Below are 56,146 nucleotides of genomic sequence, written 5' to 3'. Positions count from 1 at the left end.
GCTTAGCCCGCGCAACAGTCCTTTATGGACAAAATGGGTATGCGTGGCATCAAGAATATTCTCTGCCGTGTCCAAAAGATCGGATCGGGTCCGGCTTTGTGCCAGACGCATCAGGACCGGTTTGCCTTCCATGCAATGCAGATAGGGTGTGGTCTCCGTTTTGTGTCTGGAAATGAAGAGAACGCCTTCTTTCTCGCAGGTTTGATAGGAAGGAATATGGTAGTTGGGGACTTTGTCCAGGAGACCTGGTATGGCGGTGCAGGATCCCGCTCCGTCAAAGCGCCAGCCATGATAGGGACATTCGATTTCTCCATTGATGATCTTGCCTTTTGACAATTCTGCCAACCGGTGAGGGCAACGGTCTGCAAGGGCGCTGATGCCATTTTCGGAACGGAACAAAACTACGGGTTGATCCTGAAACAGGATACGCAAAGGCTTGCGATCGATATTTCTGGAAAGGGCAACTGCCTGCCAGTGTTTGACGGGAGTGGTCATAGATCGAATGCCTCCAAAAGGGGAATGCCGATACGGGTCAGTATGTGCGCGATGAAAGAAATGGCGCGCTTTTGTGTTGCTGGTAGATGATCTGCATGGACAGCATTATATTCAATCACGGGCCGGGCTCCCCGCAGCGCTTTGAAACGTCCTGCACCTGCGCTCATGTTGAAGAAAAGTGCGCGTTTGTCGGCAATGTCTTGCCCATGGGCCATGACAAGACGGTAGAGACCATCGCTGACGGGCAGGCTGGTGTCATAGCCAACAATGGGCTGTGTCAGAGTGCGGCCATTTTCAAAGAATCCCGAGACAGCTACCAGTTGGCCACCTTGATCTCGAAAGCCAATCAGCTCCATCAAGCCGCGCTTATGCATTTCCTCGATATAGAGGGCTGTATAATGCGGATTGAGCGGTGTGTATTTATCAAGATAGAGCAGTTTGTACAGTGTCTCGGAACGGGCATAATCTGCAGGCCCAAAGCTGTTATTCTCGGCAAAGGAATAGGGGGTTTTACGCAACAGCGTCCGGTCACGCTTCTGATCGCGTGTCTGGTTCTTTGTGTGACTCTTGTTATCTGCGCCACCCTGATAAATATAGATCCGCCGGGCGGGCATCATGATGAAGCCTGCCTGGCGCAATGCTTGGATCGATTGATCATCTGCCAGCTTATTGAGTGAACGGATCATGATGACCCTGTCAGGATGTCGTTCTGTCAGGGTGTTGACGATCTGCTGCGCTGTGGCGGGATCGAGATGAGGTACCGGATTGGTGGAGAGAAGCCAGTTGTTGAGCTGGATCTGGTGATCCAACCCGCTGACCTTTACCAATGGTGCGCAGAGATGGATCAGGCTTCTGGCGGCAAGAAAAACAGGTCTTGAGCGGATGAAATTGCGCGTTTCTTCAATCGCATAATCGATATAGGTGCTGGTTGGTGAGCAGATATAGCAGGTCGGCTCTGCCCCGCGATCATTCAGGCTGATAGGGAAGTGTCGGTCCTTGATTGTAATCCTGTCCATATTTGTAGACAGGTTTGCAATCAGTTGGGAGACGGGGACGTTTTGGAACAAATCCACGAACCGCATCACCGCGTCAGGATCATTTCTGACGCATCCCGGTGACAGAGGCAAAGGGAGGCGGTGAGACTTGGTCATGCTTTACCTCCCTGTCGCCATTCCACACGCCGTAATTTCCTGCTGGTCTCGAAGGGTAGCTTTTCAAATATCAGATGGACTTCATGAGAATGTCCTCGTTTGACAAAGAGAGCTTCCAGCGCCTTCTTTGCCACGTTACCTTCCGCCTTTGGCAGGTCTTGATGCAGCCAAAGCTCAATCCTGCCATTTTCCTGCCGGATCAGGCGGAAATCCTCTATGGCCCGGGAGGCATCCAGAATGGTGGTGCGCAAGATATCCGGGGTGATGAGCAGCATGGAGCCATCGCTGCGGGTAAACTGATAGGTATCATCCATCCGGCCGATCACTTCCTCGATTACCTGCAAGGGGGATCCGCAAGGGCATTGCTCGTCGGACAGACGCAGCAGGTCATTTATTCTGTAGCGCGCCATGATCTGATAGGACCTGCGGAAGCTGGTGATCAGAGGGGAGACAAGATTGCCGGTTACCGGCTCGAATTCGAAGACATTGGCATCTTCGGTCAGATGCAGGCGGTTATGACGACAGGTAACAGCAAAAAGGCCTTCGCTTGCCATATAGATTTGTCCCAAAGTCTGGCTGAAATAGGCTTCGATCCGGGCTTTGTCGAGGGGGTCCAGGGTTTCCCCTCCAGCATATAGACGCCTTGGTGAGATTGGTGCATTCAGATCTGCCAGGTGGCGCAACATGCGGGGCGGAGCGACAATGGTTGTGGGCTGAAAGGCAAGCAGATCGTCATACCAGGTTTCCATTCCGTCCAGCAAACCGTAAAACCGCAATTGTATCCGCTTTGTCTGGTTGGCAGTTTCATACAACGCGGAATTTTGCGGCAGGATGATCGCCACGCGCTCAGGCTCGAAAAGAAAGCCGGGAATGGTTTTGGCCAGCATGGTGCCGAGCCAGCGATATTGTTCTTTCTGAGTGATGGCATAAAGGGTGCGATTTCCGCTGGTGCCGGTGCTGACACCGATATTGACCGTGCCAAAGCGTCCGCCTTCTTGCAATATTTGCCAGCCCTCTTCCTGTGTTATTCGGCCCTGATTGAAGCGCTCGAAATTCTCCATCACAATGGCCTTGTCGATGATGGGCAAGGCGTCGAGGCTTGCTGGATGATTTTGGTAGAAATTCACCTTGGGCAAATCTTGCTGCAACCAGCGGGATAGTTGCTTTTGTTGCCATTGTTTGAAGGCAGTACGTGACATGCCTCGTCGGTTGAGCCAGAGCGTTTGCACAAAGGCACTCGCTGTTTCGGGCAGCCCTTTCATGCTTCACCGCCCATATCATCACTATCTTGCGCAAAATTGGGCCAGTCACAGGGGCTGTCTATCGGATCGTGGCAAAGCAGTATATCGCCACCCTTTGCCTGGAAATTGGCCAGCTTTACCATGCTGTGCGACAGGGCCTGCGGATCATTGGCAATCAGGTTGGCGGGAAAGGCTGGTGCGCGATTTTCGGTGATGGCACGCATCAACCATTGGCAATCGACACCATATAAAAGTGGGGTATCCAGGGTCGAAAAATAAAGACCAAAATGACCATCTGCATGGCCGGGTAGGTCAATGGCATGAAGGCTGCCATCTCCCAGCAGATCCCAACCCTCGCCCAGACCGTGGGGCAATGGCTCAAGGGGGGATTGCTCCATATCGATCAACCGGTCCGAAAATGTCTCCGGCAGCAATTCGGGGAAAAGCCCATGTCGAAGATTTTGCAGGTAAGTGCGACGGGCAAGAGCGTCAAACACCGTCCTGCGGGCCAGAAATTGGGCCTTGGGAAACTGGTTCAAAGTAGCGATATGGTCTGCATGAAAATGGCTGACGATCACCAGTTTGACATTATCACAGCGATAGCCCAAACGAGACAAAATGGCATCCGGGGCTTGCTCTGGTATCAGATCGGGGAAAAAGAGGGAGCTGTACAACTTCAGCCCCAGGCTTCGTTCAGCTCCTTTGGTAACCGAAGGACCATAGCCTGTATCAATCAGGATGGGGCCGATCTGCGGGTGAAGGCACAGGCCATATCGAACCTTGAGGCTGATGTTCCTCCAGCGGCCATGTCCAAGAACCAGACGCTCTTTTGTCGTGATATGAGCGCTGTTGGCAAAGGTTACCTTCATTGCGGCCACCCTTGTGTCGCCTCATTGAAACCGACATCAAAAGGAACCTGCGGTCGCCAGTCCAAAAGCTGCTCGGCCTTGGAAATGTCAAGGCTCTGGCGAAAGGAAAACAGGCCCAGCGTATAGGCGGTGATGGAAGGTTCTTGCCTGACTGGCCAGCGATAGCTTGCCCATTCCATCATCCGGGTGGCAATCAGGGCCGGTGTGAAGGGCAGGGGCCGCCAACGCAATGGAACATCGCAGCGTTGGCAACAGCGCTCGACGATGTCTTTTATCGGAATCACCTCACCTCCGGAAATATGAAAAACCTCTCCTTCGATGATGTGGTCTCCGGTCAAGGCGGCCTCGATCGCCCGGATCACATCACTGATATGGGTGAGGTCAATGGCTGCTGCTCCCCCACGGATCAGCGGGAGCGGGCCTTTGGTTGCAGCGCGGAGCAAGCGGGGCAGCAAGGTTTCGTCGCCGGAGCCATAAATGCCGCGTGGGCGCAGAATGACCGGCCCCAGTTCTGGGCGCGCCAGCACTTCTTTTTCGGCCAGGGCCTTTGTTCTGGCATAGTCATTGATGGGGTGCGGCAATGGATGATCTTCCCGCACGCGGATCTGATCCTTGAGCTCAAAAGTTACCGTTGGCGAAGAGATATGGACAAAACGGCTGACCTCAAGCCGTTCGGCCAATTCAAGTGCCGTCAAGGTGCCGTGGAGGTTGGCGTCTTCAAAGGCTTGTGCCGGTCCCCAGGGAGCCGAGAGCGCAGCACAATGGATGATCGCATCAACCGGCCCAATCTGTCCGGCATCGGGTAAAGTTCCGGGTTGCGACAGATCAACCTGCAAGACATGAAAATTGTTGCTGCGCAAATGATCGCAACGAGCAGCATTGCGACCCAGAGCGATCACATCATGTTTGCTTGCAAGCGTTCTGATCAATGCGCCTCCAAGAAATCCGGTTGCTCCTGTCACCAATATTTTCATGATCAGACTTTCAGAGCCATGCCGCCAAAGGAAACACCGGCGGATGTTCCCAGAAGCAAAACATGCATGCCAGATTGCAGGTATTTTTCCTTTCGTGCATGGTCAAGGCAGAAAGGGATGGAAGCGGCAATCTGGTTGCCGACCTGAGCGGCAATATTGATGACTTTCTCCGGGGCAAGTTTGAGGCTTTTGATCATATGCGCAAGCGCAACAGGGCTTGCCTGATGGGGGATGACAATGTCTATGTCATCGAGGGTCCAGCCAGCCTGATCCAGCAGTTGGGAAACAAATTTTTGAAAATGTTTCTGTGTGATCTGAAACAGGGCTCTGCCATCCATCGAAAATCGTGCTTCTGCCAGAAAGCTTTCCGTCTCCTTGTGGATGTCAATCCGTGTGCCACCGGCCTTGATATGGCAGGCGTCATAGGCGGAGGGAAATGTCTGCATCTGACAGGCATGGATGCCTTTTCTGCCTGTCGTCTTCTCATGTTTTGCGCGTGTGAGAATGGCCGCCGCTGCTCCGTCTCCGAACAAAGCTGCGACATCAGGCCTGTCATCCCAGGGCAGGGCACGGGATGCGACCTCGGATGAAACCACCAGAGCATTGTTACATTGTCCGAGCGCTAACTTGTTTGCGGCCACTTCAAAGGCATTGAGGAAACTGAGACAGGTGGAATTTACATCGAAGGCTGCTGCCTGACCGTCCGCCATGCCCAGGCGTTGCATGACAAGCGGCGCTGTGGTTGGCAGGGTTTGATAGGGAATGGCGCTGGCGCAAAGGACCAGATCAATCTCTTCCATGGCCAGGTTGGCGTCTGCCAATGCGGTCTGTGACGCGGTGATGGCCAGATCGATCTGGTTTTCCTGATTGCAGAAAAAGCGTTGCTCAACGCCTGAAACAGAGGCGAGATGACCCGATGGCAGGCCCAGTTGGGCATCAAGCTGAGAGGAGCAAAGCCGGTTTTTGGGCAAAGCACGACCAGTCCCGCAAATCTGTACCGGAATATATGCTGTCTGCTCCACGTGGGTCTTCCTGAAGTGTGAGGTTGGCTCACAACATACATATGGAAAACAATGGGGGAATACAATGTGCAGTTGGGTTTTGGATTGGTGATGGTTTTTAGGATCATGTGGTCTCCCTGCGTACATCAGGCAGGATGTGCAGGGAGACCAGCCCCACCACCTTGTTCCGGGGCTATCGATCTTATGGCTGTAAAATGATGGAGCCAGTTGTGCGGCGCTCTTCCATGTCAGTGTGGGCGCGGGCGGCATCCACCAGCGGGTAGGTAGTGATCTCTGGCGACTTCACTGCGCCGGAACGGATGGCTGCGAAGAGATTTTCTGCCGCTTGCTCATACTCGCCACGATCTGCGGTGTAATGGGCGATGGATGGGCGGGTGATATAGAGCGAGCCTTTTGCGCCAAGCATTGAGACGGGAAGGGCATCGACAAGGCCCGATGCTTCGCCAAAGCTGACCAGGGTGCCACGGGGACGCAGGCAGTTCATGGATTTGGTAAAGGTATCCGCGCCAACGCTGTCATAGACCACATCCACGCCTTTGCCATTGGTGATCTCCTTCACGCGTTCTTCGAAATCCTCTTCCTTGTAATTGATGACATGGGTGCAGCCATTGGCCTTGGCCATGTCCGCCTTGATCGCAGAGCTGACAGTGCCGATGACGCTTACGCCCTTGCTGGCCAGCCATTGGCTGGCAATGGTGCCAACGCCACCGGCGGCGGCATGCCAGAGCACCACATCGCCCTCGCCAAGGTTGCAGCAGCGATGGGTGAGATATTCCACGGTCAGGCCTTTGAAGATCAGCGCTGCCACCATCTCGGAGCTGAGATCTGAAGGCACTTTCAAGGCGCGTGCCGCAGGCAGATTGCGATGCTGGCTATAGGCATTTGGCGGGCCACCCACATAGGCAACCCGGTCGCCAATGGCAAGGCCGCTGACATCCTCGCCCAGCGCGGTGATGGTGCCGACGCCTTCCATGCCAAGGCCAGCAGGCAAAGGCAGTTGGGCGGCAAAGACACCCTTGCGGTGATAGATGTCGATGAAATTGACACCAATGGCGTCCTGCTCGATCTGGATTTCGCCTGCTGCCGGTGTTACCAGCTCAAGGCTTTCCATATTTAGAACGGATGCATCGCCATATTCTGAAAAGCGAAAGGCTGAAGTTGCTTGTGTCACGCTGAAACTCTCCTATGATTGGCGATATCATTGGGTGAAAATAGGCGTGATACCAGTCCTGTTTTTGCAAATATCTTTCCATTTTTGGAAAGATGGGTGCGAAGGTAATACGGATGAACTGGAATGATCTGAAGTTTTTTCTGGCGGTGGCGCGGGCCAAATCCCTTAGCGAGAGCGCGCGCAAGCTGGGGGTGAGCACATCCACCGTGTCGCGGCGGATCGTGGTGCTGGAAGCCGATCTGCAATCCAATCTCTTTCGTCACCATCATGATGGTTATGAGCTGACCCTTGCGGGCGTGGAGCTTTTGGAGCCAGCCGAGAAAGCCGAAGCGCAAATGCGTCTGCTGGAGCGTTCGGCCCTGCGGCAGGAAGGGCATTTGTCCGGTCTGGTGCGGGTGGATCTGCCAGAGCTTTTGGGCCAGAAAATCATCTTGCCCGGCCTGCAGGATTTCTTTGATGACTATCCGGACATTCGCATGGATTTTCGCTCCAGCGTGTTGCCCGTGCGCCTGCGCAGTCAGGAATCGGACATCGTGCTGCGCTTGGTGCGGCCGGAGAAGGGCAATTACCGTATTCGTCAGGTGGGGCGGGTGGATTTCGGCCTCTTTGCCTCAAAGGCCTATATCGAGCGTCATGGAGAACCTGCCAAGGCGCAGGATCTGGCCGCTCACCGCATCATTGGCTGGCCAGAGGATCTGAACTTTCTGACCATGTCCGCATGGCTGCAATCCATCTCGGCCGAGTTTTACCCCTCGCTATTCTTGGATTCCCTCACCGCCCATCTGGAAGCCGCCCGCCATGGCTATGGCATCGCCGTGCTCCCCACTTTCGCCGCCCGACCAGAGGGCCTGCATCCCATCCTGCGCGATGTGCCACCGCTGAAAATGGATCTCTGGCTGCTGCTCCACGACCAAAGCCCGACGTCTCCCCGCGTCCGCGCGGTCTATGAAAAGCTGATTGACATTCTGGCCCGGAATAAGGGTGTGCTGCAGGAGTGAGGGGCGGGGAGCCCGCCCCTTGCTAACCATATGTCAGTTGATTTTTGACAACAAATTCTGATTTGTAACCAGATTGCGCACGCCGTGGGCATGATCTTCGTTAAACGGATTGTCTTTCAACCAGGCGTCCACCGATGCGATATTGAGTTTGACGACTTTCGGACGCACGCTCCAGGTTACCTGAAATGGAGAGCCTTTTTCGTTGTAGCCGGGGCCGGTGGTTGATCCATTGTAAACGACTGGTGTGCCAAGGTTGTTTGGCAATTGTGGCACCTGGTTCAGACCACCGCTTTTCCTGATGGAAGCCATTTTCTGGAAATCAGCTCCCCCTTCAGAGACGAGAACGCCGATGACAGCTTCCACGCGCAGCTGTGGATTGCCGATCGTTTTGCTCAGGCAGGTTCCGAGGCCGGACCCCAATGTTGCTTGCGCTGTTGAATGTACGAAATGGATTTCAATCGTGTCGCCTGGCTGTAGGTCGCCGTGCTCGCTTTTGCCGACTGTCATGTCGATTGGTGCCAGTTCCGCATCACTCAGTTTCTTGTCATATTTGAAGCCGGTGCCATATCCATGTCCGTCTCCATTTCCGGCATAAGTGGTGAATTCACCGCCTTTATGCTCGGCATTTTCATGGAAATGGATATCGCAAAGTGTCATTCGTTTGACAGCTGGAGCGGGGCCAAATGCCCGAATGTTTGCACCTTCATGTGCATCGATATCACGCGGGGATTGCGGGCCGTAGCCCTTGCCTTTTGTGGCAATTGCCAGTGTCTCGCGCTGTTTGGCAATGACCTCATCTGAAACGGTCGCATGATTGCTTGCTGCAAGAACAGCAGAGCTGCTGATCAAAACAGAGGTTCCCAATAATAGAAGTTTCCCGAACATATTATCTCCTAACTGGAATTGTGGCCAACACGTGTTCGAACCTGTCGACGTTTCTCACTCTGGAAGAAATGAGCAATAGCAACATAGGGTTGCAATGTCATTGCGTGCAATTAATTTATACTATGTATCAATAATGGCAATGCGGCGACGGCACGAAAAGAATATCGGATCTGCGGCATGGTAGATCTTGAATGCTATTGCTGCGTTGAAAATGGACCTTTGCAGTGTGTTTCCGAAAAGGTGCAGCACTTTTTGGATAAGAACTCGCTTCAAATCAGAGAGCTTTAGCTACTCCACGATCAAAGCCGCGCATCCCTCACCCAATCAGATACAATTGTCCGCGCGGTTTACGAGACGCTGATTGATAGTCTGGCCCGGAATAAAGGGCTGTTGCAGGAGGGAGGGTACTAGTACATCTTGGGGTTTGATAACCGGCCTTGTCGGTTTGAGGGGCATCTGGATGTGAGCTAACCTATTCAAGATCAATACTGAATAGAGGAGTGCGCGATGATGCGGATGCTAGTGGTAACGGGCATGTTGGCCTTGGTCTGTGGGCCTGCTGCTGCAGAGCAATCCCAGGCACGCTTCACGCAGGGCGTGCAGATCTGTCACGATTTTGGCAGCGATGCCTTCTTTGTTCAGGACCGGCTGGAAGAGCAGGGCTGGGTTGCCAATTTCAGCGACTATTACAGCGCGACCATTCTTTACAGTCCCGGCAGAACGGTATGGGTGATCCCGCCTGCTGAAGAAGCCAAGATGCCGGTGACCTGCACCGTGATTTCTGGTTCCGTGTCAATCTTTCAGGCCGAAGCATCGGTTCAGATGACTGTGTCAAACAGCAACAAGAAATATCAGCTTCTGTCCCATCAGGGATGCTCGGAATTTGATTTCAACGGAGCGACGAAAATTCGCATCTGGTCAGATGGGCAGGACCATTTCTGCAACGATCCAAACAGCGCCAAGGTTGAAGTAATCACCTATCGAAATCCGGTTGCCGGGCAATAGGCATACGGGCTCGCCCAAACGTCAAATCTGGGTGGCAAAATTGAACGGCAAAATTGCAGGTCAAATCTGAGAGGTGAGACGTTTCTGGCCGCTGATACTTTGTCTCGGATTTCTCCTTCCTTGTGTTTGCGAGGGAGGAATAATGGCTCATGCCTTTCCCTCATTGGTATTGGTGCTTATGTGAGGGTACATCTGTAGTATTGATGAGTATTTTCAATGAGATAGGATGCTTTCAGGGAATATTCTGGAAGAAGGTTTTAGTCATGAAAAAAGTATTTTCGGTTCTTGCCGGTGCGTCCATTTCTTTGGCTGCGCTCTTGTCAGCAAGTACATATGCGTCAGCCACAGACTGGAGATATATCGTTGTCAGCCCTAGTAGCGGCGTTAAGGCAAAAGCAACCGCTTGGAAGGGGCAGAATAGTGGCGGCAAATATTATCTCTTTTGCAGTACGGGTAGAGGCAGCGGGAAATATTTCACCACAAACTATAGGCACGGAAGCGCCCACGATGGTGCCCGGCATATGATCCAGGCCCATGGCAGTCAGGGATGGATTGACTATTGCGGAATACGAAACCGCAACAACGGTTAATACCTGCTTCGTTGAACATTGATAAGCTAGAGCCTGCGTGATGAACATCCTTCATCGCACAGGCTCTCGTTCGTTATGGCTGAGTTTTATTTGTCGCCGCCCATCTGAAAGCCGCCCGCCACGGCTATGGCATCGCCTGCTTTCGTGCGGTTTATGAGAAGCTGACTGATAGTCTGGCCCGGAATAGTGGTGTGTTGCAGGAGTGAGTGGGGGAGTAGCTGTGATGTATGGCTGGCTATCGAGTGGCGCTAAATGCCATATCCGCCAAGTGTTTTCTACAATCAATAATTGAATTTATGTGTCGATCATTCCTAAAAACAACTTTAATCTGCAATTCTCTTGACTTTTTCTTTATTGCATTTATTCAATAGTGAATTAATTCATTTTTGAATTTATTCTTTGAGGTCTAAAATGCAGTCGCAAATCCCTCCCCATGCGCGCCCGATGGAAAGAGCGAGCCTGAAGCGCAAGCTTGAATCTGGCAGAAATATTCAAATGCCAGCTCCGCGCCGGATCGGTAAAACCTGGACCATAAACAAGCTGGCCGAGGATATGGGCAACGAAGGCTGGCTGATCGTTGAATTGGATGTTCAGGGTATCTCTGATCCAGATGAATTTTCAAAGCAGCTGTGCAGAAAGATCCAATCAAAATTGCCGCTACAGGATAGCGCCTGGACTAGCTTCAAAAAACGAGTTGAAAATCTCGCCTCCAGAGATTGGAATGGCAAGCCTTTGGATGCACTTGGTTCTTTAAGCCCGGCTGATTTTCTGGATGCCCTGATCGCAGCTTTATCCAAACAGGAAAAGAAAGCAGCAATTCTCGTCGATGAAATCGCCTATTTTGTTCTGGAGCTTGCCGAGGCGAAAAAGAAAGTTGCAAAGAATTTCTTTTATGAGCTGCGCCGCATCCAAAGTGAGCATAAAGATGTGCGCTGGCTTTATACCGGTTCCATAGGTCTGGATGCCGTTGCAGAGCGATATGGTCTGACCGGCGCTTTTGTCGATTTTCAACGCTTTGTTCTGGAGCCTTTCACGGAAGAGGAAGCACATTCATTCATTTGTGACGCGGAAACACAAAAAACGCTCACCTGTCCGTTCTGTGCGGACAAAAAAGCCCTTGATTATATGTTCAGAGAAATCGGCTGGCTTGCCCCTTATTATCTGGAACTGGTGGGCAACGAGGTGAAACCGTCCGGTGACAAAAAAGAAAATGCGCGTCAGGCAAGCAAGTCCGATATTGAGGCTGCACTTGAGCGCCTTCTTAAACCTGATCGCAAAGGTGACTTTGCCATCTGGCGGGAGCATATTGATAAGAACCTGCCAAAGTCCGATAAGAAGATCGCAGTCTCCATTCTGCATGCTCTTTGCCAAGCGCCCGATGGTGAAGAAATTGATACTCTGATCGCCAGCAATGACCCACAGCCGTCGAAGAAGGTGAAGTCAGTGCTGGATGTTCTGCAAAATGATGGATTGGTGCATAAGGTTGGTGAGCGCTTCTGTTTCCGCTCCGGTCTCGTTCGCCGCTATTGGAAGGAGTATGAAGCCGAATGACCCTTGCGTCCCCTCCTTCGCTCTATAATCAAATGCTGCTAAGCGACGAAGATTTTGTCGCAAACTTTGTCGCGAGAAAAGAGACGTTCGACACACTCTGCCGCCGTCTTGGTGCCAATAAATCAGCCTCTGACGCCAAGCATCAGGTGCTTATTGGCTCAAGAGGAATGGGCAAAACGTCGCTCTTGCGAAGATTGGCTATTGAAATTGGGGCAGACTCTGATCTATCGGCGAAATTCATCCCCCTCAGCTTTCGCGAAGAGCAATATAACGTACGGTACCTGCATGTTTTTTGGCAAAATTGTGCGGATGCTCTGGCCGAATGGGCCGAGGGCAATGACATGGACGAGCTGGCGGCTAAGCTTGATGATTCCCTTGTCTCGGAGGGTTGGTCTGACGCGACAAAAGCGGCCGAGCTTTTCTGTGATGCTCTTCGAAGCCTTGGTAAACGCGCGGTGCTATTAATCGACAATATTGATTTAATCATCGAAGCTCTTGGCAAGGAGGAGCGCTGGTCTCTGCGGCGTACTTTGCAAGAACGGGATGGCCCGATCATTATTGGTGCGTCGACCCAAGCCTTGAAAGATGCCTCGAAAAGAGACGCTGCTTTTTATGAATTCTTCCAGCCGAGTTATCTGGAACCGCTCTCCTTTCCAGAGACTGAGACCTGTATGCGTGCGCTCGCAGTCCGGCGCGGAGAAACAGGGGAGCGGGTGCTGAATATTCTGCAATCCGAGCCAGAGCGTCTGCGTGTTCTGCATCGGTTGGCTGGTGGTAACCCGCGGATCCTCACTCTGACCTACCGCTTTTTGGAAATCACTGACACCCACACCACCATGGAAGATCTGGAGCGTTTGCTTGATGATGTGACGCCCTATTACAAGGCCCGTGTTGAGGAATATCACACCACTTTACAACGGGCGATCATCGACGCCATTGCGCTTCATTGGGATCCGATCACAACCAAGATACTGGCCAATGTGATGGGGGAGAAAAGCACGACCCTGTCGGCACAACTCTCGCGCCTACAAAAGGACGGCATGATTGAGAAGGTCGAAACCTCAGGCTCCTATGCAGGCTATCAGCTTTCCGAGCGCTTTCTCAATATCTGGTATTTGATGCGCCATGGCACACGCCGCAACAAGCAAAAGCTGCGCTGGTTGACTGCTTTTCTCTCCACCTTCTATTCCCGCAACGATCTGGACGACATCCATAAGCAGGCCAAGGCAACAGGCATGGTCGAGCGCTGGTCCAAAGACTTTGCTTTGGCATTCGAGCAGGCTCAAAAAGACAGCTATTCAGTTACCTCCAACAATGACATAGAATTTGAAACTGAACTTGAAGAAGCACGGTTGATGCACAAAGAAGCATTTTCTTTCTACAAAGCGGCTGACTATAACGCAACGCTTGAGTGCCTGGAGGCGATTATCAGCCGCTTTGGGGGGAGCGGGGAGCTAGCCCTTCAAAAGGAAGTTGCCGATGCTATGTTTAGTAAGGCTTTTACGCTGGGGCAAAGCGGAAACACATCAGCTGCGCTAGAAAGCTATGATGCTGTCATTTTTCACTTTGCGGACAAGAGAGAACCAGTTCTTGAAGAGCAAGTTGCTAGAGCTATGTTCAACAAAGCTACCATTCTAGAGCAAGATGGAGAAAAATCAGCGGAACTGGAAAGCTATGAAACCTTGATTGCTCGTTTTGTAGACAGTGAGATACCAACCATTCAAGTGCCTGTCGCTATAGCAATGTTCAACAAAGCTTGCAGTTTAAGGCAAAACGGAGAGAAATCCGCAGAGTTGGATGCCTATGAAACCCTGATTACACAATTCGAGGAAAGTGAGATATTAGCTGTTCAAGATTTAGTGGCCAAAACTATGTTCAATAAAGCTGCTACATTAGGGCAGAGTGGAGACTTGTCTTCTGCGTTGGCAGGTTATGACTCAATTGTCACTCGCTTTGAAACTAGCAAAGACTTGCGTATTCAAGAGGAAGTGGTCAAGGCTATGTCTAATAAAGCTGCCACATTAGCGCAGTGGGGTGATACATCGAGCTCGCTGGAAGCTTTTGACGATGTTATTGTGAGTTTTGCGGATAGCGATGAGCCCGTCATTCAAACTCAAATCGCCATATCTCTGTTCAATAAAGCTTTTACTCTGCGGAATCTTGGTAATATAGAGGCGGCCATCAAAGCATATGAACAAAGCCTCGATTTATGGAATAAAATTGATGTAGAAAATTCTGAACCACTAAAATCCAATATTGAAATCAAACTTGCCAATCTGCTTTTTGATTATAATTTTAACCTACAACGCGCCGAAGCTCTATACCGCCAAGCATTGAAGCAAGATCCTGCATGCGCAAATAGCAATCTTTTCTGGCTTTACCTTGCAAATGATAAGCTTGAGGACGCAAAGCACACCTATGATCTGTTGAACGACGTCTCGCAGGTCGGGCGCTGTTTGATGGATGCGGCTCTTGCTTTTGATGCAGAGAATTTTGGCCAAGGTACGGAGCATCTGCATAAGGCTTTGTCTGAAGGATTGTCTCAAGAGGGAATGACGTTTGACGATGACGCCGAGCGTCTTATTCGAGTTGCCCTTTCGCGTGATTTTGGGGAACGTTTGATTGAGTGGTTTCAGACCACTCGCTTTGCTGATCGCTATGCACCGCTCTTTGTGGCTTTGGTGGCGGCAGTGAAAGGCGAGGAGCATCTGCTGGACACCAATCCTGAAGTTCGCGACGCCGCGCAAGTCATCTATCAACGATTGGTGGCCGGTTGTGGCAAGAGCGAGAAGGGAAGTTGATCGTCATGTTATATTCCACTCGCATGCGTGGGCCTAGTGGTCGAAGATCTGTCCTTTGAACGAAATGGACGTAAGCAACGGCTCAGCTAGGTGATAACAATAACAAGAAAGAAGGCGAGGGATGCGCAGTTCCAAGAGTCAGATTCCTGTATTTCTGCTGACCGGTTTTCTGGGGGCGGGCAAGACGACCTTGCTGAACCGGATGCTGGAAGATCCGGCCTTGAAGAACACCGCGCTCGTCATCAATGAATTTGGGCTCGTGCCCATTGATCATGATCTGGTTCGTGAGGGGCGAGAGCGGCCGATGGTCACCTCGGCGGGTTGCATTTGCTGCACCATTGGCAGCGATTTGCGCAGCTCGCTTGCCGAATTGCTGGAGGAGCAACGCAAGGGCGAGATCCCTCAGATCGAGCGGGTGATTGTCGAGACGACAGGCCTTGCCGATCCTGCTCCCATCATCAACAGTCTGATACCCGGCGGCATTCAGGCCAGTGCCATGAGCGATCATTGGGTGGCAAAGGCCTTCCGATTGTCTGGTGTTATCACGGTGATTGATGCCGAGACCATCGAGCCGGTCCTTGATGCCCACCCGGAGAGCTTGCGCCAGATTGCCTTTGCCGATCATGGGGTAATCACGCGCAGCAATCAGGGTGACAAAGCAGCGCTGCAAGCCAGACTGCGCCAGATCAACCCGCAGCTGAAGTTGCATGATGTGGATGAGGACGGGTTTGATCCTTCCAGCCTGATCCAGTTGGGAAGTTATTCGGCCCTGGGCAAGGGCGAGGATGTGGTCAAATGGCTTCAGGCAGAAAGCGCGGATGATCATGATCATCATCATCACGGTCACGGGCATGATCACGCGCATCACGGGCATCATCACGACCACGATCATGACCATGATCGCAATCGCCATGGGGATGTTCTGGCCCTTGCCTTGACCAGTGAAAAGCCGCTGAATGCGGAGGCGCTGGAACAGTTTCTAACCATCCTTATCAGCTCACAAAAGATGTCTGTGTTGCGCATCAAGGGACTAGTTGCCTTGGACGATGACCCGGCCTCTCCCGCTGTCATCCATTCCGTTCAGCATCGGCTCTATCCCACCCTTCGGCTCGATCAATGGCCGGAAGGCTGGGAGGGCAGCCGTCTGGTCGTGATTGGAAGCAATCTGGATGAAGAAGCACTGCAGCGGGCATTCGCGCAATTGATTGAGGCAAACTGGCAGAGAGACGGTCAGGATGACTGATTGAGCGGATGTGGTGTCAAAGCTGGTCTTGTGGGATCGGGATGCAGGCTTTGTCGTTGCAGACATTGGTCTCGACCGTGACATGGGCGAGGCCTTTGACGTCTTTGACCAGGTTGCGGTAATGCTCGGCCCCTCTTGGATAATGGGTGACCAGCGACAGGATGGCCGAATGTTTGCCATTGCCGACATGCCAGATATGCATATCGACGATGCGGTTGTCGGCATCTGCTTCAATTCTGGATTTTAGCTCGGCTTCCATGTGCGGTGCTTGCCCCCGGTCCAGCAAGATTGCGCCGGTATCGATCAGCAGCCCATAGGCCCATTTGCTGATAACGATGGCCCCGACGATGCCCATGATGGCATCCATCCAGTTCCAGCCGAAGAATTTGCCCATCAGCAACGCGGCGATGGCCAGCACAGATGTCAGCGCATCGGCCAGCACATGCAGATAGGCGGCGCGCAGATTGTGGTCGGTGGCTTTATGATCATGGGAGTGGTGATCGTGATCATGTGCATGGTCATGTGCGTGACCATGGTGATGGTGACCATGAGAATGGCCGTGATGATGATGGTGATGAGCATCGTCACCATGGAGCAGGAAGGCGCTGACCAGATTGACCACCAGACCGATGCTGGCGATGATCATGGCTTCTTCAAAGGCAATGGCGAGCGGGTTGAGAAGCCGGTCGATGGATTCCCATGCCATCAACAAGGCCACCACACCCAGAATGACGGCACTGGTATAGCCTCCAAGGATTTCGACCTTGCCGACGCCAAAGGTGAAGGAGCGATCATTGGCATGTTTGCGGGCATAGCGATAGGCAAAGACCGAGAGGCCAAGGGCCCCGGCGTGAGAGGCCATATGCCAGCCATCGGCCAGCAGCGCCATGGAATTGAAGACCATCCCGGCGGCGATCTCCACCACCATCATGACAAAGGTCAGAAGGACGACATAGAGCGTGCGTCTTTCATTGGCCTGGCTGGTTTTCAGGTCCACGAATGTGTGGTCATGTTTCCATTTATCGAGCTGATGGATATGCATGGTGATCTGGCCCTCGTCTGTCACAGGATGGAACAATGATCCGCAACAGGCACAGAGCCTGTCGCGGACAGATAATCATATGGATTTTTATCCGCTGATGATGATCCAGAAACCACCAGCTGCGGTGATCCAGCCGAGGGCTTTGAGGATTTTCTCGCCAGACAGGATGCGCTTGGTGCCAAAGGCCACGGCAACGCCAAGGATATGCAACAGCGCGGTGGAAAGGGCAAAGCCGATGCCAAAGGCAAGGACACCAGCACTTCCCAGCTCGCCACCATGGGCAAAGCCGTGAAACAGGCCAAAGAGCGCAACAATGCCAGACGCGATGTGCAATGGCAGCTTCAGCGCAAAAGCCACGGCCAGACCCAGAGCAAAGACGGAGAGCAGAATGGTTGGCTCCACGAAAGGCAGCGACAGGCCGGTCAGTGCGGCCATGAAGCCGGCAATCATTGCTGCAACAAAGGCGGAGGGCAAAAACCAGATGGCATCTTTGCCGCCAAGTGACGCGGCCCAAAGGCCAACGGCGATCATGGCAAGCACATGGTCGAGGCCAAAAATGGGATGGGAGAGACCTGCCGCCAGCGAGCCATGGGCTTCGGGATCAAGATGGGCAAAAGCAGGGGATGCCACCAGCGTTGCCGCCAGGGTCAAAATCAAACGTTTCATATTGGTTCCTATTTGGGTTAACCGGATACCTCGAGATGAGTCGTATCCTTACGTTCATCGGCTAGTTTAGGTATGAATGTGAGCTGCCGCAACTTCGACTTAACTCAGCGATGCGATGAGTTGTGATTAGCGCGATGATGTCAGACAGGGAAAGTAAGAGAAATGCCACATGTGACAATCGAGTTTGCCAAAGGCCTTGAGCAAACTTACGACATGCAAGAGCTCTGCGATCAGCTTTTTGAGGTGCTGGCAGCAAAGAGCGCTTTTGATGCGGCGGATATCAAGATACGGGCGTCGCGGGTCGATTATTATCGCATTGGCACCGAGCCGCAGAGCTTTGTTCATGCCACGCTGCTGCTGATGCAGGGCCGGGAAGAAAGCGTTCGGTTGGATTTGAACCAGACCATCCTCGACGTGCTTCGATCCTTCCTGCCCGATGTCGGGAGCATCACGGTGCAGGATGTGGAGATGGTGCGGGTCACCTATCTCAAAAGTCTGGTAGGTGGATAAGCTTGGATGATTTGACAGCGGGTTGGTTTTCATCGTGATAGGCGAAGGGAATGCAGGAGTTGTTTGCGGGTGCTGTTGGGGATGGCGAACAGGACGCAGATGGCGGAAAGTGGCGCTGCCAGCGCGAAAGCCAGCGCGATGGAGAGAACCGGACCGTCTATCATCAGATCAATCGCCGAGGCAAAGACAAAGGCGATGAGGCTGGAGCAGGACGCAATGATGGAGGAGCCAAGGCCCGCAAGATTGGCCAGCGGGCGCATGGCCAAGGCATTGATGTTGCCGATCAAGAGACCAAGGGCGAAAAAGCCGAGCCAGCCCAGAGTAAGCAGGACAAGCAATGGGGGATGGCCATCCGTCAATGCTGCAGCGATCAGAAGCCCTCCACCCGAGAGGCCCTGAAGAAGCACACCGACCAGAATGGGGGCTTCCATGCCTGTATGTTTGACCAGACGTACATTGATGAGCAAGGCAGCGGCTGTGCCTGTTGCCAGAATGGCAAAGAGTACGGGCATCCATGTCGGCAAATCATAGAGCACACCGAACAGATCCGCAGCGACCGAGAAATAGACCAGTTGGGACCCGAAGACGAAGCCTGTTGCGATCACAAGGGGCATGACATCGATGCGTTTCAAGATGGATGCGATATTTGTTGCCAATCGTCGAGGATGCAAGGGCGTACGTTTGTCGGGCATCAATGTTTCCGGGTGCCGGGTCCAGAGCCAAAGGCCGAGCAGGACTGCCAATATCAGATAGGCCCAGAAAACACCGCGCCAGCCGCCGATGGCGGCGATGATGGCTCCGATTGCGGGTGCAATCATTGGCACCAGGATCAGCAAGGTGAAAATGATCGATAGAATCCTGGCCATGTCCGGACCGGTATGGCGGTCGCGGATCATGGCGCGTGTGCCGACCTTTGGTCCAGCTACCCCAAGGCCTTGTAAAAACCGTCCCGTGAGCACAGCATCGAATGTGTCGGCATAGGCTGCGATCAAGGTGCCGATCGTGAAGATGGCAAGGCCGAAAATCACGGCAGGGCGTCTGCCCGCAGCATCACTGAGTGGGCCAATGATCAGCTCGCCGATTGCCATGCCCAATACGAAGGTGGTCATGACCTTGCTGACGGAGATAGCCGAGGCCGGATCGAAATCTGTCTCGATCAAGGGCATGGCAGGAAGAATGCCATCAATGGCAAAAGCAGTCAGCGCCGTCAGGGCGCTATAAAGAGCGAGGCGCTCAATACGGGTCATCCGTAGTTTCCTTCAGCCAGTTTTCTGGCAATTTTCTGGTTTGCATATTTGATGGGGCCGAACCTTGCTTATGAGATGCGAGGCTCTGTTTTTCTGTGGTTGTGCCAATGGTTGTTTTGATCGTCAGGGCTGAAGAGCCAGATCAAATTTGTGCTGTTCCAGAACGAAAAGGGATTGATACTGAATCACATTTTCGTCGTCTGCAAACAATCGTTGGCTAAGTTCCTGAAATTCTTCCATGTCAATCAGATTGAACATGACAACTGCGTCTGTTTCACCCGAGACGGAATAGATCTGAGAGATTGCGACTTCGCATTTCATGTCTGTGAGCCATTGCTTTCGGGCGACGGTTCCATGGTCGGCGAGCTTGACTGTCACGATGGCCTTGAGAGTGCGACCCAATTTTTTGGGATCAGTCAGAGCCACTATCTTTGTAATGATGCCTTTTTCCTTAAGCTGGCGCACCCGCCGAAGGCAACTTGAGGGAGACAGACCAACCAGATCTGCCAGATCGTTGTTGGCGATAGAGGCATCTTTCTGCAGAAGGGTCAGTATTTTTCGATCAATGCGATCCATGAATTTTGCTCATTTATTGCGTTGTTGTGCAACAGGATTGCAATATTATGCAAACTTCAATCCCCTATTTCAATGCTCGTCAGGCAGTCTGAGGTCAGATTTGCAAAGGATTTGACGATATGACACACAGACAAGATCTGGATTTCAGAAGTGATACGGTGACCAAACCGTGCCCGTTGATGCGAGAGGCTATTGCCAAGGCCGAGGTTGGTGATGATTATTATCGCGATGATATATCGGTTCGAGAGCTCGAACAATTTGCGGCCGAGTTGTTTGGGAAGGAAGCCGCGCTTTTGACGCCTTCGGGCACGCAATCCAACTTGATTGCGATCATGTCCCATTGCCAGCGAGGGGATGCCTATATCGTCGGCGATCGTTCACATAGTTATTTGCGAGAGCTTGGTGGAGCGGCCATGGTTGCCGGAGTGCAGCCTCAGGTGGTTCAGACCCAGCCTGATGGTACATTGAGCCTGAAGGACATTGAGGCGTCTCTCTTTCCAGCTTCCATCCTGTTTGCGCCTGTCCGTCTGATCGCGTTGGAAAATACAATAGAGGGCAAGGTTCTGCCACTGGATTATTTGCGAGATGTTGCCGCGCTGGCCAACCAACGGGGCTTGCCGGTTCATCTGGACGGTGCCCGTATATTCAATGCAGCCTCAGCTCTTGGCTGTCCGGTTTCCGACATTGCCCATCATAGCGATACGATCAGTTTTTGCTTATCCAAAGGACTTGGCGCTCCGGTGGGCTCGGTGCTGGTGGGATCGGCGCAGATGATCGAGACAGCGCGCAGGCATCGCCAGATGCTTGGTGGAGGCATGCGGCAGGCCGGAATTCTTGCAGCTGCCGGACTGTTTGCGCTGAAAAATAATATGGGGCGACTGACGGACGATCATATGCGGGCAAACAAGCTTGCCGCGACCTTGTCCGATATTCCAGGACTGAGCGTTCAATCACCCCAAACGAATATGGTGTTTTGCGATATCGACAGATCGATACAGGACAGGTTTTCCGGCTATCTGAACAAGAATGGAATTTGTGTTTCCGGCACGCCAGCTCGGCAGCGTTGGGTGACACATCTTGGCATCGATGATACGGCGTTGAGCACGACGTTGGATCTGCTGGCGAGATTTTAAATGTGTGCTGAAATATCGGACCAAATCAAGGTGTTGTTTTGAGATGTGTGATACGTATAGTTGGGCGATGCAAAATGAGACTGTCGGGATTGGACCGGGGAAACATGATGATGTCTGATGATTTGGGGTTCACATTCAAGCGAGCCAAGAATGGTGACGTCAAGATCAGCCATCATGGCAGGCCTGCGACGACGCTAAGGGGCGATAAGGCTACTTGGTTTCTGGAGGATATGGAGACTCTGGACATGGCCAGCCAGCAGCAGGAAATGGCTCGGATCACCGGCAATTATCGGCGCGGCAATGAGCGCACGGCCAAGAACCATCCGCGCAATCAATAGAATATGTTCAGTGTTGTAACCGACCGGTTGCCAGAGCATATTCCCGACAAGTGTGTGCGGTTTTTGGACAAGAATATGCTCTAGCGCGAAGTGCCAAGACAGGCCATGAGGGCGTCGAAGCTTGATCTGGTCTCCTGTCTTGCCATCCAGTGGGCCTCAAACTGAATGGATGCGAATGTATCGTCTGTCGTTTTCAGCGGGCGTGCATAGTCTGTTCGGGTGACTTGCGATGCTGGCAGCACAGTGGCGCCGATGCCAAGATGGGCCCATTTTTCCAACACATGATAGGCGAGTGCCCGGCCTTCATATTCGTCCATTGTCAGCTTCTGATCCTGAAACAGGAAACGGACAGTGTCTGACAGGCCGCAATCATCCGGTACCAGCAGGATCTTTTGCCCGGCAATATCGGTGAGCTTTGATGATCCGGTCGGAGTTTGGTTTTTCTGATCGGAAACAACAAACAAAGGTTCCGTATAAATGGGCGCGGACTTCAGGGTTGTGCTGTTTTGCGGAGCAGGGCATAAGCCAACATCGATGGTGCCACTTTGAAGGGCCGGGCCGATATCGGCCTTGTTCATTTCGGTCAGGACCAAATCCAGCTGAAATTGTCTGGCGCGCGATAACATGGATTGGGAAAAATCTGCACTGATCAGCGGAGACTGCCCGATCCGGATCAACTTGTCATCGCGGGTCAGATAGTCGGAGGCACTTGTCAGCAGATCAAGACGGGCAGCAACGATCTGTTCCATCTTTTCGATCATGAGGGTTCCAAATGCGGTCAATGTGACCGAACGTGTGGTGCGTTCGAACAGACGACCACCAAGCTCCTCTTCCAACTGTCCGATGGCATTGGAAAGTGCCGGCTGAGTGACACAACAGGCATCGGCAGCTCGTGTGAAGGACCCTGTTTGAGCAACCGCTATGGCGAATCTGAGATGTTGAAAATTCATATTTCGAGCAACTTTCGAAGAAAGCTCTCCTTTTGTTGAAACGCGTCCACCATATCGCCAGCAGTCTGCTCAGACTAGTTCAGATAACAAATGAGTTCATTAGAAAATAGAATTTCTCTTGTTGCCTATCTGTCTTCAATTTGGGTGTTCCCTACTCAAATCAATTGAAGGAACATATTGATGAAATCACTTCTTGTTGCTGCCGCGATCGCATTTTCTGCTACTTCGGCGCTGGCAGATCCGGGAGCTTATCTTGAGATTACGGTTGCAATCGATGCCGATAATCGAAAGGCAGCTGCTGCCATTTATAGCGAGTATAAAAAGCCATTTTTGACCACGATTGAAGGAGCCGAGCAAAAAAGCCTTCTTGTTCGCGATGCTGATGTTCAGGTTCTGCACGGCTTTGATACTGCGGCCCATGCAAAGGCCTATCTGGAGAGCAGTCTGTTCAAAAAGGATATCGTCGGAAAGCTTGCTCCGTTGTTTGCCTCAGATCCCGAGATCCGTATCTATCAGGCAAATTGAACCTGCGTCCAACTTCTCCCGTCACCTTTGCAAGGTGACGGGATCAAGATTTCTGCAGTATCGTTCTCTTTCGCAATCAACGATGCTCTTGGCGTTGTTTGTTTTGATTTTCCAAATTCTGACTTTTTGGATTAAGGGATGGTGCTTCAACTGGCTGGGGCTAAATATCTTTGTGAACCAACCCTTTAATTCAGATAGGAATTGAAATGTTCGCAAAATCTTTGGTGACCACAGCTGTGATTGCCCTTACAGCGAGTTCTGCCTTGGCAGATGCTGGCTTTGTGCTCTCCAGTCCTGACCTTGAAGCGGGCCAAGTCATACCTGCAGACTATTATTGGAACAATTTCGGGTGCAAAGGACAAAATCTGCGCCCTGAACTGATCTGGTCAGGTGCGCCTGAAGGAACCAAGAGCTACGCTGTCACCTTTTATGACAAGGACGCGCCTACCGGTAGCGGGTTTTGGCATTGGAGCATCCACGATATTCCCGCAGAGGCGAGCGGTCTGAACGCGGATCTTCCCGAGACTGCCATTGAAAACAATACGGATCTGAACCAACCGGGTTTCTTTGGCCCTTGTCCTCCGGTCGGTCGGACGCACACATACACTTATACCGTTTATGCACTTTCAACGGAGACGCTTGAGTTGCCCAAAAATGCATCTGCAGCACTGGCCGGGTTTTTCTACCACAAGAATGCCCTTGCAACAGCGACGTTTGATGTCATTGCAGGTCCTCGTTCCGAGTGATCATGACTTGTTATTGAAGCGGAAACCGGCTGTGCCGACTGCCGGTTTTTCTTTGGAATTTCCAAATAGTGAATTCCGTGTTGCATGGATGATCAAGTGGCATTTGCTCTCTAGCCTGACCCAAATTACAGGGAGCAACACACATGTCCAATATTGCCGCAGCCTCGCATGTCTGCATGCGCTGCAGCAAGTGGCCCTGTGGCTCTCGTCAATCATGGCAATTCACTTGAAATCGCTCACAACTGCCGATCTGGAAGCTGGTGGGAATTTGGAGCGCAGTTGGGTCGACTTTCACGAATTGCCTGATGAAATCTGGGAGGATTACATGAAACATCATATATTTGCCTTGCTTATCGGATTGGGATTTACTGTGCCGGTCGTGGCTGAGGATATTAAAAAGGCAGAGTTATTTGCCGAACTTCCGCACTCCGTCGGGAATATCACCTTCACCCCTGATAATCGTGTTATTTACAGTCATCATCCCTTTTTCTCACCTGATGTCCGTGTGGCCGAATTGAATGAAGATAAAGCCTCCTTTACTCCGTTTCCCAATGCCTCCTGGAATACGCCTCGAGATGGAACAGATCGGTATTTCGATTCCGTGTTGGGGTTGCGTGGTGACGAAAATGGTATTGTCTGGATTCTCGATATGGGGCAGCGCAATGGTCTGATTCCGAAACTTGTGGGGTGGAATACCTGGAAGAACCAACTTGAAAAAATCTACTATATTCCAGCTCCCGCTTCGCTGCCTGAAAGCCAACACAATGATTTTGTCGTCAATAACAAAGATGGTGTTTTCGTGATTGCTGATGAAGGAATCGGCCAGGGTGGTGATGGTTCCAAAGCGGCTCTTGTCATCGTGGATATGCATACCGGTGCTACCCGTCGTGTGCTGCAAGGGCATGTCTCTACTTTACCTGAAGATCGTGCCATTGTTGTTGATGGTAAGCCTCTGACCGTTCCGGATGGGAAGGGTGGACAGGTTGTGATCAAGGTTGGGGCTGACGGAATTGCCGCAGATGCCAAATTTGAATGGCTTTACTTTGGACCACTGAACGGATCGGTTATCTACCGCGTGTTGTTCTCGGACTTACTGGATGAGAGCCTTTCAAGCAAAGACTTGGAAAGTCGGGTGGAACGTTATGCCGACAAGCCCAATAATGGTGGGTTGTCGATTGACCAGGCGGGCAATCTTTATCTCACGGAAGTGGAAACCAACGCCGTTGGGATCATTCCAACTGATACACGCAAATACCGGCGCTATGCGGTGGCCGATGGGCTCTCATGGCCGGATGGTGTCAGCTATGCGCTTGATGGATATATGTATGTTTCGGCTGCTCAAATCTCCCGAGCTGGTTTGTTTAACAATGGAGAGGCCAAAAATGCAGCGCCTTACCTGATCTATCGTTTCAAACCCGAAGCTCCGGGCCGGATTGGACATTGATATCAACCGGCGTCGTATCTCGTATTCCCTTCTTCCGTGAGAAAAGGATAATTCGGTGAAGGCAGTCATCTCCCATGATCAAGGCAGTGCCAAGGACAGTTTTGTAATTGTTGAAAGGTCGATGCCGTTGTCTTGATCTGGGGAAGTGCGAGTGAGTGTTCGTGTCAGCCGCTCGTGGACTTTTTCAATGCCAAACAAACTGATTGATAGCCGTTAGACTATTTGGTTCAATTAGGTCGTAGACTTATAAATGAGCTGGATTTGGCGTCGAAATGGTCTGATATGGCTAGAAAAGAGTGAAGAATGGGTTGGTTGCCCATTAAAACTCTCTGCCGATGCTAGGTCTGACCATTTTCATGTCTTCATGATAGGGCAGTTTTTTCTGCTCACCGCATTTATGAGTTTACGGCTTAAAGAATGTCATTCGACTTTAAAACCTTGGAATTGTTTGTTCGTGTTGCGAAACTTGGTGCACTTGGCCGTGCTGGTGAGGAACTCCTTCTATCACCTACAGCGACAACGCAGCGCATTCAGTTGCTTGAGGCCGAGTTGGGCAGCAAATTGTTGAATCGGACCACACGTGCGGTTTCTTTGACACCTGATGGTGAGGCATTTTTGGAGCATGCCCAAAAGATACTCGATACGATCGAAGATGCTCGATCTGTGGTATCTTCATCAAAAGGTCGGGTATCCGGCCTTTTGCGGGTGACTGCTTCTGCATCCTTTGGTCGTGCCCAGATCATACCGCACCTTGGTGCATTTTTTCACACCTATCCCGAGATCAGGCTCAAACTTGATCTGAATGACGCCGTTATTGATATTGTTGAACAAGGTTACGATCTTGCCATTCGTGTCGGTGTGTTAACCTCATCCACCTTGTTGGCTCGAAAACTGGCACCAAATCCGCGCTTTTTGGTTGCCAGTCCCGACTATCTTGAAAAATTTGGTGAACCCAGAACGCCTGCCGATTTGAAAAACCATAATTGCATCACCTTTGGAGAAAATCGAAACTGGACCTTGACTGGCCCCAGGAATGAAGAGTTTGACATTCAGGTCACCGGAACATTCACAACCAATTTTGGCGAGGCGATCACCGAGGCCTTGTTGCAGGATCTCGGAATTGGACTCAAATCCATTTGGGATATTTCCGATCATCTGCAAAGTGGTCGTCTTGTTAAGGTCTTGCCTGACTATTCGATTGCTCCTGATTGGCAGATATGGGCAGTAAGAGCGCCTAGTCGAATGTCTTCTCCGCGGGTTCTGGCTTTTACAAATTTCTTTGGGGAACGATTCAAGCAAGGCGGGTAAGCCGATTATGCCATGAATACAAGTTTCAGCCTCTGAGGGGTTTATCCTAGATATGGAGGATCATGGCGGCGGCTGGACCGGAGCAATTGAGCGTTTGAACGTGACGCGCTCCCGCCTGTCGGGCGAGTTTGTGCAGGTTGGTATGGCTTAGAAAATTGCCACGCCCGGATCGTGAAACATTGTGGCGAAGGGCCCGTCCGATGAGGAATTGTGATGGCCGGTCTGCGCAAAAGACCAGACAGACATGGCCGCCGGGACGTGTTGCACGTACAAATTCCCCAAGGGCTGGTCGTGGGTCGATCAAGGTCTCTATCCCCCATGCGCAAGTCAGTAGATCAAAGGCATCCGTCTCAAATGGCAAGTTTTTCATGCAGGCGGTGAGGCGTGTTGCTGGGATATCGCGACAATGGGCAAGCATTTTGGGGGATGCGTCCAGCAGAACGATTTCGATGTCGCCAATTGTTTCGCTGATCAAACGCCGGGCGACCGTGCCCGTGCCACATGCAACATCCAGCAGGCGCATGCCCGGTCGAAGCAGAGCTGTGACGGCCCCTTCAAACGCGCATTGCGCCTCGCCACCTGCATATTTCAGCCAACGAGCATGGGCCCTGGAATAATCCTCTGCCGAGGCGTCATAAAGACTGGATGTATCGATGGCGGTCATTTGACGAAAGCACCCGGGGTTTATATAGTCAAGCTTATTGACTATCACGGAGGAATGAATTGGTCAAGAAGGTTGACGATATTCGCATTGATCATATCGGCTGGCGTCTGTGGGATGCTGCTGCTGTCTGGAAGGAAAAATTTGCCGCCGAGATGGTTGCTGCTGGTCATGACTGGTACCAGGAGGCCCGGTCCAGTGTTGTGCCCTATGTGGGGATGAACGGGACACGGCAGGCTGATATCGTGGCACGAATGGGTCTGAGCAAACAGGCAGTTCAACAGCTTATCGTCGATCTGGAGCGATCTGACATTTTGCGACGGGATCCTGACCCCGATGATGGCCGGGGAAAAATCGTGCGCTTCACTGAAAAAGGTCTGGCATCCCAGCGAGACAGCAAAAAGGCAAAGAAGAAGGTGGAGGATGAGATCAGATCGGTTCTTGGGGATGAGGAATTCGATCACCTGATGACCGTGCTCAAGAAGATTGGTTCCGATGCGTGACTGGTGGCCTGCCACGGATGTTAGCGTTCTGTATTCAGTCGGTATTTGAGGAAGACTGATCCGTCATAGCTGATCTTGTTGACAAACTGCGCGCCGAGCCTTTCGAGCGCTCCCAGATTTTTGCGTGATGGCGGCAGAAGAAAAGTTACGAATGGAATGCGCTCATCGGCAAGGGCAAAGTCAATTGCTTTTCTCGTAATGCGTATGCCCAACCCAAAAGCGTCCGGTTTGAGAACCAGACCAAAATCCCATTCATCTCCTTCCCTTTGAAAGCCGCCCCAGCCTATATAGTCTTCGTCTGCTAATATGGCCCAATGTCCCAATCCATCGCGCTTCCAGCATTCTTCCTTGGTAGCGACAAATTTGCTCACGGCGTTCATGTCCCAATTGGATGTCAACAACGGCATGTGTTCGGCCACCTTTGGATCACACATGTGAGCGAGGATATCGCCGGGTTCGACTTCGGACAATTGAGTGAAGATGATTTTGGTGCTCATCGGAAATTCCATCTGCCCATCATTGGCTGTCATTCTTCAGACAGCCTATGTCCTAAACCGATATTGTTTGCAAAACCAATCAGATGATCGTGATGGCGATTTTCAACTGCCTTCGTCCAAAATCGCACGCAACTTGCCGAGTGCGACTTTCAGATTGTCTTGTGAGACCGAAACCAACGAGATCCTTACATGGTTGGATGGACGTTGAACAGCAAAGGCGGTGCCGGGGGCGATGGCGATGCCTTGAATGGCGGCAGCGGTAACAAAATTATCGCACTGCCAATGCTTGGGTAGTTGCAGCCATAGATGGCAGGCTTGGGTGCTTGGGGTTTCCAAATAAGGGTCAAGAATGGCATGAGCAATGACCCATCGCTTGGCAATTTCAGCCTGTTTCAGCTTATCCAGTTGTTCGATTATACCATCGGATATCCATCTTGTGGTTGCCTCTATGGCAAAGGTGGGAGCGGCCCAGCCACATTGGCTCATGACAACTGAAAGCTTGGCTGCATGGTGTTTTGCTGCGGCCAAAAAACCAACGGACAGACCTGGGGCAAGGCGCTTGGAGAGGCTGTCGAGCAAGATTATCTGATCTGGTGCAAACCTGGCTATTGGTGGAAGTTTGTCTTTCATCAGAAAGCGATAGACCTGATCTTCAATTGTTGGTAGATCGAATTCTCTTGCGACTTTCGCAATCTGTTGACGCCGAAGCAAGCTCATGGTGCGTCCCGTGGGATTGTGCAGACTGGGTTGGACATAGACGGCATCGATGGATCGGGATTGATGAGCATGGCGAACAGCGTCAGGCATGAGTCCCTCATCATCCATGGCGACAGGAACCAGATCTCTCCCCAGATTGGCGGCAAAGCCTTTGAGAATAGGATAGGTGAAAGCCTCAACTCCCAGCCGTCCACCGACAGGTACCAAAGCCGTGATGGCTGTTCCGATTGCCTGTCGTCCACTTCCGGTGAAGAGAATTGAACTGGCGTCGGGTTTCCAGTCATCATATCCCAGATATTGGCTGGCGATATTTCCATGGTTCTGCAGTTCGTTGTTACCCCGGCTTCGAGCTGGCCGCATGGCGCCATCCAGTGCGTCGGGGCGGCTGAGCTCTTGCAATGCGGGTGCCATCAATTTGGATTGGTTCTCGATAATCGGGAAGCTGGTTTCCAGATCCAGAGGCATGTCGCTTCTCGCTTCCAATACAGCCGAGATATCTTTTGGAGTGGGTGGAGCCAGTACATAGCTGCCTCGGCCCACTTCGCCAGTAATCAATCCGCGTTTGACCAGCTCCGCATAGACACGCCCGGCTGTGGAGCTGGCGATACCATTGTCATAAGCAAAAATGCGCTGAGAAGGCAGCTTCTCACCCACACGCAGATCTCCTGACTGGATACGTGCAGCTACGGTATCGGCGATGGTCACATAGGTTTTCATAAATTGCACCGAGTGTAATGTAATGATTGCACCGATGAATGACACCCGATATGAGCGTTGTAAAGTTGTTTTTGTAATGCCAATGAAGGTGATCCCATGCATATTCCCTCTCTTCCCTTTACCGTGACCGACTGGGATGCCATGCCGAGAAGCGAGCATCCCGGAGAAACCGGGCATGCAATCTGGCGCACCATAGAAAATGGTGACATTCGTATGCGGCTGGTTGACTATTCCCCGGGCTATCTGGCGGATCATTGGTGTGATCGAGGGCATATTCTGTATGTGCTGGAAGGAGAACTTTTTTCCGAACTGAAGGATGGTCGTGAGATCAGGATGACGGCCGGGATGAGTTATATGGTTTCTGATTATGGGGATGTTGCCCATCGTTCCAGAACCAGCACCGGTGTGCGCTTGTTAATCGTTGATTGAGCTTGCCTGATTGGATGCGAGCTTCAGAATGAATTGTCTGGGTACAAAGCAGATCGGGTTATTGAATATGACTTGATTAGGCTCCATCTCTTTCAACCTTGATTATTATATTCTTGATTTATTTTGGTACCTTGATGAGAAATTTTGCGAGACGCATTGTTCGCAGTCTTTACAATCGACTGTTTGCTACCCCGGAACAGCTCAATCTGCCCAAGTCGATGCCTCTGGATCAATGGCCGCTTTTTGCCCGTGATGCCTATGAAAAACTGATGGCACAAAGCCGCCCAGCAGTTGGCCTTGTTCCGGATTATGACCGAGAAGTACCCGATGAAGCTGTTTCATCCATTGCAGGCAGACCGAGCCTGCCGGAAGGCTTCGATTGGCCGGAAGATGAGGATGGCAAACCGCTCCTGTTTCTCATGCAGGTCAATTATACGCAGCACCCATCTCTTGAGAACCATCCCAAATCCGGTCTTCTGGTTGCCTTCATGGAAGAATATTATGAAAGTGCACGCCTGTTCTATTTCGAAGACCCTTCGATATTGGTGCGCCGGGACCCGCCTGATCATATCTATCCGGACAACCCTTTTTCAGTAAATCTGCATAGGCAAGGAGCGCCCTTGGATGGACATCTGTTTGAGAGCCAAATTGATTGGGGTGCCGCCGAGGTTGATCAGATCGTTGAAAGCTGGTGGCCTGCTGAGGACGAAGATATGCTGCCCGACGATGAAGCCGCCATTATCAGCAAGATGGACAATGAGCTGCGCGCCCGGCTTGAGATAGATCCACCCTATGATTTCTATATAGGTGGCCATCCTGTTTTTCGGCAGGGTGATCCGCGTAAATTTGACCGAGGCAAATTGCTGGAAAGTGAAGTCGTCTTGCAGATGGGGTCCGATATCAGAGCCGTCAATTTTGGTGATAGCGGAACAGCGGTCTTTTTCGCCACTCCTCAAGATCTTCGCTCGATGAATGTTTCCGACATCGGGTTCGATTGTTCTTCCTTGTGAAGACAAAACTGATTTTTTCTCCCTCCAGCTGAATTCTCAGCCGGATCCATCCCACCCTCCTTATTTTCAGGATATGGTTATGAAATCCATCACACTTGCCCTCGCTTTGAGCGTGCTTGCAACGCCTGTTTTGGCCGAAACATGTACGAAAAAAACCTCCGATGCCAAACAGGCAATCTATATGAAGGCGTATAATCAACTGAAGGCGTCTTCCCCAAAAGAATTTGCCAGATATGAGAAGGACATTTCACACAAGCAGATGGCTTGGATGAAAGAAGCCAAATCTCCATGTGCCTTGATTGAGCGGATGACCAAGGATCTCAAAGAGAATTATGGAAAGAAGTGAGATTGACTGACGGCAAGGCTTTGCTGCGGTTTTTCTCAGAACATAGACACACTAATCAGGTGCGATATGAAATATACAATTCTCTCTCTTGCTTTCATCCTTGCAGCCAGTCCTGCCCTTGCCGGCAAATGCACGCAGAAAATGGTTCAGACCAAGAAAGCAGCCTATACCAATATGTATGAGAAACTGAAGAAATCCCGTCCCAAGGTGGCAATGGCCTATCATGAAGGCCTCCCTGCGAAGATGCTCATCTTTAAGGAAAATTCCAGCCATAATTGTGAACTGATTGACTCGCTCATTCGCGATTTGAAGGTCAATTTCGTTCAAAAGTAGGGCGGGTTCAGTCCCTGAATCGCTAACATGATATAACAAGAGAGGGCGTCGGCTTGGCTCTCCCTCTCTTGCCTTCTGGCGCAGTTTGACAAAGCTTGTGTATCATAGATGGTTAGCCCAGATCCTTTTTAAGCCAGTTTATGAGCGTGGACACAGACGGCCTTTGAAATGTCTCCTCCAGCGTGACAGCATAGTAAGCAAAAGCTGTCGGCCAAGTCGTATCCAATACACGGATCAATTGCCCCGTGGCCAAGGATTCCTCAACACAGACATCATTGAGCAAGGCGAGACCTTGACCGTCTGAAGCTGCTTTTGCGGTTAGAAAGCCATTGCCATATTTTGTCCCATAGGTTGCATTCGTTGCATCTATTCCATGGGCTTCAAACCATATTGACCAGTCTTTTCCGGTCGTATCAGGGAGCAAAGTGAATTTGAGGCAATCGTGCGGGCTATCGATTGGGCCGTATTTTTCGAGCAATAAAGGACTGGCGGCCAAAACCAGTTCTGGTGAGCAAAGCCAGTCCGAGCGCAGGCCAGGTTCTTTACCCAGTCCGTGGCGGATTGCCAGATCAATTGGTTCGGATCGGAGATCAACCACGCGGTCTTCTGCCTCAACTGATACCTTGATTGCTGGATGGGTATCTGAAAAACGCCCTATGGAATTGACGAGTAGTGAATGGGCAAACATTGTAGTTGCGCTGACACGAACAATATTTTCCCGATTTGTGAAGTGCTTTCCATTCGCATGTTCGATCCGTGAGAAGGCGTCATGAAGATCTGAGTGAAGGGCTCGTCCTGCTTCTGTCAGCATGATACCGTTCTTGCTACGGGTAAAGAGCCTGAAACCATGGCGCTCCTCGATAGCGCGTATCCTCTGACTTATTGCACCCGGAGTGACGCCAAGTTCATGCGCAGCTTCCTGCATTGTGCCGGCCCGGGCGACAACATGGAATGTGTAGAGATCCTGTATACGAATAACCATATTTCACTTTAGATCAGCTAAAGTCATATAGCTAGTTTCTCGTTAGGCATTTCTCTTTGCATATGGCATTTCTGCGGTGCAAGGAGAGGCTCATGTCGAAAAACATCATTCAATCATCGCGCCAAAACTGGACCGTCGTTCTTTTTGGATTTTTGGCATTGTCATTGGCATTTTCAGGTCGTGCCGCCCTTGGATTGATCATGCCTGTCTGGCAAATCGAGTTTGGCTGGAGCAGTAGCTATATCTCCGGGGTGGGAGCGATGGCTCTTGTTGTTATGGCCATTGTTGCTCCGTTTGCAGGACGTCTCGTGGATCGTCTCGGGTCGCAATTCACGCTCAATCTCGGCATGGGGTTGCTTGGTGTGGGGTGTGCAATTGTTGCTTTGATGAATGGCAAGCTCATGTTTGTCATAGGATTTTCCGGTTTCAGTGCCATGGGGTTCGGGATCATTGCCACCCATGTTGTTGCAACTGCCGTCACCCGCAGCTTCTCTACAAACCAGGGATTGGCGACCGGTATCGGGACATCGGGCGCAACGGGAGGGCAGTTTTTAATTGTTCCATTGATTGCTGCTTTGTTGACCTTTGCAAGCTGGCGTTGGAGCTTTGGTGCGCTATCCCTTGGCTGTCTCGCTCTGATCCCTTGTATCCGAATGAGTATGCGACCAGATGCTCCTCAAGATGGTGAGAACAGACTGGGCGATGATGCCTCTACCTTATGGCAGGATCTTGTAGCAATTGTTCGTAAACCGGCGTTTCACTTGCTTTTCTGGAGTTTTCTGATCTGTGGTTTTACCACGACAGGGGTGATTGAAACCCATTTGCTACCGTTCGCTTCGTTCTGCGGATTTCCTCCGATACCAAGTGCGACAGCCTATGGACTTTTATCTCTGGTCAATCTTGTCGGGATGATCGCTGCCGGATGGCTCACGGATCGGGTCAATCGACCAATGCTTTTGGCAGCGATCTATATGTTACGTGCGCTGACATTTGTCCTGCTTGCCAGTCTTCCTGGTATGTCCATTGAGATGCTGTTCTTGTTCGCCATTCTTTTTGGGGCGGTGGACTATTCGACTGTACCTGTGACAGCCAGTTTGGTTGCAAGCCACATTGGAATTAAAATGATGGGTCTGGCGATGGGTTTGATCTCGGCCGGACATGCTATCGGCGGTGCATTGGGCGCTTTTGCTGGTGGTTATGTCTTTACTACAACTGCGAGTTACAATCTGGTGTGGATCGGCTCTATCTGGCTGGCCGTTGGGGCAGGATTGTTAGTGTTGTTGATTAGGCCGTATACTCATAAATGAGCTGTATTTGGCGTCAAAATGGTCTAATATGGCTAGAAGAAGAGTGAAGGATGGGCTGGTTGCCCATTAAAGCTCTTTGCCGAGGCCAGAACTCGACCATTTGGGTGTCCAAAGGATAGGGCGATTCTTTCTGCGCACAACGCCGCAAGAGTTTGAAAATGAACCACATTGTCTTCACTCTTTCTCCTTGTGAGCAGAAAGACTTGCTTCTACCAAATTTACCGCATTTATGAGTCTACTGCCTGGAGAAAAGCCATCGGCAGAGATGCCATCATAAGGAATCCTGCTTCTGATCGAGGAGCTTGCCATTCACTTCATATCCCCTGATGACTGTTCTATCGGGTTTGCGGTGTCTCTCTTTTTTCTGTTCAAGCCATAAAGATCAAACTTTGAAAGTCTGCGCATTGCTGGTGGTCCGACAAGGATCAGGGCCAGACCCATGGTGACCAATATTGCGGATGCAACCCGATCTGCTCCTGCGGTCTCATTCAGAATAAGAACACTGAGGCTGAGGGTTGCGACCGGGATCAGGGCGGGGAGGCTGGCACCGGCGGTAGGGCCTAGCAGTTCAGTGGATCGGTTGAAGGCATAGAGAGCAACAATGCTGACCAGAATGCCCTGAAAACCGGCCTGTATCAATACATCCATGATTGGAGCAGAGACTATCTGTTTGGGCAAGATCATGAGATAGACAGGCAGATAGACAAGGGCCGAACCTACAGCAATGATTGCTGTTGCATGCAATGCGGGGATGGCAGCGCGGCGGATAATCAGAGCATAGATTGCCCACATGATGCCGGTTCCGCCCAAGATCAGATGTCCGATTGTGACAGTCCCGTCAGCACGGGTAAACAGAATGATCCCAATTGTTGTTATGATCAGTCCGACCACGCGCACCGGGCCGATCCGGTCGTTGAAGATTATCCATCCCAGAAGTAGAGAGGCGATTGCCATCACGCCCGGATTGAGCGCTCCTGCAGCTGTAGCTGGCGCGGTTTTCATAGCCATGGCGATCAGCAACACATAGGGTGCTCCGAATGTGGCCACCATTGAGATGAGGCTGACCGGCCTTATTCGAGCCGTCTTGATCGTGCGGTGAAAAATGACAGGTGAGAGGATCAGTGCAGCCACGCCAAATCGCAGCATGGTAAGATCATAAGCGTTCAGACTCGTCATCACGCCCAGCCGTAAGAAAACCAATGATCCGGACCAGATTGTGATTGCGATGATAGCCCAGCCGAGGCCTGACAGAATTTTGCGTGAATTGATTGCCATGCTATTTCCTTGTTGAACGGCGGATAATAGACTTTGAAGCATGTTGAGAAAAACGATATGTTCTGATGCTATGGTGCAGGATATATCAACGTTAAAATCTGATGCAGCTTATCCCGCGATACAGCGGACGCTCAATCTGGATGCCCTTCGTAGCTTTGTCGCCATTTGTGAGACTGGCTCATTTCGACGTGCCGCGGAGCGGGTTCATAAATCTCCTTCGGCTGTCAGCCTGCAGATAGGCAAGCTTGAGGAACAGCTTGGTTCCCGTTTGCTGGATCGGGATGCGCGTCATGTGGCATTGACGGATCAGGGCGCGATCTTGCTTGGTCAGGCACGCCGTCTTTTAGGATTGAATGACGAAACGCTTGCTCTGTTTCAACGATCAGAACTTGCTGGCAGGCTGCGCTTGTCCGCACCTCACGATCTTGGTGTCTCTCTTGTGCCGCATCTTTTGCGGCGGCTGGCCGAAGTACATCCGGATATTCATGTTGATGTTTGGTTGGGCAAGAGCGAAACAGTGCAAATGGGCATAAAGGATGGGTCCGTCAATCTTGCATTGTTCAACAATGTCGGGACCTCGGCTATTCCGGCTCAGGAGTTGTTTTCGGAGCCACTGAAATGGCTGGTTCTGGACGGTGGGAGCGCCATTCAACAAGAACCTCTTCCCCTTGCTGTGGCTGAGGTGGGATGTGCCTGGCGTGATGCGGCCTTGAAAGCCTTGGAAGCCGCTGGTCGGGATTATCGAGTGGCGTATTCCAGCGATACGTCGATGGGACAGGTGGCAGCACTCAGGGCGGATCTTGCTATCGCGGCGTTGCCGCAGTCGCTTGTGGATCGTGATCTGGTCGAGGCACCATCACATCATGATCTGCCGCAACTGCCGCTCACGCATATTCGTGTGGCAGATGATGGCAGTGAACTGGCGAAAGCGTTCGTCAAATTGATCATGGCCGATATGCGTTCGAGCTCGGTTTTCGCCGCGAAGTGAGCTGGAGGGGACGAGTCATGGTGCCTGCTTCGCCATTGTTTTATTGTATAGATAGCAGGTCAGATCGAAGGCTCTTGCCGCCCGGCTTTGGATTTCTTCCTCTGTTGAAGGTGGTATGACGCCCAGTGCCTGGCGTATCTGGATCTCTCCCAGCAACAGGCTGATATAGCTGTTGGCAGCATCCTCTGCATCCAGATCCTGCTTGAATTGCCCTTTTTCAATGAGTTCATTCATCAGGGCGCAAATCAGGGCATATACCTCCTTGCGGCCAATCATTTCAATTGCTTCCGCCAGAATGCCGGTCTCGGTCGCGTCGATGATTGCGGCACGGTTCATGACGATTGCCTTGCTGTCCGTGGTGAAGCGCAGCAGATGAATCCCAAGAGCTTCCAGTGCCAGTAATGGATCCTGTCGACTATCGAGTGCCTGATGCAAAAAATCGCGCACCCTGCGGCCGTTCTGATCGATGACGTTTTTGAACAAAGCCTGTTTGTTGCCATACCAGGCGTAAAGCGTCTGGTTTGATGCGGATGCGCGCTTGGCTATCTGCAACATGCTGGTGCTGCGATAGCCTTTTTCATCCAATATTTCCAGGGCTGCTGTTTCGATTTCTCTGCGTCTCTGGTTCTGTTTCTGGTCATTCATGGTGTCGCTCTCTGATTTTATCTTGACTGAAATCGTACATATGTGTACGGATATGTCAAGAAAGTGTACACAAATGTACGATTTTGGTTATTACAGAGCAGTCGTCATCGACTGCATTGATGAGAACAGGAGATGGAAGATGACAATTTTACGTTATGTTGGATATGGCGTCGGGCTGATTGTTGCCCTGTTATCTGGCTATGTAATGTATCAGTCCAACCAGACTGAAAATGATATTCTGGCCTTTCGGGAACGGGTGATCGAGATTGCGACCAGATCACCGGCTCCAAAATTCGACCCCATGCAGGTGTCCGATCTGCCGGAACCTGTGCAGCGCTATTTCGCTTACGTTTTTCGTGGACCGATCCAGCCCTATAAGGCTGTCAGGCTTGAGGCTGCGGGGGATTTTCGTCGTCCGCTGATGGAGCATTTTGAGCCGACCACTGCCGAACAGGTGATTGCCATCGGTGCCCCTGCCTTGATGTTTTCTGCTACTACACCAATCTATCCCGGTGTCTGGGCGCGCCCTTATGATTTTTTTGCCGAGGGTGAGATGGAGATGAAGGCCAAGATCATGTCTACCATCACGGTGGTTGATGAAAAGGAATCTACGGAGTTGAACCGAATTTCCCTACGTCGCTGGCTGCTGGAAAGCCCGCTTTATCCGCTGGCCTTGCTACCCGGTGGTCCTGTGACATGGGAGGCGGTGGATGCGATGACTGCGCGGGCGATCATTCGCGCCGATGGGTTGCAGGCGGATCTGCTGTTTCACTTCAATGCAGAGGGGCAGATCACGTATTTATCGGCAGAGCAGGATGGGGATCTGACAACGCCCTATCACGGATCCGGCGAACATGTCACTCGAACGAATTATCGTCAGGTCAGTGGAATGATGATTCCGCACAGCTTTACGATCTCCCGTGCAGCAGGGGGCAAGGTTTTCCCTTTCTTTGAGGCCAAACTTACCAGCATTGCCTTTGAATAGGGTTGTAGGGACGGGGTTTCACAAATTCTTGTCCAGCAGATCCAGAAGCTGGGAGCCAAGGTCCTGTGCCTTGACAGGAGAACCATGGCAGGGGAGCAACAGGGTTGGGGCGGCGATGGAGAGTTGCCGCTTCACCCAGCTTTTGAAGGTTGCGGCATCTTTTACACCATAGCGGGGAAAGGTGCCCAGCGTCGAAGCCGTATCACCATATTGGCCAGGTGCCAGCAAAGGGGCGCTGAATGCATCCGTGACGACCCAGGCACGTTCCTGATTGCTTTCAATCTCCACCCATATTTCTCCGGTCTTCAGGCCTTCTGGTTCAAGTATCTTGTGCCCTTCAACCAAATTGTCTCTGAGAATCTCCATCGGCTCAAATTGCAGCCCGGTGATCTTGTTCAGGCGAGGTCTGGCTTGTTCGGGGCAATAAAGGGATGCCTTTGGAAAGACATCTTTGTGCCCTTTCAGACCCTTGTTGTGATAATGATTTGGGGCCAAAAGGGCAGAGACACCGCCCAGTTCGTTCAATTGTTCCTTTCCGGACTTTTCCAATCCGGCAACTGGGCTGTAAAGGCACATGCTCCCATCCTTCAAATGCAAGGCAGTGCAGCTGAGTTTCCCCGATCTTGCGCTATGGACCTCATCCAGTTCGGTAATTTGGAAAAATGTCTTGCTCATGGCTCTGTCCTCAAGTCCGAAAGCATGCTGCATATGACAGTGACAAGGGCCCGGCCTGCGGTTTGATCCCGCTGTGCCCGGTTGCGAGCATGGATGCCCATGACTGCAGACACCAACGCTGGTGCCAGATCTGCGGGTATGAAGTTTGCTGTTTTGTTCCGTCTTGCATATTCATTATCCAATGCTTGTCGAAAATGTGCTTCCAATGTGTCCCAATAGGCATTTACGGCTTCTTCCAGACGGGAACTTTTGATGCGGGCATTTTCGATGCCGGTATTGACGATGAGACAACCATGCGCGCTGGAGGTCATGGATCCTGGTGTGACCAAACCTTCCATGAAGTCAATGATATCTTTGATATCGCCGTCTTTCATGGGGAACATCTTTGCCTTGATGGCCGCATCACCATAATAATGCAAAGCTTCCAGATAGAGGCCTTCCTTGCCGCCAAATTCGGATCGAATGGCGAATTGGTTGATACCCGTCAGTTGTTCCAGCTCCCGGACGCCCAGTGCCTGAAAGCCATGCTCCCAAAATGCATGACAGGCTTTTTCGATGGCGTCTTTGCGCTCATATGATTTTGGTCTTGGCATGGCATGATCCATCTGGTTGACTTTTTCTATACAGTCGCATAGATATTATTTCAATGCAAGTGTATAGAAAAAGGATATGAAGATGCGAGATGTGATCTCATTGGGAGAAGAGCAGGTAAATTACGAGGCTTATGGATATTCACCAGCGGTTCGAAGCGGGGGATTCTTGTTCGTATCCGGGCAGGTCGGGGCCAATGGAGAAGGTGCTGCGATAAGTGATCCTGTCTCACAATTCAGACAGGCTTTTGCCAATCTGGGTGGTGTTTTGGAGGCGGCGGGATGTGATTTTGATGATATTGTCGATATCACAAGCTTTCATGTCGATATGTACACTCACTTTGATGTCTTTGCAGCGGTGAAACAGGAGATTTTCCCATCCAGACCGTTTCCGAACTGGACGGCAATCGGGGTTGTCAATCTGGCCGATCCAGATCTGTTGTTGGAAATCAAAGCCATTGCCAAGCTGCCCTGAGCTGTTGATATGATATTGCTCAAAGGAGATGTTTGAATGCATGTTTTGACTGTTCTTGATCACCCCAATCCAAGTTCCTTTTGTGCATCTGTTGCGAGGGAGTTCATGGAAGGGGCAAAGGCTGCCGGGCATACAACTGAACTGGCAGACTTACATGCTGAGGGGTTCGACCCGCGCTGGAATGCTGCAGATATTATCGCGAATGAGGGAGGGGAGATGCCGGTTGATGTCTTGACTGAGCAGGCCCGTATCGCCCGTGCAGATGCCATTTGTCTGATCTTTCCACTCTTTTGGTGGGGGATGCCCTCCATGATGAAAGGTTGGATGGATCGTGTCTGGTGTTGGGGCTGGGCCTATGATCAGCTTGATGATCCAGAACTCTCGATGCAGCGGCCCCGTTCGGGCGTGCTATTGGTTCCGGCAGGGGCACGCTCCGATGAGATTATTGATGACGGATATCTGGACGCCATGGAGACCTCCTGGATCAAGGGAACCTTTGGGTATTTTGGATTGTCACCTCGAAAACTAATACTGCTCTATGGCTCAACGGGGTCAGAAGAGAGGCGCAAAGCTCTATTGAAGCAGAGCTTTGATGCAGGATATACACTTGCGCCTGCCAATCCCTAACCTTCTTGACGGATGAAAAATTGCGTTGACCTGTCTATAGCTTCATAGTTTATCCCGAAATCTGTCAGTGGTTCACAGCACCTGAAAGGGAAGTGATGTACCGAATATCAGAGTTGGCAGAGCGGGTGGGTCTGTCTCGCTCGACCTTGCTTTATTATGAAAAACAGGGGCTTATTCAGGGACAAAGGCAGGAAAATGGTTATCGTATCTACAGCCAGACGGATCTGGAAAGGTTGCGCCTGCTGCAGCAATTGCATGCAGCAGGGCTAAGCCTGAAAGAGAGCCTTGCCTGCCTTGAAGCGCGTCTTGACCGACAGCTGCTTTTGGACCGGTTGCAGCGACTTGATGATGAGATTGCTCAAAAGCAGAAGGCACGGCAGTTGTTGACCGGTCTATTGGGGCAAGCGGACCTGCGTGGCTGGCATCAGATGATTGAAGATACGGCCCCGGAAGCCCATTTCGAATGGCTTTTGAAACAGGGCTTTACCGAGAAAGAGGCCTTGCGGCTGAAATGGTTGTCCAAAGATATGAATCAGCATGAACACTATATGGCCGATTTCAGTCGGTTGTTTGATGGGATCTCCCGGTTGGGGCCGGGCGGTAGTCATGAGGTCCGAAAAGCGCTTGCACATTTGCCCTTCAAGCCCGGTTCACTATTGGAGATTGGCTGCGGAAAAGGTATCTCCACTCTTGAACTGGCCTCTCATCTCGCTTGCCAGATCGTGGCGACAGACAATGACGATGCCTCGCTGGATGTGTTGCGTGAACGGGTGAAGCAACAGGGCCTTGCGGCGCAAGTCACTGTGCAGTCTGCCAGCATGACAGAGTTGCCATTCCCGGATGCCAGTTTCGATGTTATCTGGGCTGAAGGCTGCGCCTATATCATGGGTTTTGATCAGGCTCTTCGCCAATGGCGCAGGCTGCTTTTGGATGATGGTGTGATGGTCGTCAGCGATCTGGTTCGATTGATACCCGAAAGCGATATGAAATCGGTGGACTTCTGGAAAGCAGAATATCCGGATATGAGTTCGAAGGCGGAGCGTAGCAAGCAGATTGAGGAAGCGGGTTATGACCTGCTTGATAGCTTTGAATTTGGTGATGATGCCTGGTGGTCCTATTACACACCACTTGAAGAGCGGATCAAACAATTGGCGCCAGATATGTTTGGTTCGCAGGCATTGCGAGACATTGAAACCGAGATTGCTATTCGCCGCAATCACGGTAATGAGTATGGCTATGTGATGTTCATCCTCAAGAAAAAAGGTGAAGCCAAATGATCATTCGAGCCGAAATTGATGCTGACCATGAGGCGATCATGGCGCTGACCTATGCGGCTTTTTTAAACCATCCTCATCATGCACCCGGTGCCAAGCCGACCGAGCATCTGATCTATAAAGGACTGAAAGAGCGAGGGGATCTTACACTGTCTTTTGTCGCCACTATCAACGATGAAGTTGCTGGTCACATCGCCTTCTCGCCAGTCACCTTTGATGGCAAGGCATCTGATTGGTTGGGGCTGGGGCCGGTCTCTGTCAACCCGGACCTGCAAGGCAAAGGCGTTGGCTCGGCCCTGATTAAAGCCGGGCTGGAAGCGGCTTTAAAGCGCGGCACAAAAGGCGTCGTTCTGATTGGTGAGCCAGACTATTACACCCGCTTCGGTTTTTCCGCCGACCATGGCCTGACTTATCCCGGTATACCAGGCGAGTATCTTCTTGCCCTCTCGCTCACCCCAGATGAGTGCGAGCAACCGGCCGGAGAAGTAGGCTATTCCCCGGCCTTTGTGTGAGGGGATTGCAGATTTTCCTGATGTTCCATAGAGCCGATATCCGATCAGGGCCAAGCCAGAAATGGCTTGGCCTTTTTTGTTTGAAGGCTTTTCTCAAGTACGTTTGTTGAATAGATGGAGTAATCCCAAGGAAACTTGTCGGCGATTATTCTACTGGAAATATTGGGTCAGATTAAATTGATTTAATGGGCATGATTTCAAGTTGTGATTGATGTGAAATATTGGGGTCAATGTCCTTCTAAATTGTAGTAGATAATATTTTTCCTATACAAAATTGACGTAAAAATTATCCATGATCGTTTAAATACATCAAAAAAGTACATTTATCATATGAAAAAGTATTAGACTAGTTGGGCATTCAGGATCGAACATAAGTGGACGCACATGACGCGTTTATTCTTGGGAGGAAAGAATGACTTCATTACACAAAGTGGCGCTGGGGGCCGCATTCGCTGCATCTACAGCGCTCACATCTTTCGCCGCATCCGCTACCGAGCTGACAATTGCGATCGTGAATAACGGTCACATGATCAACATGCAGAAGGTTGCCGAAGCCTATACCAAAGAGACTGGTGTGAAGCTGAAGTGGGTCTCGCTTGAAGAAGGTGTTCTGCGTGAGCAGGTCACATCTGATACAGCGACTGGTGGTGGCGAATATGACATCATCAATATCGGCATGCAGGAAGCGCCAATCTGGGGCAAGGCAGGTTGGATTGAGCCTTTGAAGTTCAGCTCCAGCTACGACATTGATGATATGTTGCCTGCTATCCGGAACGGTTTGTCCCATGAGGGAACGCTCTATGCCGCCCCATTCTATGGCGAGTCATCCATGGTGATGTATCGCAAGGATCTAACGGATGCTGCTGGTGTTTCCATTGCCGACAATGACAGCTGGGAGAATATCAAGAAAGTTGCCATGGCTATCCATAATCCGGATAAGGGGATCTATGGTGCCTGTCTGCGCGGCAAGCCCGGTTGGGGCGATAACATGGCGTTCATCACGACCATGGTGAACTCTTTTGGTGGAGCCTGGTTCGATAAGGATTTCCGCCCGACCATCGATTCCGATGCATGGAAAAAAGCCATCAACTTCTATGTGGATCTGCTCGGTACTTATGGTCCTCCAGGGTCCGAGGGTAACTCCTTCAACGAAATCCTGGCGCTCTATAATGAGGGCAAGTGTGGCATGTGGATTGATGCGACTATCGCTGCTTCCTTCCTGAAGGTTGACGGTGTGGCTTATGCGCAATCACCGAATGCTGGCAACCCGGTTGGTGCAAACTGGCTTTGGGCTTGGGCGATGGCGGTTCCTGCCGGATCTCCTAATGCCGAAGAATCCAAGAAGTTCATCGAGTGGGCAACGTCCAAGAACTATATCAAAGCGGTAGCCGCGCATCCTGAATTTGGTTGGGGCAAGGTTCCAACCGGGACCCGTGCATCGACCTATGCTTCTCCGGAATTCCAGAAAGTTGCAAAATTTGCATCGGCAGAAATGGCAGCAATCGAGTCTGCTGCACCTCAGGCAACGGATGTGAAGCCATATGTCGGAGTTCAGTTCGCAGCAATCCCTGAATTCCCACAAGTGGGTAGCGCAGTCGCTCAGGAAATGGCGGCAGCTCTCTCTGGCGCAAAGTCGGTGGACGAAGCCCTGAAGGCCTCGCAGGCTGCGGCTGATGCCATCATGAAAGAAGCGGGCTACTACGAATAAACCTCCCAAAGGTGGGGCTCGGCACTTGCCGAGCCTTGCTTGTGAGCTGTCTTGGCACTGGTTCGGGACTTGGCTTGTCGGTGGTTTGTGAAGCAGAGATTTAAGAAAATGTCGAAGAGAACGCTCCCTCGCTTACTTCAAACACCAGCGGTGATGTTATTGTTGATCTGGATGCTCGTCCCGCTTGGGATGACCCTCTTTTTCTCCTTTATCCGCTATGTGTTGAACAATCTGCGCAGACCCGAATGGACGGCGCCGGACATTGCCAACTGGCGCGGATTTGGCAATTACGAATATGTTCTTTTTTCAGCCAAGGACTTTTGGTTTGCCGTTCAAAACAGTTTGTTCATGGTGATCAGTATCATCCTGCTCACTGTTGTTCTGGGACTTGCCATTGCTGTGCTGATCAATCGGACCTTTCCGGGGCGGGGCATTGTTCGGGTGCTGCTGATATCACCATTTTTCGTCATGCCAGCGGTGAATGCAGTCCTCTGGATCAATATGATCCTTGATCCTGTTCTCGGGTTGAACGGCCAGGCAGTCGGAGGCATCAATGCCATTATTGCCGGTCTGAAAGATTTTCCGATACTTGGCGGCTTTTTCTCACTTTGGCCTGAAATCGAACCGATCTCATTCCGGGCCACCCAAACCTCCATCTATGCGGTTATCATCATGGTGACATGGCAATGGACACCGTTTGCAGTGCTTATTTTCATTACATCCCTGCAATCGGAAGATCAGCAGCAAAAGGAAGCTGCCATATTGGACGGTGCAAATGCCTGGTCACAATTTGTCAATCTGACCATTCCGCATCTGGCACGGCCGATTGCCATCGTGGTGATGATCCAGGCGATCTTTCATCTCTCGCTTTATGCCGAGATTGAGATTGTCAGCCGTGGCAATGGCAACAAGAACTTGCCTTATCTCATCGGAGAGTTTGCCTCCAATAATATCGGTGCCGCCAGTGCCACTGGCATCTTTGCGGTCATTCTTGCGAACATCGTGGCTATCTTCCTGCTGCGCATGGTCGGCAAAAGCTTAATGGATTGAGGAGGTCGGTCATGGCAATCGTTGCGCAAAAATCCAAATTTGGAGCGATCTTCTGGCCGGTGCTGGCCTGGGCGATCGCGATCATTTTCTTCTTTCCAATTTTCTGGATGGTCTTTACCAGCTTCAAGACGGATGCAGATGCAGTGAAGCCGGAATTCCTGTTCGTGTTCCAGCCAACGCTGGAGAATTATCTGAACATGACGGAGAATTACGATTATTGGCGCTTTGCGACCAATTCGGTCATCACGTCTATTTTTGCCACTATTTTTGCATTGGCGGTGGGTGTGCCTGCAGCTTATGCCATGGCGTTCAATCCAAGCCGCCATACCAAGGATATTCTTGTCTGGATGCTGTCTACCAAGATGCTGCCAGCAGCGGCTGTCCTGTATCCGATGACATTTCTGACGAAGAATTTCCTGGAGATTTACGATACGCATTTTCTGGTCATCGTGGTTCTCTGTCTGATCAATCTGCCGATCGTGATCTGGATGCTGTTCACCTACTTCAAGGAAATTCCGAAGGAAATTATCGAGGCGGGCAAGATGGATGGCCTCAGCACCTGGGGGGAAATCAAGGACATCCTCATTCCACTTGCATGGGGTGGTGTCGCATCAACTGCGCTTCTTTGCTTCATTTTCTGCTGGAACGAGGCCTATTGGACCGTTCGTCTGACAACGACCGAGGCCGCGACGCTATCCACGTTGATTGAGGGCAATCGCGCACCGGAAGGTTTGTTCTTTGGGCGTCTGTCTGCGGTTTCAACCGCAGCGGTTGGTCCGATTGTCGTGCTTGGATGGTTCTGCCAGAAACAGCTCGTCAAGGGCCTGACATTCGGAGCGGTGAAATGAGTTTAGATCCCGCACCAACGAGCCTTACCGGAAAAACCTGCATTGTGACCGGTGCAAATGGTGGCATCGGTACAGCGACGGCCGAGCATTTTGCAGCACTCGGTGCGAAGGTTTTGACCACTGATCTCGGCGAAACCTTCGCCGGCGATTGTGAGAGTGAGCATCAAGCGTTTGATCTTCTGAGCGATGACGGACTGGCGCAATGTCAGCAATGGATCAGTGATGCAAAACCTGATGTGTTCTTCAATAATGCAGCCCTGTTCGATATGGGCTCTGTTTTGGACGCTGATCTCAGTCAGTATGATCGCCTGTTCGGTCTCAATGTTCGCGCTGCTTATGCCTTGATGCAGTCTGCTGCTCAGTCGATGGTTGCGTGCGAACAAGCTGGATCCATCATTAATCTGGCAAGTCAGGCGGGTCATCGTGGTGAGGCTTTGGTGGCACATTATTGCGCAACCAAAGCTGCGATTATCAGCTATACGCAATCTGCTGCATTGGCACTGGCACCTTATAAAATTCGCGTCAATGCCATATCTCCCGGCGTCGTTGATACGCCGATGTGGAAAGAAGTAGACGCCCTGTTTGCCGAATTTGAAGGCAAGGAAATCGGGCAGAAAAAGCGCGAGGTCGGCGAAGCCGTGCCACTTGGCTATATGGGGCGACCGTTTGAAATTGCCCGTGTTGCTGTGTTTTTGGCTAGCGATCAGTCTCAATATGTCACCGCTCAAACCTTGAGTGTCGATGGCGGCAGTGTGTTGAGGTAGTCATGTCCATCATTCAGCCAGAATTTGAATATGTTGACCGGGCGACGGAAACCATCCGGTATTTGGAGCACGGATGGCCGACCGATTTGTGTCGCTGGCACAGTCATGCCGAATATGAATTGCATCTGATTGTCGAAACGCGGGGCAAAGCATTTGTCGGCGACTATATCGGAGAGTTCAAACCCGGTTCCCTCTTCATGACCGGTCCCAATCTTCCACATAACTGGATAACCGATGAAGTTGCCAACCCGGATCCGGTAGAAATCCGCGATATGCTGGTGCAGTTCAGTCAGGAAAGCATCGACCAGCTGGCTACGGCATTTCCTGAATTTCGCGAAATGGATGCGATGTTCGAACTGGCCAAATCGGGCATCGAGTTCACGGACTTCAATCCCACATTTGCCCGGGGGCATCTGGAGAGGATCCGCAATACGCGTGGAGCTGAACGCATCGTCGCCTTCTTGCGTTTTCTTGTGCGCGTGAATGAGCATGCAGAGAAAAAGCCACTTTCCGTGACAGGGATGATCCAGTCGGAAGGCAATTCGAAACAGGCAAGAATAGCGGATGTTGTTGATCACATCACAGAGCATTATGCGGAAGAGCTTTCTGTTGAGATAGCAGCGAATATGGCTGGTATGAGCCCGCCTGCATTTTCAAAGAATTTTCAACGCATCACGGGCAACAAGTTCGTTGAATTCGTCAATCGGGTCAGGATCAGCCAGGCATGTTCCATGCTCTATTCAACCGACGATCAGATCTCGACAATCTGTTTTGCGGTCGGCTTTCAAAATCTGGCAAATTTCAATCGTCATTTCCTGAAGATGAAAGGAATGACGCCGAAGGAATTTCGTGAGACAGCTATGCGTGAGTTGGCTCCCAAACAGGGGGAGCCTGAATGACCTTGAATGATATTCAAAAATACCATCTGGAGCTGTCTGCCACGAGTTATGATCGATCTGCATGCGAAATTGGCGTCGTTCATATTGGTTATGGTGCCTTTCATCGCACCCATCAGGCCATGTATATTGATGATTATATGCAGGTGAGCGGGGATCTGGGTTGGGGTATTGCGGCGGTCAATCTACGTGCTTCAGAAGCCCATGCTTTTCATTTGGTTCAAGATGCGCGGCAGGGATATCTGCTGAAGACAACGTCTCCCGATGGGGAGAGCAAATTGCGCCTTGTTCGCTCTCATATTCATTTCGAAGATTGGTCCAGTTCGCCGCAATCAGCAGAGGAACTCATCAGTCTGGAGAGTGTTCACTGTGTTACCATCACGGTGACGGAAAGCGGCTATTATCTGCGTGACGACTGGTCTCTCAATATCGATGATCCCGTTATTGCAGCAGAAATTTCTGGAGATCAATGCAAGTCTGTTTATGCCTATTTGAGGCGGGCTTTGAAGCACCGGATGCAGGCGCATGGATCTCCTGTCAATATTCTTTGCTGCGACAACATTCGCTCCAATGGCCACATGCTGGAGAAGAATTTCCTTACCTATCTGCAGCATGTAGGCGAAGAAGACATGCACATATGGGTGTCTGGGCATGTCAGCTTTCCGTGCTCCATGGTTGACCGTATCACACCGCGAACGAGCGAGGCATTGCAGAGCGAGGTTTCGGGTTTGTTTCCGAACCAGTCTCTCAGTCCGGTTCAAGGTGAGAGTTTTGCTCAATGGGTTTTGGAGGACAAGTTCAAAGCGCCCATGCCCGATCTTACGCGTTGCGGAGTTGAAGTGGTTTGTGATGTTGACCCTTATGAAGAGGCCAAGATCCGCATTCTCAATGGCGGGCATACGGCGCTTTGCTATCTGGGGGCTCTGGCAGGGTATAAGACATATGATGAGGCTTTCCGTGATCCAACCTTGCGCGAAATATTCGATGCCTTTGAGGAAGCGGAAGTCTCACCGGGGCTCGATATGGAGCTTCCTTTTGACAAGAAGGTCTATCTGGCACAAATCGCCGAGCGCTTTTCCAATGAGGCGATAGCAGACCAGCTGGAACGGATCTGCATGGATGGCTTTTCCAAAATGCCGGTCTTCATTCGCCCGACGCTGGAGTCCTGTCTGCGCCAGAATATCTTGCCCGAAAATACAATTCTCTGCATTGCCAGTTGGTATGTCTATGCGCGCAGATTTTTGATGGGGCAGATGCCTGTCCCATATCACGAACCCAATTGGGACAAGTTGAAACCGTTGCTCGCCAAAGGGCAAGAAGAAGCGTTTGCACGCACCAAACTGCTTTGGGCGCAATTGCCCGATGATCATCCGAAATTCGTGACCGAGCTTATTTCCGCAATTGAGAAGGTAGAAACTACATGGCCGACCTGACCATCAAACAAGTTACCAAGTCCTATGGCGCAACGCAGGTCATGCATGGTGTCGACCTCGATATCGAAGACGGCGAATTCGTGGTTTTCGTCGGCCCTTCCGGCTGCGGCAAGTCCACGCTTTTGCGGATGATTGCTGGACTGGAGGAAATTTCCAGCGGTGAGATTTCAATTGGAGACCGCGTCGTCAATGAGGTGGCGCCGTCAAAGCGTGGCGTTGCCATGGTCTTTCAGACCTATGCGCTTTATCCGCATATGAGTGTCTACAACAATATGGCTTTTGGGCTGAAGCAGATCAAAATGCCCAAGGATGAGATTGACAAGCGCGTTCGCGAAGCGGCGAAAATCCTTCATATTGAAGATTACCTGGATCGGACACCCAAAGCACTGTCTGGCGGGCAACGTCAGCGCGTTGCGATTGGGCGGGCAATTGTTCGAGAACCACAAGTATTCCTGTTTGATGAGCCGCTTTCCAATCTTGATGCTGCTCTGCGCGGCCAGACCCGATTGGAAATTGCCCGTCTGCATGAGCGACTTGGATCAACCATGGTCTATGTCACCCATGATCAGGTGGAAGCGATGACGTTGGCAGACAAGATCGTTGTCTTGCGGGATGGTCGGATCGAACAAGTCGGGGCTCCGGTGGAGCTATATGAGAATCCCGAAAATCTCTTTGTTGCGAGTTTCATTGGCAGTCCTGCCATGAACTTCTTTGAGAGTTCAGCCCTGAGCGATACCGCCGCTGCGGTTCTTGGCAAGGATGTCGATGATGGCTCAATCGTCGGCATTCGACCCGAACATCTGAAAGTCGCAAATGGTCAGGATGCGGTATTGAACGGCAAACTGGAGCTGATCGAACATTTGGGTGAGCATGTTCTTGTTCATCTGCTGGCTGAGGATGGAACCGAGTTCATCACCAAAATGGAGCAACCGCCGGAACAAGCACGTGGTGACATGATTGGCTTCACGGCGGATCCTGCAAAAGCTCACGCATTTGACAAAGCAACGGGTAAGCGCAAATAGGTTGAAGATCATGCTTTTGTGTTGCGGCGAGGCGCTTATCGATATGATATCAGCGCCAACTGAAAATGGTACCATCGGGTTTGTTCCTCATGCCGGTGGGGCCCTTTTCAATACTGCAATCGGATTGGGACGACTTGGAGTGAATGCCGGGTTTTTGTCTGGCGTTTCATCTGATCTGTTTGGTCAGCAAATACGCGCCGAATTGCAAAAGAGCAATGTCGATATATCGCTGCTTTGTCTCTCGGATCGTCCCACAACGCTAGCCTTCGTCCATCTGATTGACGGTCAGGCAAATTATTCTTTTTATGATGAAAATTCAGCTGGTAGATCGTTGGATCCGGGTGATTTTCCTCCTGTCCCGGACGCGGTCAGTGCACTCTATTTTGGTGGGATCAGTCTTGCGGGTGAACCTGGTGCCACCGCCTATGCCGCGCTTTGCGCGCAAGAGCATGACAAGCGTGTGGTGATGCTTGATCCCAATATCCGTGCAGATTTCATTCAGAATGAGCAGGCTTATCGTGCTCGTCTTGCTCGGATGATATCTCAGTCTGACATTGTCAAAGTTTCAGATGAAGATCTGGACTGGCTGATCAGTGGAGAAGATAGCTCCAACGAGAAAGCTCGATCTCTATTGAAGGACGGGCCGAAGATCGTGATTTTGACCTGTGGCAGTGCTGGTGCAACCGGCTTTCACAACAATGGCTATGAAGTGAGTGTTCCAGTGCCAAGGGTTGATGTGATCGACACCGTGGGTGCTGGTGATACATTCAATGCTGGATTTTTGGCCAAACTTTCCCAGCTGAAGTTACTCTCCAAAGACCAATTGCTGACGATATCAGAAGAGGATCTGGAGCAAGCTCTTTCCTATGGGGCACAAGTTGCTGCCATCACCGTGACACGGGCGGGAGCCAACCCGCCCTGGGCCAATGAAGTCAAGGCTTGCTCTTTGTCTGCTGAAAACTAAATCAGCATTTTGCGCAGGCGGCTGGAGATCATGTCGATGATGGTAACGGTGACCACCATGACGATGATGATGGCGCTGGCTTCTTCGAAACGGAAGCCTTTGAAAGCCTCATTGAAGGTGAAGCCGATGCCGCCGGCGCCGACGATGCCTAGCACGGTGGCAGAGCGCACATTTGTCTCGAAGCGATAGAGCGAGAAGCTGGACCAGAGCGGGATCACCTGCGGGATGACGCCATAGATGATTTCCTGGATGCGGGTGGCACCAGTGCTGTGGATGCCTTCTACCGGGCGAGGATCAATGGACTCGACCGCCTCGGAAAACAGTTTGGAAATGATACCAAGGTTATGGACGAAAATGGCCATCACGCCGGGCAGGGGACCGAGACCCACAACAGCAACGAACAACACAGCAAAGACCAGATCATTGATGGCGCGGCTGGCATCCATCAGGCGGCGGGTGGCAAAGACCAGCCAGGCAGGGGCGATGTTGCTGGATGCCAGAAGGGCCAGTGGTGCTCCAAAGATAATTGACAGGACCGTGCCCCAAAGAGCGATCTGCACCGTTTCGAGCATCTTGCGCAAATACAGCTCGATGGAGGAGAAATTGGGACGCAGGAACTGGCCGATCATGTCATAGAGGAAGTCATTGCCTGTGAAGAGCCGTGGCCAGTTATTGACCTCGGCCGGGTAATAGGAGACGGCCAGAAGCAACACAACGACACCGATGATCGACCAGAGTTGAAAGCGGGCTTTCCAGCGAGGCTGCATCTGGGCAAGGATTGCATCGCTTGGGGTGGCTGTCTGAAAGCCGTTTGCTGTATCGGTGGCCATTTGCCTGTCCCTTGAGGAATTAAGTCCGAGGTCATCATCCATCGGGCGATTGATGCCCGCCGGATGGAAAAGGACCCCGAAGTCCGGCTCAGTGGAGCCTCGGATAGATTGGGGTGAGATAGTGCGTTCAGGCGGACCTCAAACTGAGGCCCGCCCAAAATCGATAAGCTTAGTAGCCAGCTTTGCCGACAATCTTTGCTTGCTCGGCCAGGTCAGCCAGCAGAGCGTCAGCGGCTTTGATAGCGTCCGTATCCTTGGCGCGTTCCGCTTTCAGCTTGGCTTTGAAAGCCTCGATCTGGCGAACGTCAAGCAACTGAGCGTTGGAAGAGGCAAGGAATGGGCCCCAACCATCGGAAAGGCTAGCCAGTACTGCGCGCTCGGCTTTCACTTTCTCGGTATCACCGAAGCGGCCATATTGCATGAAGAAGTAATAGATCTTGGCTTTGACTTCATCAGACAGATCACCACGCCACACCATTGGGTCGGACGGGATCAGAGGAGAGCGCCAGATTTCCTTGATCTTGGCAGCAGCCTTCGGGTTGCTCTTGGCAAGGCGCGCATAGAGAGACTCGGTGTTGTTGGTTGCAACATCAACCTGGCCGGCAGCAACAGCCAGGGCGTTGCCTTCATGGTTGGACGCGGTCACCTTGGAGAAGCACTCTTCAGGTGTCTTGTTGTTCAGCGCCCAGACATAATAGCCAGGGATAGCAAAGCCGGAAGTGGAGTTTGGATCACCATTGCCGAAGCTCTTGCCGTTTTCGCATTTCAGAACATCGTCCAGCGAGTTCAGATCGCTGTCAGCCTGGGTGATGAGCAGGGAATAATAACCGCGCTCGCCATTGGAGCCGATGGTCTGGGCGAAGACTTCGCCACCGGCTTTATCGACAGCCTGGATGGCAGATTTGTTGCCGAACCATGCAACATCGACCTGCTTGGCACCCATGCCGGCAATCACGCCGGCATAATCGGACGCGAAGAAAGGCTTGACCTCGACACCCAAAGACTTGGACATGTCGGTGAGGAATGGCTTGAAGTTTTCTTCCAGAATGGTCGCGCTTTCGGTGGAGATGATACCGAAATTGATGACCTTTGGCATTGCAGCTTCGTCAGCGTGAGCTGCAGCACCAGACAGAGCAAACGCGCCTGCCATAACCAGTTTCTTGAACATTTGAGACTCCCAAATTCCAATTGGATTCGTGTTTTTGATGCAGGTTCTTTACTACTCGACCGCAAGAGCGGCTTTCTTCGGTTCGACAGGTTTCTTGCCGAACGAACTGAGGTCCCTTGGTTTCTTGTTTGAAGGGACGAAATCTGTGTCGGCATCATTGTCATAGAGAGCGGCAAGGTCACCCTTATCGATGCCATGGGTGGGGCCGTCATAGACCAGCTTGCCCTGACGCAATGCGATGATGCGCTTGCAATGGCGGAAGGCATGGTCGATCTGATGCAGGGACACGATGACCGTGGCCTTGTCTTCACGATTGATGATGGAGAGGGTTTCCATCACGGTGTCAGCTGATTTCGGATCGAGAGAAGCAATTGGCTCATCAGCCAGAATGAGGCGGGCCTGCTGTGTCAGGACGCGTGCTATGGCACCTCGTTGCTGCTGGCCGCCAGACAGACGTGATGCACGGCGATGGGCAAAGTCGACCATACCGACGCGCTCCAGAGCGCGCAGGGCGCCAATCTTTTCTGCCGTGCCGAACAGGCCAAGATTGCCACGCCATTTCGGGATATGGCCCAAACGGCCAACCAGCACATTGTTCAGAAGGCTCAAACGACCCACGAGATTGAATTGCTGAAAGATCACGCCGATCTCACGGCGCAGGGCACGGGCGGCTGGCAAACGGCGACCATTGCGCTGTACGTCCTGACCGAACAGGGCGATGGTGCTGTCCTCGCCCTTGTCGATGGTTTCCAACCCGGAAATCATGCGGATGAGCGTCGATTTCCCCGAGCCGGATGCACCGATCAGGGCAACCATTTCTCCCGCCTCAATTTTGAATGAGACATCTTCCAATACTGATTTTCCAGCTTCAAAAGACTTGGAAACGCTGCTCACATTGATTGCTGTCATAACTGCCTGACCTTTCCATTGCTCACCGTCCTTAGCCCGCTTTTTTTACAGTTCTGTGACGGTTTTGGATGGTGTTGGATAGAGTGAAAATGGCTGAAATCAGGCGTTAATCAGGAGTGTTGTGTGTAAGCTGGGAGGATGATCAAAAGACGTGAACGAAGGGTGTTGTTGTCATGTTCCTGTCGTCTTGGTATGGCAAGGATCATAGATCCTTGACCGCATGAATTGCCTTGAGAAATTGTTACAAAATCATGACAAACCCAGTTGCTCCAAGCCCGCATGTGATTGATCTGGCCGATGTGCAAAAAGCCAATGGTATTCTGCGATCTTTGGTCACTCATACACCGCTTCTTGAAAATAAAATTCTGAATGAGCGGCTCGGCGGACGCCTTCTGGTCAAGGCAGAGTGTTTGCAGCAGACCGGTGCCTTCAAAATTCGTGGGGCCTATTGGCGCATTTATAATATGTCGGTAGAGGAGCGTAAGCGTGGTGTGATCAGCTATTCGTCTGGTAATCATGCACTGGGTGTGGCACGTGCGGCAAAACTCCTTGGCAGTCATGCACTGATTGTGATGCCGGAGGATGCACCATGTGCCAAAATGCAGGCGGTGAGGGATTTGGGGGCAGAGATTGTCACGTATAATCGTGATCGCGACCATTATGATGAAGTGGTGGCGCATCTCGAGCAGCAGACCGGTCGTCTTCATGTGCCGCCCAGTGCCCATCCGCAGGTGTTGGCGGGGTCTGGAACTGTAGCGCTTGAGCTTTTCGAGCAGGTAAAGGAACGGGGTGTGCAGCTTGACGCCATTCTCACTCCGTGCGGAGGCGGAGGTCTTGCGGCCTCTACTGCTATCGTTGCCAAAGCTTTGTCACCTGACAGCGATGTTTATGCGGTGGAGCCGGAATTGTTTGATGATACAAGACGCTCGCTCGGAGCTGGAGTGCGCCTTGCCAATCCCAAAGGTCGGCGCACCATCTGTGATGCTATCATGACCCCAATGCCCAATGCGGTGACCTTCCCAATCAATCTGGATCTGTTATCTGGCGGGCTGGTTGTCAGCGATGATGAAGTCCGTGCCGCCATGCGCTTTGCTTTCGAGCATTACAAGATCATCACCGAACCCGGTGCTGCGGTCGGTATTGCGGCTGTCCTTTCTGGCCGTATCGATATCAAGGACAAGATGATCGCAACCGTGGTGACAGGTGGCAATATCGATGTGGAGCGGTTCTTGGGGCTGGTGGCGGTATAGGGTTTTCGTTTTTACAAAAGATTGTTAGCTGAAGCAGGATCTGAGGGCTGTCAGAGCGGGTTTCATTTCTTCCCGGGTATAGGCGCAGAAGCCAAGGATCAGTCCGTTGTGATTGGATCTATCGGACGAGAAGGATGACAATGTTTGCAGGCGAAACCCCCTCTGTTGCATTTGGCGGGAGATGTTGCTGTCATGATAATGATCATTCAGGTGCAAGACGATCAGCGTGCCTGCTTGATGATCTATGAATGAACCGATATCTGAAAAATCTTTTCGCAGTTGAGCAAGCAGAAAAGCACGTCGTTCGGCATAGATACGGCGCATGCGTCTTAGATGACGATAGAATTCTCCCGACGTCATGAAATCTGCCAAAGCTTGCTGAGGTAGCAGGCTGGCTCTGGCACCGAAAGATCGAAAGGAGGCATGAAAGCGATCCAGCAGGTTTTCCGGTATAATCAGATATCCCAGCCGTAGGGAACGTGAGAAGAGTTTGGCAAAGCTGCCGGCATAAAGAGTATGATTCAGCTGGTCGAAGCCTGCCAGTGCCGGGATTGGCCGCCCTGCATAGCGGAACTCGCTGTCAAAATCATCCTCCAGAATCCAGGCCTTTTGCTTGTTCGCCCATTGAATGAATTCGAGCCGCCGGTTCGGTGACATGGCTCCACCCAATGGATATTGATGGGATGGGGTGACAAAAACAAGCCGGGGATTGATAAGTTCATCTGGTATTCTTGTTCCGTGTTCATCGATATCCAGATAGGTGAGAGTAAGATCCTGGACTTTTGCGAATTGCCGGACCCTCGGGTAGCCCGGGTCTTCCAGACCAATTTTGTCGCCTCTGTTCAGAAGAGTGCGTAGACATAACTCCACTGCATCTGTCGCGCCTGCTGTTATGATGATCTGGTGCGGAGAAGCTTGTATGCCGCGCCATTCCGACACATGATTTGCAACAGCTTTACGCAGGTTGAAATTTCCAAAGACCGGGCCTTCCTCGAACATGGCTTGCGGGTTGGTGCGGCATGATCTTGCCAGTGTCTTGGCCCATTGCCGATAGGGGAACAGGCGCATGTCTGGTTGTCCTGCTTCAAAGGGAATGGGTGAGTGGGGCTTGTCTGCTTCTGCAATTGTGGCTGGGGGTTCGATGTGCGATGCCAATTCCACATTGCCGCTGGTCCATATGTGATAGCCTGATCGTGCCCGGCTACGCAGATATCCCTCTGCGACCAGCTGCTCATACGCGGTCACAATCGTGGACCGTGATACACCCAACTCCGT

At 51.6% G+C, this 56,146-nt stretch carries 59 protein-coding genes and 1 pseudogene (2 of these 60 cut by a window edge); 35 read left to right on the top strand and 25 right to left on the bottom strand.

Annotation, left to right across the window (positions count from 1 at the left end; translation table 11 throughout):
* The 7 genes from CRO57_RS11395 to CRO57_RS11365 all read right to left on the bottom strand — a co-directional run.
* On the bottom strand, positions 1-495 hold the beginning of the coding sequence (locus tag CRO57_RS11395; RefSeq protein ID WP_097153569.1) for a Rieske 2Fe-2S domain-containing protein. 495 nt of this gene lie to the left of the window's left edge; 495 of the gene's 990 nt are visible here — the first part of the coding sequence; its start codon is at positions 493-495; the stop codon falls past the left edge of the window.
* Positions 492-1,646, bottom strand: a complete 1,155-nt coding sequence (locus CRO57_RS11390) for a GNAT family N-acetyltransferase (protein ID WP_097153568.1) — start codon at positions 1,644-1,646, stop codon at positions 492-494. The genes CRO57_RS11395 and CRO57_RS11390 overlap by 4 nt, the downstream gene beginning before the upstream one ends.
* Positions 1,643-2,908, bottom strand: coding sequence for a F390 synthetase-related protein (locus tag CRO57_RS11385; protein ID WP_097153567.1), 1,266 nt, complete (start codon positions 2,906-2,908; stop codon positions 1,643-1,645). Before CRO57_RS11385 ends, CRO57_RS11390 begins: the two co-directional genes overlap by 4 nt.
* A complete protein-coding gene (locus CRO57_RS11380) occupies positions 2,905-3,756 on the bottom strand; it encodes an MBL fold metallo-hydrolase (protein ID WP_097153566.1) in 852 nt (283 codons plus the stop codon). Before CRO57_RS11380 ends, CRO57_RS11385 begins: the two co-directional genes overlap by 4 nt.
* Entirely contained in the window at positions 3,753-4,730 is a 978-nt protein-coding gene (locus CRO57_RS11375) for an NAD-dependent epimerase/dehydratase family protein (RefSeq protein ID WP_170956059.1), read from the bottom strand. The genes CRO57_RS11380 and CRO57_RS11375 overlap by 4 nt, the downstream gene beginning before the upstream one ends.
* A 2-nt stretch (positions 4,731-4,732) precedes the next feature.
* Positions 4,733-5,752, bottom strand: a complete 1,020-nt coding sequence (locus tag CRO57_RS11370; RefSeq protein WP_244580082.1) for a 3-oxoacyl-ACP synthase III family protein — start codon at positions 5,750-5,752, stop codon at positions 4,733-4,735.
* A gap of 181 nt (positions 5,753-5,933) precedes the next feature.
* Positions 5,934-6,923 carry a quinone oxidoreductase family protein gene (locus tag CRO57_RS11365; RefSeq protein ID WP_244580081.1) on the bottom strand — a complete coding sequence of 330 codons (990 nt, stop codon included), beginning with the start codon at positions 6,921-6,923 and terminating at the stop codon, positions 5,934-5,936.
* 92 nt (positions 6,924-7,015) lie between these two features.
* On the opposite strand from CRO57_RS11365, the gene CRO57_RS11360 reads away from it, so the two are divergent.
* Entirely contained in the window at positions 7,016-7,921 is a 906-nt protein-coding gene (locus tag CRO57_RS11360; RefSeq protein WP_244580080.1) for a LysR family transcriptional regulator, read from the top strand.
* 33 nt (positions 7,922-7,954) lie between these two features.
* On the opposite strand, the gene CRO57_RS11355 is transcribed toward CRO57_RS11360, so the two are convergent.
* Complete coding sequence (locus tag CRO57_RS11355; RefSeq protein WP_097153562.1) at positions 7,955-8,806, bottom strand: delta-class carbonic anhydrase; 852 nt, start codon at positions 8,804-8,806, stop codon at positions 7,955-7,957.
* A 507-nt stretch (positions 8,807-9,313) separates the two neighbouring features.
* Between CRO57_RS11355 and CRO57_RS11350 the strand changes: the two genes are divergently transcribed.
* The 6 genes and pseudogenes from CRO57_RS11350 to CRO57_RS11330 all read left to right on the top strand — a co-directional run bounded on the left by CRO57_RS11350 (position 9,314) and on the right by CRO57_RS11330 (position 15,996).
* Positions 9,314-9,811: a hypothetical protein gene (locus tag CRO57_RS11350; RefSeq protein ID WP_141401228.1), complete on the top strand. Its 498-nt coding sequence runs from the start codon at positions 9,314-9,316 to the stop codon at positions 9,809-9,811.
* 263 nt (positions 9,812-10,074) lie between these two features.
* Positions 10,075-10,401 carry a hypothetical protein gene (locus CRO57_RS11345; protein ID WP_141401227.1) on the top strand — a complete coding sequence of 109 codons (327 nt, stop codon included), beginning with the start codon at positions 10,075-10,077 and terminating at the stop codon, positions 10,399-10,401.
* A 411-nt stretch (positions 10,402-10,812) separates the two neighbouring features.
* Positions 10,813-11,952 carry an AAA family ATPase gene (locus CRO57_RS11340; protein ID WP_097153559.1) on the top strand — a complete coding sequence of 380 codons (1,140 nt, stop codon included), beginning with the start codon at positions 10,813-10,815 and terminating at the stop codon, positions 11,950-11,952.
* Positions 11,949-12,437 (top strand): annotated as a pseudogene (locus CRO57_RS25375) (ATP-binding protein); the annotation flags it as partial. The gene CRO57_RS11340 and the pseudogene CRO57_RS25375, both read left to right, overlap by 4 nt.
* A 279-nt stretch (positions 12,438-12,716) precedes the next feature.
* Positions 12,717-14,753, top strand: a complete 2,037-nt coding sequence (locus CRO57_RS11335; RefSeq protein WP_244580079.1) for a tetratricopeptide repeat protein — start codon at positions 12,717-12,719, stop codon at positions 14,751-14,753.
* Between the two features lie 121 nt (positions 14,754-14,874).
* Positions 14,875-15,996 carry a CobW family GTP-binding protein gene (locus tag CRO57_RS11330; RefSeq protein ID WP_141401226.1) on the top strand — a complete coding sequence of 374 codons (1,122 nt, stop codon included), beginning with the start codon at positions 14,875-14,877 and terminating at the stop codon, positions 15,994-15,996.
* 16 nt (positions 15,997-16,012) lie between these two features.
* Here CRO57_RS11330 and dmeF read toward each other — a convergent pair whose 3' ends face one another.
* Complete coding sequence (dmeF, locus tag CRO57_RS11325; protein ID WP_097153557.1) at positions 16,013-17,038, bottom strand: CDF family Co(II)/Ni(II) efflux transporter DmeF; 1,026 nt, start codon at positions 17,036-17,038, stop codon at positions 16,013-16,015.
* 87 nt (positions 17,039-17,125) lie between these two features.
* On the bottom strand, positions 17,126-17,704 hold the full coding sequence (locus CRO57_RS11320) for a HupE/UreJ family protein (protein WP_097153556.1): 579 nt from the start codon (positions 17,702-17,704) through the stop codon (positions 17,126-17,128).
* 162 nt (positions 17,705-17,866) lie between these two features.
* Between CRO57_RS11320 and CRO57_RS11315 the strand changes: the two genes are divergently transcribed.
* Complete coding sequence (locus CRO57_RS11315) at positions 17,867-18,214, top strand: 5-carboxymethyl-2-hydroxymuconate Delta-isomerase (RefSeq protein ID WP_097153555.1); 348 nt, start codon at positions 17,867-17,869, stop codon at positions 18,212-18,214.
* 29 nt (positions 18,215-18,243) lie between these two features.
* Here the strand turns inward: CRO57_RS11315 and CRO57_RS11310 are convergent, their stop codons facing one another.
* Positions 18,244-19,461, bottom strand: coding sequence for an MFS transporter (locus tag CRO57_RS11310; RefSeq protein WP_097153554.1), 1,218 nt, complete (start codon positions 19,459-19,461; stop codon positions 18,244-18,246).
* A gap of 123 nt (positions 19,462-19,584) precedes the next feature.
* Complete coding sequence (locus tag CRO57_RS11305; RefSeq protein WP_097153553.1) at positions 19,585-20,037, bottom strand: Lrp/AsnC family transcriptional regulator; 453 nt, start codon at positions 20,035-20,037, stop codon at positions 19,585-19,587.
* A 119-nt stretch (positions 20,038-20,156) separates the two neighbouring features.
* On the opposite strand from CRO57_RS11305, the gene ltaE reads away from it, so the two are divergent.
* Together ltaE and CRO57_RS11295 are read left to right on the top strand one after the other, a co-directional pair.
* A complete protein-coding gene (gene ltaE, locus CRO57_RS11300; RefSeq protein WP_210200848.1) occupies positions 20,157-21,170 on the top strand; it encodes a low-specificity L-threonine aldolase in 1,014 nt (337 codons plus the stop codon).
* A gap of 104 nt (positions 21,171-21,274) precedes the next feature.
* Positions 21,275-21,508 (top strand): hypothetical protein, encoded by a 234-nt coding sequence (locus tag CRO57_RS11295; RefSeq protein WP_244580078.1) that lies wholly within the window; start codon positions 21,275-21,277, stop codon positions 21,506-21,508.
* Between the two features lie 80 nt (positions 21,509-21,588).
* Here the strand turns inward: CRO57_RS11295 and CRO57_RS11290 are convergent, their stop codons facing one another.
* Complete coding sequence (locus CRO57_RS11290) at positions 21,589-22,458, bottom strand: LysR family transcriptional regulator (protein ID WP_097153551.1); 870 nt, start codon at positions 22,456-22,458, stop codon at positions 21,589-21,591.
* Between the two features lie 180 nt (positions 22,459-22,638).
* Here CRO57_RS11290 and CRO57_RS11285 point away from each other — a divergent pair, with 180 nt between their 5' ends.
* The 4 genes from CRO57_RS11285 (at position 22,639) to CRO57_RS11270 (ending at position 26,481) form a co-directional block, all read left to right on the top strand.
* Positions 22,639-22,983 carry a hypothetical protein gene (locus CRO57_RS11285; protein WP_244580077.1) on the top strand — a complete coding sequence of 115 codons (345 nt, stop codon included), beginning with the start codon at positions 22,639-22,641 and terminating at the stop codon, positions 22,981-22,983.
* 206 nt (positions 22,984-23,189) lie between these two features.
* Positions 23,190-23,729 (top strand): YbhB/YbcL family Raf kinase inhibitor-like protein, encoded by a 540-nt coding sequence (locus CRO57_RS11280; protein ID WP_097153550.1) that lies wholly within the window; start codon positions 23,190-23,192, stop codon positions 23,727-23,729.
* A gap of 226 nt (positions 23,730-23,955) precedes the next feature.
* Positions 23,956-25,173 (top strand): L-dopachrome tautomerase-related protein, encoded by a 1,218-nt coding sequence (locus CRO57_RS11275; protein ID WP_210200847.1) that lies wholly within the window; start codon positions 23,956-23,958, stop codon positions 25,171-25,173.
* A 417-nt stretch (positions 25,174-25,590) separates the two neighbouring features.
* On the top strand, positions 25,591-26,481 hold the full coding sequence (locus CRO57_RS11270; protein WP_097153549.1) for a LysR family transcriptional regulator: 891 nt from the start codon (positions 25,591-25,593) through the stop codon (positions 26,479-26,481).
* A gap of 46 nt (positions 26,482-26,527) precedes the next feature.
* Here the strand turns inward: CRO57_RS11270 and CRO57_RS11265 are convergent, their stop codons facing one another.
* Positions 26,528-27,145: a class I SAM-dependent methyltransferase gene (locus tag CRO57_RS11265; protein WP_097153548.1), complete on the bottom strand. Its 618-nt coding sequence runs from the start codon at positions 27,143-27,145 to the stop codon at positions 26,528-26,530.
* A 59-nt stretch (positions 27,146-27,204) separates the two neighbouring features.
* Between CRO57_RS11265 and CRO57_RS11260 the strand changes: the two genes are divergently transcribed.
* A complete protein-coding gene (locus CRO57_RS11260) occupies positions 27,205-27,645 on the top strand; it encodes a MarR family winged helix-turn-helix transcriptional regulator (RefSeq protein WP_097153547.1) in 441 nt (146 codons plus the stop codon).
* 20 nt (positions 27,646-27,665) lie between these two features.
* On the opposite strand, the gene CRO57_RS11255 is transcribed toward CRO57_RS11260, so the two are convergent.
* Both CRO57_RS11255 and CRO57_RS11250 read right to left on the bottom strand, forming a co-directional pair.
* Positions 27,666-28,142, bottom strand: coding sequence for a GNAT family N-acetyltransferase (locus tag CRO57_RS11255; protein WP_097154043.1), 477 nt, complete (start codon positions 28,140-28,142; stop codon positions 27,666-27,668).
* A 102-nt stretch (positions 28,143-28,244) separates the two neighbouring features.
* Complete coding sequence (locus tag CRO57_RS11250) at positions 28,245-29,576, bottom strand: aminotransferase-like domain-containing protein (RefSeq protein ID WP_170956058.1); 1,332 nt, start codon at positions 29,574-29,576, stop codon at positions 28,245-28,247.
* 96 nt (positions 29,577-29,672) lie between these two features.
* On the opposite strand from CRO57_RS11250, the gene CRO57_RS11245 reads away from it, so the two are divergent.
* The 4 genes from CRO57_RS11245 to CRO57_RS11230 all read left to right on the top strand — a co-directional run bounded on the left by CRO57_RS11245 (position 29,673) and on the right by CRO57_RS11230 (position 31,694).
* On the top strand, positions 29,673-30,005 hold the full coding sequence (locus tag CRO57_RS11245) for a DHCW motif cupin fold protein (protein WP_097153545.1): 333 nt from the start codon (positions 29,673-29,675) through the stop codon (positions 30,003-30,005).
* 134 nt (positions 30,006-30,139) lie between these two features.
* Entirely contained in the window at positions 30,140-31,015 is an 876-nt protein-coding gene (locus CRO57_RS11240; RefSeq protein ID WP_141401225.1) for a DUF1963 domain-containing protein, read from the top strand.
* 79 nt (positions 31,016-31,094) lie between these two features.
* Positions 31,095-31,361 (top strand): hypothetical protein, encoded by a 267-nt coding sequence (locus CRO57_RS11235; protein WP_141401224.1) that lies wholly within the window; start codon positions 31,095-31,097, stop codon positions 31,359-31,361.
* Positions 31,362-31,427: 66 nt separating this feature from the next.
* A complete protein-coding gene (locus tag CRO57_RS11230; protein ID WP_097153542.1) occupies positions 31,428-31,694 on the top strand; it encodes a hypothetical protein in 267 nt (88 codons plus the stop codon).
* Between the two features lie 112 nt (positions 31,695-31,806).
* Here CRO57_RS11230 and CRO57_RS11225 read toward each other — a convergent pair whose 3' ends face one another.
* Positions 31,807-32,676 (bottom strand): LysR substrate-binding domain-containing protein, encoded by an 870-nt coding sequence (locus CRO57_RS11225; protein WP_097153541.1) that lies wholly within the window; start codon positions 32,674-32,676, stop codon positions 31,807-31,809.
* Between the two features lie 92 nt (positions 32,677-32,768).
* Between CRO57_RS11225 and CRO57_RS11220 the strand changes: the two genes are divergently transcribed.
* Positions 32,769-33,983 (top strand): MFS transporter, encoded by a 1,215-nt coding sequence (locus CRO57_RS11220; RefSeq protein ID WP_097153540.1) that lies wholly within the window; start codon positions 32,769-32,771, stop codon positions 33,981-33,983.
* 309 nt (positions 33,984-34,292) lie between these two features.
* Here CRO57_RS11220 and CRO57_RS11215 read toward each other — a convergent pair whose 3' ends face one another.
* Entirely contained in the window at positions 34,293-35,258 is a 966-nt protein-coding gene (locus CRO57_RS11215) for a DMT family transporter (protein WP_097153539.1), read from the bottom strand.
* Positions 35,259-35,328: 70 nt separating this feature from the next.
* On the opposite strand from CRO57_RS11215, the gene CRO57_RS11210 reads away from it, so the two are divergent.
* Complete coding sequence (locus tag CRO57_RS11210) at positions 35,329-36,246, top strand: LysR family transcriptional regulator (protein ID WP_097153538.1); 918 nt, start codon at positions 35,329-35,331, stop codon at positions 36,244-36,246.
* A 15-nt stretch (positions 36,247-36,261) separates the two neighbouring features.
* On the opposite strand, the gene CRO57_RS11205 is transcribed toward CRO57_RS11210, so the two are convergent.
* Entirely contained in the window at positions 36,262-36,891 is a 630-nt protein-coding gene (locus CRO57_RS11205; RefSeq protein ID WP_097153537.1) for a TetR/AcrR family transcriptional regulator, read from the bottom strand.
* A 139-nt stretch (positions 36,892-37,030) separates the two neighbouring features.
* Between CRO57_RS11205 and CRO57_RS11200 the strand changes: the two genes are divergently transcribed.
* Positions 37,031-37,876 (top strand): DUF6920 family protein, encoded by an 846-nt coding sequence (locus tag CRO57_RS11200; RefSeq protein WP_097153536.1) that lies wholly within the window; start codon positions 37,031-37,033, stop codon positions 37,874-37,876.
* Positions 37,877-37,894: 18 nt separating this feature from the next.
* Here CRO57_RS11200 and CRO57_RS11195 read toward each other — a convergent pair whose 3' ends face one another.
* A complete protein-coding gene (locus CRO57_RS11195; protein ID WP_097153535.1) occupies positions 37,895-38,551 on the bottom strand; it encodes a hypothetical protein in 657 nt (218 codons plus the stop codon).
* Complete coding sequence (locus tag CRO57_RS11190; protein WP_170956057.1) at positions 38,548-39,144, bottom strand: TetR/AcrR family transcriptional regulator; 597 nt, start codon at positions 39,142-39,144, stop codon at positions 38,548-38,550. Before CRO57_RS11190 ends, CRO57_RS11195 begins: the two co-directional genes overlap by 4 nt.
* A 76-nt stretch (positions 39,145-39,220) precedes the next feature.
* Between CRO57_RS11190 and CRO57_RS11185 the strand changes: the two genes are divergently transcribed.
* The 12 genes from CRO57_RS11185 to CRO57_RS11130 all read left to right on the top strand — a co-directional run bounded on the left by CRO57_RS11185 (position 39,221) and on the right by CRO57_RS11130 (position 50,714).
* Positions 39,221-39,616 carry a RidA family protein gene (locus CRO57_RS11185; RefSeq protein ID WP_097153533.1) on the top strand — a complete coding sequence of 132 codons (396 nt, stop codon included), beginning with the start codon at positions 39,221-39,223 and terminating at the stop codon, positions 39,614-39,616.
* A gap of 36 nt (positions 39,617-39,652) precedes the next feature.
* A complete protein-coding gene (locus CRO57_RS11180; protein ID WP_097153532.1) occupies positions 39,653-40,243 on the top strand; it encodes an NAD(P)H-dependent oxidoreductase in 591 nt (196 codons plus the stop codon).
* A 95-nt stretch (positions 40,244-40,338) separates the two neighbouring features.
* Positions 40,339-41,520: a MerR family transcriptional regulator gene (locus tag CRO57_RS11175; protein WP_170956056.1), complete on the top strand. Its 1,182-nt coding sequence runs from the start codon at positions 40,339-40,341 to the stop codon at positions 41,518-41,520.
* Positions 41,517-42,029 carry a GNAT family N-acetyltransferase gene (locus CRO57_RS11170; RefSeq protein ID WP_097153530.1) on the top strand — a complete coding sequence of 171 codons (513 nt, stop codon included), beginning with the start codon at positions 41,517-41,519 and terminating at the stop codon, positions 42,027-42,029. The genes CRO57_RS11175 and CRO57_RS11170 overlap by 4 nt, the downstream gene beginning before the upstream one ends.
* A 412-nt stretch (positions 42,030-42,441) precedes the next feature.
* Complete coding sequence (locus CRO57_RS11165) at positions 42,442-43,737, top strand: ABC transporter substrate-binding protein (RefSeq protein ID WP_097153529.1); 1,296 nt, start codon at positions 42,442-42,444, stop codon at positions 43,735-43,737.
* Between the two features lie 108 nt (positions 43,738-43,845).
* The gene (locus CRO57_RS11160; RefSeq protein ID WP_097153528.1) at positions 43,846-44,787 is read left to right on the top strand and encodes a carbohydrate ABC transporter permease; all 942 of its coding nucleotides are present in this window, start codon (positions 43,846-43,848) and stop codon (positions 44,785-44,787) included.
* Positions 44,788-44,798: 11 nt separating this feature from the next.
* Complete coding sequence (locus tag CRO57_RS11155) at positions 44,799-45,635, top strand: carbohydrate ABC transporter permease (protein ID WP_097153527.1); 837 nt, start codon at positions 44,799-44,801, stop codon at positions 45,633-45,635.
* Positions 45,632-46,399, top strand: a complete 768-nt coding sequence (locus CRO57_RS11150; protein ID WP_097153526.1) for an SDR family oxidoreductase — start codon at positions 45,632-45,634, stop codon at positions 46,397-46,399. Before CRO57_RS11155 ends, CRO57_RS11150 begins: the two co-directional genes overlap by 4 nt.
* A gap of 2 nt (positions 46,400-46,401) precedes the next feature.
* The gene (locus CRO57_RS11145) at positions 46,402-47,298 is read left to right on the top strand and encodes a helix-turn-helix domain-containing protein (protein WP_097153525.1); all 897 of its coding nucleotides are present in this window, start codon (positions 46,402-46,404) and stop codon (positions 47,296-47,298) included.
* Complete coding sequence (locus tag CRO57_RS11140; RefSeq protein WP_097153524.1) at positions 47,295-48,728, top strand: mannitol dehydrogenase family protein; 1,434 nt, start codon at positions 47,295-47,297, stop codon at positions 48,726-48,728. Before CRO57_RS11145 ends, CRO57_RS11140 begins: the two co-directional genes overlap by 4 nt.
* Entirely contained in the window at positions 48,716-49,750 is a 1,035-nt protein-coding gene (locus CRO57_RS11135; RefSeq protein WP_097153523.1) for an ABC transporter ATP-binding protein, read from the top strand. Before CRO57_RS11140 ends, CRO57_RS11135 begins: the two co-directional genes overlap by 13 nt.
* A gap of 10 nt (positions 49,751-49,760) precedes the next feature.
* Entirely contained in the window at positions 49,761-50,714 is a 954-nt protein-coding gene (locus CRO57_RS11130; RefSeq protein WP_097153522.1) for a carbohydrate kinase family protein, read from the top strand.
* On the opposite strand, the gene phnE is transcribed toward CRO57_RS11130, so the two are convergent.
* From phnE to phnC, 3 genes are all read right to left on the bottom strand, one after another.
* A complete protein-coding gene (gene phnE, locus CRO57_RS11125) occupies positions 50,711-51,544 on the bottom strand; it encodes a phosphonate ABC transporter, permease protein PhnE (RefSeq protein WP_244580076.1) in 834 nt (277 codons plus the stop codon). The genes CRO57_RS11130 and phnE overlap by 4 nt on opposite strands.
* Positions 51,545-51,713: 169 nt before the next feature.
* A complete protein-coding gene (phnD, locus tag CRO57_RS11120; protein WP_097153521.1) occupies positions 51,714-52,712 on the bottom strand; it encodes a phosphonate ABC transporter substrate-binding protein in 999 nt (332 codons plus the stop codon).
* A 51-nt stretch (positions 52,713-52,763) separates the two neighbouring features.
* A complete protein-coding gene (phnC, locus tag CRO57_RS11115) occupies positions 52,764-53,621 on the bottom strand; it encodes a phosphonate ABC transporter ATP-binding protein (RefSeq protein ID WP_097153520.1) in 858 nt (285 codons plus the stop codon).
* Between the two features lie 251 nt (positions 53,622-53,872).
* Between phnC and CRO57_RS11110 the strand changes: the two genes are divergently transcribed.
* Positions 53,873-54,871, top strand: a complete 999-nt coding sequence (locus CRO57_RS11110; protein ID WP_097153519.1) for a threonine/serine dehydratase family protein — start codon at positions 53,873-53,875, stop codon at positions 54,869-54,871.
* Between the two features lie 24 nt (positions 54,872-54,895).
* Here CRO57_RS11110 and pdxR read toward each other — a convergent pair whose 3' ends face one another.
* Positions 54,896-56,146: the 3' portion of a MocR-like pyridoxine biosynthesis transcription factor PdxR gene (gene pdxR / locus CRO57_RS11105; protein ID WP_097153518.1), read on the bottom strand. 147 nt of this gene lie beyond the right edge of the window; 1,251 of the gene's 1,398 nt are visible here — the last part of the coding sequence; its start codon lies beyond the right edge, outside the window; it ends in the stop codon at positions 54,896-54,898.

This window comes from Cohaesibacter gelatinilyticus, assembly GCF_900215605.1.
Lineage (GTDB): Bacteria > Pseudomonadota > Alphaproteobacteria > Rhizobiales > Cohaesibacteraceae > Cohaesibacter > Cohaesibacter gelatinilyticus.
This window is presented reverse-complemented; position numbering and strand designations above follow the sequence as displayed.

Excerpts from the sequence above, each read along its gene's own strand:
- CRO57_RS11390 (WP_097153568.1), bottom strand. The coding sequence starts at position 1,646 with ATGACCAAGTCTCACCGCCTCCCTTTGCCTCTGTCACCGGGATGCGTC.
- CRO57_RS11385 (WP_097153567.1), bottom strand. The coding sequence starts at position 2,908 with ATGAAAGGGCTGCCCGAAACAGCGAGTGCCTTTGTGCAAACGCTCTGG.
- CRO57_RS11380 (WP_097153566.1), bottom strand. The coding sequence starts at position 3,756 with ATGAAGGTAACCTTTGCCAACAGCGCTCATATCACGACAAAAGAGCGT.
- CRO57_RS11375 (WP_170956059.1), bottom strand. The coding sequence starts at position 4,730 with ATGAAAATATTGGTGACAGGAGCAACCGGATTTCTTGGAGGCGCATTG.
- CRO57_RS11360 (WP_244580080.1), top strand. The coding sequence starts at position 7,016 with ATGGGTGCGAAGGTAATACGGATGAACTGGAATGATCTGAAGTTTTTT.
- CRO57_RS11355 (WP_097153562.1), bottom strand. The coding sequence starts at position 8,806 with ATGTTCGGGAAACTTCTATTATTGGGAACCTCTGTTTTGATCAGCAGC.
- CRO57_RS11350 (WP_141401228.1), top strand. The coding sequence starts at position 9,314 with ATGATGCGGATGCTAGTGGTAACGGGCATGTTGGCCTTGGTCTGTGGG.
- CRO57_RS11345 (WP_141401227.1), top strand. The coding sequence starts at position 10,075 with ATGAAAAAAGTATTTTCGGTTCTTGCCGGTGCGTCCATTTCTTTGGCT.
- CRO57_RS11340 (WP_097153559.1), top strand. The coding sequence starts at position 10,813 with ATGCAGTCGCAAATCCCTCCCCATGCGCGCCCGATGGAAAGAGCGAGC.
- CRO57_RS11330 (WP_141401226.1), top strand. The coding sequence starts at position 14,875 with ATGCGCAGTTCCAAGAGTCAGATTCCTGTATTTCTGCTGACCGGTTTT.
- dmeF (WP_097153557.1), bottom strand. The coding sequence starts at position 17,038 with ATGCATATCCATCAGCTCGATAAATGGAAACATGACCACACATTCGTG.
- CRO57_RS11320 (WP_097153556.1), bottom strand. The coding sequence starts at position 17,704 with ATGAAACGTTTGATTTTGACCCTGGCGGCAACGCTGGTGGCATCCCCT.
- CRO57_RS11315 (WP_097153555.1), top strand. The coding sequence starts at position 17,867 with ATGCCACATGTGACAATCGAGTTTGCCAAAGGCCTTGAGCAAACTTAC.
- CRO57_RS11310 (WP_097153554.1), bottom strand. The coding sequence starts at position 19,461 with ATGACCCGTATTGAGCGCCTCGCTCTTTATAGCGCCCTGACGGCGCTG.
- CRO57_RS11305 (WP_097153553.1), bottom strand. The coding sequence starts at position 20,037 with ATGGATCGCATTGATCGAAAAATACTGACCCTTCTGCAGAAAGATGCC.
- ltaE (WP_210200848.1), top strand. The coding sequence starts at position 20,157 with ATGACACACAGACAAGATCTGGATTTCAGAAGTGATACGGTGACCAAA.
- CRO57_RS11295 (WP_244580078.1), top strand. The coding sequence starts at position 21,275 with ATGATGATGTCTGATGATTTGGGGTTCACATTCAAGCGAGCCAAGAAT.
- CRO57_RS11290 (WP_097153551.1), bottom strand. The coding sequence starts at position 22,458 with ATGAATTTTCAACATCTCAGATTCGCCATAGCGGTTGCTCAAACAGGG.
- CRO57_RS11285 (WP_244580077.1), top strand. The coding sequence starts at position 22,639 with ATGAAATCACTTCTTGTTGCTGCCGCGATCGCATTTTCTGCTACTTCG.
- CRO57_RS11280 (WP_097153550.1), top strand. The coding sequence starts at position 23,190 with ATGTTCGCAAAATCTTTGGTGACCACAGCTGTGATTGCCCTTACAGCG.
- CRO57_RS11270 (WP_097153549.1), top strand. The coding sequence starts at position 25,591 with ATGTCATTCGACTTTAAAACCTTGGAATTGTTTGTTCGTGTTGCGAAA.
- CRO57_RS11265 (WP_097153548.1), bottom strand. The coding sequence starts at position 27,145 with ATGACCGCCATCGATACATCCAGTCTTTATGACGCCTCGGCAGAGGAT.
- CRO57_RS11255 (WP_097154043.1), bottom strand. The coding sequence starts at position 28,142 with ATGAGCACCAAAATCATCTTCACTCAATTGTCCGAAGTCGAACCCGGC.
- CRO57_RS11250 (WP_170956058.1), bottom strand. The coding sequence starts at position 29,576 with ATGAAAACCTATGTGACCATCGCCGATACCGTAGCTGCACGTATCCAG.
- CRO57_RS11245 (WP_097153545.1), top strand. The coding sequence starts at position 29,673 with ATGCATATTCCCTCTCTTCCCTTTACCGTGACCGACTGGGATGCCATG.
- CRO57_RS11240 (WP_141401225.1), top strand. The coding sequence starts at position 30,140 with ATGAGAAATTTTGCGAGACGCATTGTTCGCAGTCTTTACAATCGACTG.
- CRO57_RS11235 (WP_141401224.1), top strand. The coding sequence starts at position 31,095 with ATGAAATCCATCACACTTGCCCTCGCTTTGAGCGTGCTTGCAACGCCT.
- CRO57_RS11230 (WP_097153542.1), top strand. The coding sequence starts at position 31,428 with ATGAAATATACAATTCTCTCTCTTGCTTTCATCCTTGCAGCCAGTCCT.
- CRO57_RS11225 (WP_097153541.1), bottom strand. The coding sequence starts at position 32,676 with ATGGTTATTCGTATACAGGATCTCTACACATTCCATGTTGTCGCCCGG.
- CRO57_RS11220 (WP_097153540.1), top strand. The coding sequence starts at position 32,769 with ATGTCGAAAAACATCATTCAATCATCGCGCCAAAACTGGACCGTCGTT.
- CRO57_RS11215 (WP_097153539.1), bottom strand. The coding sequence starts at position 35,258 with ATGGCAATCAATTCACGCAAAATTCTGTCAGGCCTCGGCTGGGCTATC.
- CRO57_RS11210 (WP_097153538.1), top strand. The coding sequence starts at position 35,329 with ATGGTGCAGGATATATCAACGTTAAAATCTGATGCAGCTTATCCCGCG.
- CRO57_RS11205 (WP_097153537.1), bottom strand. The coding sequence starts at position 36,891 with ATGAATGACCAGAAACAGAACCAGAGACGCAGAGAAATCGAAACAGCA.
- CRO57_RS11200 (WP_097153536.1), top strand. The coding sequence starts at position 37,031 with ATGACAATTTTACGTTATGTTGGATATGGCGTCGGGCTGATTGTTGCC.
- CRO57_RS11195 (WP_097153535.1), bottom strand. The coding sequence starts at position 38,551 with ATGAGCAAGACATTTTTCCAAATTACCGAACTGGATGAGGTCCATAGC.
- CRO57_RS11190 (WP_170956057.1), bottom strand. The coding sequence starts at position 39,144 with ATGCCAAGACCAAAATCATATGAGCGCAAAGACGCCATCGAAAAAGCC.
- CRO57_RS11185 (WP_097153533.1), top strand. The coding sequence starts at position 39,221 with ATGAAGATGCGAGATGTGATCTCATTGGGAGAAGAGCAGGTAAATTAC.
- CRO57_RS11180 (WP_097153532.1), top strand. The coding sequence starts at position 39,653 with ATGCATGTTTTGACTGTTCTTGATCACCCCAATCCAAGTTCCTTTTGT.
- CRO57_RS11175 (WP_170956056.1), top strand. The coding sequence starts at position 40,339 with ATGTACCGAATATCAGAGTTGGCAGAGCGGGTGGGTCTGTCTCGCTCG.
- CRO57_RS11170 (WP_097153530.1), top strand. The coding sequence starts at position 41,517 with ATGATCATTCGAGCCGAAATTGATGCTGACCATGAGGCGATCATGGCG.
- CRO57_RS11165 (WP_097153529.1), top strand. The coding sequence starts at position 42,442 with ATGACTTCATTACACAAAGTGGCGCTGGGGGCCGCATTCGCTGCATCT.
- CRO57_RS11160 (WP_097153528.1), top strand. The coding sequence starts at position 43,846 with ATGTCGAAGAGAACGCTCCCTCGCTTACTTCAAACACCAGCGGTGATG.
- CRO57_RS11155 (WP_097153527.1), top strand. The coding sequence starts at position 44,799 with ATGGCAATCGTTGCGCAAAAATCCAAATTTGGAGCGATCTTCTGGCCG.
- CRO57_RS11150 (WP_097153526.1), top strand. The coding sequence starts at position 45,632 with ATGAGTTTAGATCCCGCACCAACGAGCCTTACCGGAAAAACCTGCATT.
- CRO57_RS11145 (WP_097153525.1), top strand. The coding sequence starts at position 46,402 with ATGTCCATCATTCAGCCAGAATTTGAATATGTTGACCGGGCGACGGAA.
- CRO57_RS11140 (WP_097153524.1), top strand. The coding sequence starts at position 47,295 with ATGACCTTGAATGATATTCAAAAATACCATCTGGAGCTGTCTGCCACG.
- CRO57_RS11135 (WP_097153523.1), top strand. The coding sequence starts at position 48,716 with ATGGCCGACCTGACCATCAAACAAGTTACCAAGTCCTATGGCGCAACG.
- CRO57_RS11130 (WP_097153522.1), top strand. The coding sequence starts at position 49,761 with ATGCTTTTGTGTTGCGGCGAGGCGCTTATCGATATGATATCAGCGCCA.
- phnE (WP_244580076.1), bottom strand. The coding sequence starts at position 51,544 with ATGGCCACCGATACAGCAAACGGCTTTCAGACAGCCACCCCAAGCGAT.
- phnD (WP_097153521.1), bottom strand. The coding sequence starts at position 52,712 with ATGTTCAAGAAACTGGTTATGGCAGGCGCGTTTGCTCTGTCTGGTGCT.
- phnC (WP_097153520.1), bottom strand. The coding sequence starts at position 53,621 with ATGACAGCAATCAATGTGAGCAGCGTTTCCAAGTCTTTTGAAGCTGGA.
- CRO57_RS11110 (WP_097153519.1), top strand. The coding sequence starts at position 53,873 with ATGACAAACCCAGTTGCTCCAAGCCCGCATGTGATTGATCTGGCCGAT.